52 protein-coding genes, 1 tRNA gene and 1 pseudogene (1 of these 54 only partly in view) are annotated in these 56,337 nt (G+C 64.1%); 43 read left to right on the top strand and 11 right to left on the bottom strand.

Annotated elements, in window-relative coordinates; all coding sequences use genetic code 11:
• The first annotated feature begins 205 nt into the window (after positions 1 to 205).
• The 5 genes from AB4Z43_RS27495 (at position 206) to AB4Z43_RS27475 (ending at position 5,515) form a co-directional block, all read left to right on the top strand.
• Positions 206 to 766 (top strand): F0F1 ATP synthase subunit delta, encoded by a 561-nt coding sequence (locus tag AB4Z43_RS27495; RefSeq protein WP_064981313.1) that lies wholly within the window; start codon positions 206 to 208, stop codon positions 764 to 766.
• Positions 766 to 2,295: a F0F1 ATP synthase subunit alpha gene (gene atpA, locus AB4Z43_RS27490; RefSeq protein WP_019861845.1), complete on the top strand. Its 1,530-nt coding sequence runs from the start codon at positions 766 to 768 to the stop codon at positions 2,293 to 2,295. The genes AB4Z43_RS27495 and atpA overlap by 1 nt, the downstream gene beginning before the upstream one ends.
• A 32-nt stretch (positions 2,296 to 2,327) precedes the next feature.
• On the top strand, positions 2,328 to 3,212 hold the full coding sequence (locus tag AB4Z43_RS27485; RefSeq protein WP_010912153.1) for a F0F1 ATP synthase subunit gamma: 885 nt from the start codon (positions 2,328 to 2,330) through the stop codon (positions 3,210 to 3,212).
• 70 nt (positions 3,213 to 3,282) lie between these two features.
• Positions 3,283 to 4,863, top strand: a complete 1,581-nt coding sequence (gene atpD, locus AB4Z43_RS27480) for a F0F1 ATP synthase subunit beta (RefSeq protein WP_032932130.1) — start codon at positions 3,283 to 3,285, stop codon at positions 4,861 to 4,863.
• 244 nt (positions 4,864 to 5,107) lie between these two features.
• On the top strand, positions 5,108 to 5,515 hold the full coding sequence (locus AB4Z43_RS27475) for a F0F1 ATP synthase subunit epsilon (RefSeq protein ID WP_010912151.1): 408 nt from the start codon (positions 5,108 to 5,110) through the stop codon (positions 5,513 to 5,515).
• Positions 5,516 to 5,568: 53 nt separating this feature from the next.
• On the opposite strand, the gene AB4Z43_RS27470 is transcribed toward AB4Z43_RS27475, so the two are convergent.
• Complete coding sequence (locus tag AB4Z43_RS27470) at positions 5,569 to 7,068, bottom strand: mannitol dehydrogenase family protein (RefSeq protein WP_064981311.1); 1,500 nt, start codon at positions 7,066 to 7,068, stop codon at positions 5,569 to 5,571.
• 138 nt (positions 7,069 to 7,206) lie between these two features.
• Here AB4Z43_RS27470 and uxaC point away from each other — a divergent pair, with 138 nt between their 5' ends.
• The 3 genes from uxaC to AB4Z43_RS27455 are packed head-to-tail and all read left to right on the top strand — an operon-like array spanning position 7,207 to position 9,820.
• A complete protein-coding gene (uxaC, locus tag AB4Z43_RS27465) occupies positions 7,207 to 8,616 on the top strand; it encodes a glucuronate isomerase (protein WP_064981310.1) in 1,410 nt (469 codons plus the stop codon).
• Between the two features lie 57 nt (positions 8,617 to 8,673).
• The gene (gene kduD, locus AB4Z43_RS27460) at positions 8,674 to 9,450 is read left to right on the top strand and encodes a 2-dehydro-3-deoxy-D-gluconate 5-dehydrogenase KduD (RefSeq protein WP_441939755.1); all 777 of its coding nucleotides are present in this window, start codon (positions 8,674 to 8,676) and stop codon (positions 9,448 to 9,450) included.
• Between the two features lie 10 nt (positions 9,451 to 9,460).
• Positions 9,461 to 9,820: a cupin domain-containing protein gene (locus AB4Z43_RS27455; protein ID WP_027047507.1), complete on the top strand. Its 360-nt coding sequence runs from the start codon at positions 9,461 to 9,463 to the stop codon at positions 9,818 to 9,820.
• Between the two features lie 256 nt (positions 9,821 to 10,076).
• Here the strand turns inward: AB4Z43_RS27455 and AB4Z43_RS27450 are convergent.
• Positions 10,077 to 11,497: pseudogene (locus tag AB4Z43_RS27450) on the bottom strand (coniferyl aldehyde dehydrogenase).
• Between the two features lie 254 nt (positions 11,498 to 11,751).
• On the opposite strand from AB4Z43_RS27450, the gene recQ reads away from it, so the two are divergent.
• Complete coding sequence (gene recQ, locus AB4Z43_RS27445; protein WP_202379620.1) at positions 11,752 to 13,587, top strand: DNA helicase RecQ; 1,836 nt, start codon at positions 11,752 to 11,754, stop codon at positions 13,585 to 13,587.
• Positions 13,588 to 14,162: 575 nt separating this feature from the next.
• Positions 14,163 to 14,426, top strand: coding sequence for a PilZ domain-containing protein (locus AB4Z43_RS27440; RefSeq protein ID WP_081295926.1), 264 nt, complete (start codon positions 14,163 to 14,165; stop codon positions 14,424 to 14,426).
• Between the two features lie 108 nt (positions 14,427 to 14,534).
• Here the strand turns inward: AB4Z43_RS27440 and AB4Z43_RS27435 are convergent.
• Positions 14,535 to 14,624 (bottom strand) — tRNA-Ser (locus tag AB4Z43_RS27435).
• Between the two features lie 416 nt (positions 14,625 to 15,040).
• Here AB4Z43_RS27435 and AB4Z43_RS27430 point away from each other — a divergent pair.
• The 4 genes from AB4Z43_RS27430 (at position 15,041) to AB4Z43_RS27415 (ending at position 17,356) form a co-directional block, all read left to right on the top strand.
• Positions 15,041 to 15,712 (top strand): 50S ribosomal protein L21, encoded by a 672-nt coding sequence (locus tag AB4Z43_RS27430; RefSeq protein ID WP_010912121.1) that lies wholly within the window; start codon positions 15,041 to 15,043, stop codon positions 15,710 to 15,712.
• Between the two features lie 98 nt (positions 15,713 to 15,810).
• Positions 15,811 to 16,080 carry a 50S ribosomal protein L27 gene (gene rpmA, locus AB4Z43_RS27425; RefSeq protein ID WP_010912120.1) on the top strand — a complete coding sequence of 90 codons (270 nt, stop codon included), beginning with the start codon at positions 15,811 to 15,813 and terminating at the stop codon, positions 16,078 to 16,080.
• Between the two features lie 118 nt (positions 16,081 to 16,198).
• Positions 16,199 to 16,786: a GNAT family N-acetyltransferase gene (locus AB4Z43_RS27420; RefSeq protein WP_441939751.1), complete on the top strand. Its 588-nt coding sequence runs from the start codon at positions 16,199 to 16,201 to the stop codon at positions 16,784 to 16,786.
• Between the two features lie 36 nt (positions 16,787 to 16,822).
• Complete coding sequence (locus AB4Z43_RS27415; protein WP_027047506.1) at positions 16,823 to 17,356, top strand: GNAT family N-acetyltransferase; 534 nt, start codon at positions 16,823 to 16,825, stop codon at positions 17,354 to 17,356.
• A 6-nt stretch (positions 17,357 to 17,362) separates the two neighbouring features.
• Here AB4Z43_RS27415 and AB4Z43_RS27410 read toward each other — a convergent pair whose 3' ends face one another.
• Positions 17,363 to 18,232, bottom strand: a complete 870-nt coding sequence (locus AB4Z43_RS27410) for an endonuclease/exonuclease/phosphatase family protein (protein ID WP_441939748.1) — start codon at positions 18,230 to 18,232, stop codon at positions 17,363 to 17,365.
• Positions 18,233 to 18,364: 132 nt separating this feature from the next.
• Here AB4Z43_RS27410 and obgE point away from each other — a divergent pair, with 132 nt between their 5' ends.
• The 5 genes from obgE to AB4Z43_RS27385 all read left to right on the top strand — a co-directional run bounded on the left by obgE (position 18,365) and on the right by AB4Z43_RS27385 (position 24,064).
• Positions 18,365 to 19,396 carry a GTPase ObgE gene (obgE, locus tag AB4Z43_RS27405; RefSeq protein ID WP_019861827.1) on the top strand — a complete coding sequence of 344 codons (1,032 nt, stop codon included), beginning with the start codon at positions 18,365 to 18,367 and terminating at the stop codon, positions 19,394 to 19,396.
• Between the two features lie 4 nt (positions 19,397 to 19,400).
• Positions 19,401 to 20,537 (top strand): glutamate 5-kinase, encoded by a 1,137-nt coding sequence (gene proB, locus AB4Z43_RS27400; RefSeq protein WP_019861826.1) that lies wholly within the window; start codon positions 19,401 to 19,403, stop codon positions 20,535 to 20,537.
• A 3-nt stretch (positions 20,538 to 20,540) separates the two neighbouring features.
• Complete coding sequence (locus tag AB4Z43_RS27395; RefSeq protein ID WP_441939745.1) at positions 20,541 to 21,827, top strand: glutamate-5-semialdehyde dehydrogenase; 1,287 nt, start codon at positions 20,541 to 20,543, stop codon at positions 21,825 to 21,827.
• 251 nt (positions 21,828 to 22,078) lie between these two features.
• Positions 22,079 to 22,666, top strand: a complete 588-nt coding sequence (locus AB4Z43_RS27390) for a nicotinate-nucleotide adenylyltransferase (protein ID WP_019861821.1) — start codon at positions 22,079 to 22,081, stop codon at positions 22,664 to 22,666.
• A gap of 99 nt (positions 22,667 to 22,765) precedes the next feature.
• Positions 22,766 to 24,064 carry an MFS transporter gene (locus AB4Z43_RS27385; RefSeq protein WP_019861820.1) on the top strand — a complete coding sequence of 433 codons (1,299 nt, stop codon included), beginning with the start codon at positions 22,766 to 22,768 and terminating at the stop codon, positions 24,062 to 24,064.
• Between the two features lie 56 nt (positions 24,065 to 24,120).
• On the opposite strand, the gene AB4Z43_RS27380 is transcribed toward AB4Z43_RS27385, so the two are convergent.
• Positions 24,121 to 24,960: a mechanosensitive ion channel family protein gene (locus tag AB4Z43_RS27380; RefSeq protein ID WP_441939743.1), complete on the bottom strand. Its 840-nt coding sequence runs from the start codon at positions 24,958 to 24,960 to the stop codon at positions 24,121 to 24,123.
• Between the two features lie 242 nt (positions 24,961 to 25,202).
• Here AB4Z43_RS27380 and rsfS point away from each other — a divergent pair, with 242 nt between their 5' ends.
• The 10 genes from rsfS (at position 25,203) to AB4Z43_RS27330 (ending at position 34,826) form a co-directional block, all read left to right on the top strand.
• On the top strand, positions 25,203 to 25,580 hold the full coding sequence (gene rsfS / locus AB4Z43_RS27375) for a ribosome silencing factor (RefSeq protein WP_010912111.1): 378 nt from the start codon (positions 25,203 to 25,205) through the stop codon (positions 25,578 to 25,580).
• A gap of 84 nt (positions 25,581 to 25,664) precedes the next feature.
• Complete coding sequence (gene rlmH / locus AB4Z43_RS27370) at positions 25,665 to 26,147, top strand: 23S rRNA (pseudouridine(1915)-N(3))-methyltransferase RlmH (protein WP_064981297.1); 483 nt, start codon at positions 25,665 to 25,667, stop codon at positions 26,145 to 26,147.
• 204 nt (positions 26,148 to 26,351) lie between these two features.
• Positions 26,352 to 27,722, top strand: a complete 1,371-nt coding sequence (locus AB4Z43_RS27365) for a murein hydrolase activator EnvC family protein (protein WP_441939740.1) — start codon at positions 26,352 to 26,354, stop codon at positions 27,720 to 27,722.
• A gap of 1 nt (position 27,723) precedes the next feature.
• A complete protein-coding gene (locus AB4Z43_RS27360) occupies positions 27,724 to 29,055 on the top strand; it encodes a S41 family peptidase (protein WP_064981294.1) in 1,332 nt (443 codons plus the stop codon).
• 192 nt (positions 29,056 to 29,247) lie between these two features.
• Positions 29,248 to 30,429, top strand: coding sequence for a divergent polysaccharide deacetylase family protein (locus tag AB4Z43_RS27355; RefSeq protein ID WP_441939738.1), 1,182 nt, complete (start codon positions 29,248 to 29,250; stop codon positions 30,427 to 30,429).
• Positions 30,430 to 30,459: 30 nt separating this feature from the next.
• Positions 30,460 to 30,981 (top strand): RNA pyrophosphohydrolase, encoded by a 522-nt coding sequence (locus AB4Z43_RS27350; RefSeq protein ID WP_019861812.1) that lies wholly within the window; start codon positions 30,460 to 30,462, stop codon positions 30,979 to 30,981.
• Between the two features lie 65 nt (positions 30,982 to 31,046).
• Positions 31,047 to 32,192: an alanine racemase gene (alr, locus tag AB4Z43_RS27345; RefSeq protein ID WP_441939736.1), complete on the top strand. Its 1,146-nt coding sequence runs from the start codon at positions 31,047 to 31,049 to the stop codon at positions 32,190 to 32,192.
• A gap of 273 nt (positions 32,193 to 32,465) precedes the next feature.
• Positions 32,466 to 32,888, top strand: coding sequence for a nucleoside diphosphate kinase regulator (gene rnk / locus AB4Z43_RS27340; RefSeq protein WP_064981290.1), 423 nt, complete (start codon positions 32,466 to 32,468; stop codon positions 32,886 to 32,888).
• A 14-nt stretch (positions 32,889 to 32,902) separates the two neighbouring features.
• Complete coding sequence (locus AB4Z43_RS27335) at positions 32,903 to 33,445, top strand: nucleoside-diphosphate kinase (RefSeq protein WP_019861809.1); 543 nt, start codon at positions 32,903 to 32,905, stop codon at positions 33,443 to 33,445.
• Between the two features lie 124 nt (positions 33,446 to 33,569).
• On the top strand, positions 33,570 to 34,826 hold the full coding sequence (locus AB4Z43_RS27330) for a D-amino acid dehydrogenase (protein ID WP_019861808.1): 1,257 nt from the start codon (positions 33,570 to 33,572) through the stop codon (positions 34,824 to 34,826).
• Between the two features lie 13 nt (positions 34,827 to 34,839).
• On the opposite strand, the gene AB4Z43_RS27325 is transcribed toward AB4Z43_RS27330, so the two are convergent.
• Positions 34,840 to 36,993 (bottom strand): phospholipase D-like domain-containing protein, encoded by a 2,154-nt coding sequence (locus AB4Z43_RS27325; RefSeq protein WP_441939733.1) that lies wholly within the window; start codon positions 36,991 to 36,993, stop codon positions 34,840 to 34,842.
• A complete protein-coding gene (locus AB4Z43_RS27320) occupies positions 36,990 to 37,433 on the bottom strand; it encodes a hypothetical protein (RefSeq protein ID WP_441939731.1) in 444 nt (147 codons plus the stop codon). Before AB4Z43_RS27320 ends, AB4Z43_RS27325 begins: the two co-directional genes overlap by 4 nt.
• Before the next feature lie 69 nt (positions 37,434 to 37,502).
• Between AB4Z43_RS27320 and AB4Z43_RS27315 the strand changes: the two genes are divergently transcribed.
• The gene (locus AB4Z43_RS27315) at positions 37,503 to 38,201 is read left to right on the top strand and encodes a hypothetical protein (RefSeq protein ID WP_441939729.1); all 699 of its coding nucleotides are present in this window, start codon (positions 37,503 to 37,505) and stop codon (positions 38,199 to 38,201) included.
• A 5-nt stretch (positions 38,202 to 38,206) separates the two neighbouring features.
• On the opposite strand, the gene AB4Z43_RS27310 is transcribed toward AB4Z43_RS27315, so the two are convergent.
• Positions 38,207 to 39,088 carry a LysR family transcriptional regulator gene (locus tag AB4Z43_RS27310; protein WP_019861804.1) on the bottom strand — a complete coding sequence of 294 codons (882 nt, stop codon included), beginning with the start codon at positions 39,086 to 39,088 and terminating at the stop codon, positions 38,207 to 38,209.
• A 161-nt stretch (positions 39,089 to 39,249) separates the two neighbouring features.
• Here AB4Z43_RS27310 and AB4Z43_RS27305 point away from each other — a divergent pair, with 161 nt between their 5' ends.
• Complete coding sequence (locus AB4Z43_RS27305) at positions 39,250 to 40,746, top strand: CoA-acylating methylmalonate-semialdehyde dehydrogenase (RefSeq protein ID WP_019861803.1); 1,497 nt, start codon at positions 39,250 to 39,252, stop codon at positions 40,744 to 40,746.
• 73 nt (positions 40,747 to 40,819) lie between these two features.
• Here AB4Z43_RS27305 and AB4Z43_RS27300 read toward each other — a convergent pair whose 3' ends face one another.
• Together AB4Z43_RS27300 and AB4Z43_RS27295 are read right to left on the bottom strand one after the other, a co-directional pair.
• Complete coding sequence (locus AB4Z43_RS27300) at positions 40,820 to 41,620, bottom strand: SDR family oxidoreductase (protein ID WP_019861802.1); 801 nt, start codon at positions 41,618 to 41,620, stop codon at positions 40,820 to 40,822.
• Positions 41,617 to 41,946 carry a nuclear transport factor 2 family protein gene (locus AB4Z43_RS27295; RefSeq protein ID WP_019861801.1) on the bottom strand — a complete coding sequence of 110 codons (330 nt, stop codon included), beginning with the start codon at positions 41,944 to 41,946 and terminating at the stop codon, positions 41,617 to 41,619. Before AB4Z43_RS27295 ends, AB4Z43_RS27300 begins: the two co-directional genes overlap by 4 nt.
• 84 nt (positions 41,947 to 42,030) lie before the next feature.
• Here AB4Z43_RS27295 and AB4Z43_RS27290 point away from each other — a divergent pair, with 84 nt between their 5' ends.
• Positions 42,031 to 42,408, top strand: a complete 378-nt coding sequence (locus tag AB4Z43_RS27290) for a winged helix-turn-helix transcriptional regulator (RefSeq protein WP_441939726.1) — start codon at positions 42,031 to 42,033, stop codon at positions 42,406 to 42,408.
• Between the two features lie 227 nt (positions 42,409 to 42,635).
• Entirely contained in the window at positions 42,636 to 42,947 is a 312-nt protein-coding gene (locus AB4Z43_RS27285) for a hypothetical protein (RefSeq protein ID WP_441939723.1), read from the top strand.
• Between the two features lie 8 nt (positions 42,948 to 42,955).
• On the opposite strand, the gene AB4Z43_RS27280 is transcribed toward AB4Z43_RS27285, so the two are convergent.
• Entirely contained in the window at positions 42,956 to 43,648 is a 693-nt protein-coding gene (locus tag AB4Z43_RS27280; protein WP_441939721.1) for a GntR family transcriptional regulator, read from the bottom strand.
• A 69-nt stretch (positions 43,649 to 43,717) separates the two neighbouring features.
• On the opposite strand from AB4Z43_RS27280, the gene AB4Z43_RS27275 reads away from it, so the two are divergent.
• From AB4Z43_RS27275 to pyc, 10 genes are all read left to right on the top strand, one after another.
• The gene (locus AB4Z43_RS27275; protein WP_019861796.1) at positions 43,718 to 44,653 is read left to right on the top strand and encodes a dihydrodipicolinate synthase family protein; all 936 of its coding nucleotides are present in this window, start codon (positions 43,718 to 43,720) and stop codon (positions 44,651 to 44,653) included.
• Positions 44,654 to 44,667: 14 nt separating this feature from the next.
• Positions 44,668 to 45,981, top strand: coding sequence for an NAD(P)/FAD-dependent oxidoreductase (locus AB4Z43_RS27270; protein WP_441939719.1), 1,314 nt, complete (start codon positions 44,668 to 44,670; stop codon positions 45,979 to 45,981).
• Positions 45,982 to 45,998: 17 nt separating this feature from the next.
• Complete coding sequence (locus AB4Z43_RS27265) at positions 45,999 to 47,000, top strand: 4-hydroxyproline epimerase (protein ID WP_019861794.1); 1,002 nt, start codon at positions 45,999 to 46,001, stop codon at positions 46,998 to 47,000.
• 336 nt (positions 47,001 to 47,336) lie between these two features.
• Positions 47,337 to 48,239: a branched-chain amino acid ABC transporter permease gene (locus AB4Z43_RS27260; RefSeq protein ID WP_019861793.1), complete on the top strand. Its 903-nt coding sequence runs from the start codon at positions 47,337 to 47,339 to the stop codon at positions 48,237 to 48,239.
• Between the two features lie 4 nt (positions 48,240 to 48,243).
• Positions 48,244 to 49,839, top strand: coding sequence for a high-affinity branched-chain amino acid ABC transporter permease LivM (livM, locus tag AB4Z43_RS27255; protein ID WP_019861792.1), 1,596 nt, complete (start codon positions 48,244 to 48,246; stop codon positions 49,837 to 49,839).
• The gene (locus AB4Z43_RS27250; protein ID WP_064981260.1) at positions 49,839 to 51,314 is read left to right on the top strand and encodes an ATP-binding cassette domain-containing protein; all 1,476 of its coding nucleotides are present in this window, start codon (positions 49,839 to 49,841) and stop codon (positions 51,312 to 51,314) included. Before livM ends, AB4Z43_RS27250 begins: the two co-directional genes overlap by 1 nt.
• Positions 51,314 to 52,042, top strand: a complete 729-nt coding sequence (locus AB4Z43_RS27245; protein WP_010912086.1) for an ABC transporter ATP-binding protein — start codon at positions 51,314 to 51,316, stop codon at positions 52,040 to 52,042. The genes AB4Z43_RS27250 and AB4Z43_RS27245 overlap by 1 nt, the downstream gene beginning before the upstream one ends.
• Before the next feature lie 110 nt (positions 52,043 to 52,152).
• Positions 52,153 to 52,500: a DUF6867 family protein gene (locus tag AB4Z43_RS27240; protein WP_010912085.1), complete on the top strand. Its 348-nt coding sequence runs from the start codon at positions 52,153 to 52,155 to the stop codon at positions 52,498 to 52,500.
• A gap of 137 nt (positions 52,501 to 52,637) precedes the next feature.
• Complete coding sequence (locus AB4Z43_RS27235; protein ID WP_019861791.1) at positions 52,638 to 53,753, top strand: branched-chain amino acid ABC transporter substrate-binding protein; 1,116 nt, start codon at positions 52,638 to 52,640, stop codon at positions 53,751 to 53,753.
• Positions 53,754 to 54,046: 293 nt separating this feature from the next.
• Positions 54,047 to 56,337, top strand: the 5' portion of a protein-coding gene (gene pyc / locus AB4Z43_RS27230) for a pyruvate carboxylase (RefSeq protein WP_064981258.1). It continues 1,168 nt past the right edge of the window; 2,291 of the gene's 3,459 nt are visible here — the first part of the coding sequence; the start codon lies at positions 54,047 to 54,049; the stop codon falls past the right edge of the window.

Genomic DNA, 56,337 nt, shown 5'->3' with positions numbered 1-56,337 from the left:
GGATGCGACAATAGTGCCTGAAAAGCATGCGGAACGACGCATTGCGGTCTTAAAATGCCTGTGCTAGACGGCAATCGACTTTCGGCCGGGGATAGCGGAAGCCGCGCCTCCGTGCTTGAAAAAATGCAGTAAGGTCAAAGATTTAGCCAGAGTTTTTGCTCGCGCCAACAATCTGCGGCCTGTCAGACAAGAGAAAAGACGGTCCGTGGCCCAATCGTCATCGCCAATCTCAGGTGTCGCAGAACGCTACGCGGGTTCGCTGTTCGAACTCGCCCTGCAGGCAAATTCCGTGGCCAAGGTCGAGTCCGACCTCAACAGTTTCGAGGCGATGCTGGCTGGCAGTTCCGACCTGACCCGGCTGATCAACAGCCCGGTGTTCTCCAGCGAGGAGCAGGCCAAGGCCATCGCGGCGATCGCCGACAAGGCTGGGATCACCGGCCTCACCGGTAATTTCCTGCGCGTCGTCGCCCGCAATCGCCGGCTCTTCGCCGTGCCCGGCATGATCAAGGCGTTCCGCCAGATCGCCGCCGAGCATCGTGGCGAGACCGCTGCTGAAGTGACGTCGGCTCATGAGCTGACGGCTGCCCAGCAGACCGAACTCAAGGCGGCGCTGAAAAGTGTTGCCGGCAAGGACGTGGCCATTTCCGTCACCGTCGATCCGTCGCTGCTCGGCGGGCTGGTGGTCAAGATGGGCTCGCGCCAGATCGATACGTCGCTCAAAACCAAACTCAATTCGCTCAAGCTTGCACTGAAAGAGGTCGGCTGATGGACATCCGCGCCGCGGAAATTTCCGCAATTCTGAAAGACCAGATCAAGAATTTCGGCAAGGAGGCCGAGGTCTCCGAAGTTGGACAGGTGCTGTCCGTCGGTGACGGTATCGCCCGCGTCTACGGCCTCGACAATGTCCAGGCCGGCGAGATGGTCGAATTCCCCGGCGGCATCCGCGGCATGGCGCTCAACCTCGAAGCCGACAATGTCGGCGTCGTCATCTTCGGCGCCGACCGCGACATCAAGGAAGGCGACACCGTCAAGCGCACCGGCGCCATCGTCGACGTTCCGGTCGGTCCGGGCCTGCTCGGCCGCGTCGTCGACGCGCTCGGCAATCCGATCGACGGCAAGGGCCCGATCAAGGCGACCGAACGCAAGCGCGTCGACGTCAAGGCGCCCGGTATCATCCCGCGCAAGTCGGTGCATGAGCCGATGTCGACCGGCCTCAAGGCCATCGATGCGCTGATCCCGGTCGGCCGTGGCCAGCGCGAGCTGGTCATCGGCGACCGTCAGACCGGCAAGACCGCCATCATCCTCGACACGATGCTCAACCAGAAGTCGGTGCACGACAACGGCCCCGAGAAGGAAAAGCTCTACTGCGTCTATGTCGCCGTCGGCCAGAAGCGCTCGACCGTCGCGCAGTTCGTCAAGGTGCTGGAAGAGCGCGGCGCGCTCGAATATTCGATCATCGTCGCCGCCACCGCTTCCGATCCGGCGCCGATGCAGTTCCTGGCGCCGTTCGCCGGCTGCACCATGGGCGAGTATTTCCGCGACAATGGCATGCATGCGCTGATCAGCTACGACGATCTGTCGAAGCAGGCCGTCGCCTATCGCCAGATGTCGCTGCTCCTGCGCCGCCCGCCGGGCCGCGAAGCCTATCCGGGCGACGTCTTCTATCTGCACTCGCGCCTGCTCGAGCGCGCCGCCAAGCTCAATGACGATCTGGGCAATGGCTCGCTGACGGCGCTGCCAGTCATCGAAACGCAGGCCAACGACGTGTCGGCCTACATCCCGACCAACGTGATCTCGATCACCGACGGCCAGATCTTCCTCGAAACCAACCTGTTCTTCCAGGGCATCCGTCCGGCCGTCAACGTCGGTCTGTCGGTGTCGCGCGTCGGTTCCTCGGCGCAGATCAAGGCGATGAAGCAGGTTGCCGGCTCGATCAAGGGCGAGCTCGCGCAGTACCGCGAAATGGCGGCCTTCGCGCAGTTCGGCTCGGATCTCGACGCCGCCACGCAGCGCCTGCTCAACCGCGGATCGCGCCTGACCGAACTCCTGAAGCAGCCGCAGTTCTCGCCGCTGAAGACGGAAGAGCAGGTCGCGGTGATCTTCGCCGGCGTCAACGGCTATCTCGACAAGCTGCCGGTCAACCAGGTCGGCAAGTTCGAGCATGGCCTGCTCAGCCACATGCGTGCGGCGGGCAAGGACGTTCTCGACGCCATTCGCAAGGAAAAGGCGCTGTCGGACGATCTGCGCGCCAAGCTGAAGGCAGAGATCGACGCTTTCGCCAAGACCTTCGCCTGAGCGAAGCGACAAGACGGGATCAGGTTTGAAGCATGCCTTCATTAAAAGACCTTCGTAACCGTATCGCCTCGGTCAAGGCGACGCAGAAGATCACCAAGGCGATGCAGATGGTCGCCGCGGCGAAGCTGCGCCGTGCGCAAGAGGCAGCGGAAGCGGCGCGCCCCTATTCGGAGCGCATGGGTTCCGTGCTGGCCAACATCACCCAGGCAATCGGCGGCGGCGGCGATGCCCCGGCGCTGATGACCGGCACCGGCAAGGACAACGTGCATCTGCTCGTCGTCTGCACCGCCGAGCGTGGCCTGTGCGGCGGCTTCAATTCGCAGATCGCCCGCCTGGCCCGCGATCATATCCGGCGGCTTCTAGCCGACGGCAAGCAGGTCAAGATCATCTGCGTCGGCAAGAAGGGTTTCGATATCCTGCGCCGCGACTATGCCTCGATGATCCTCGACCGTGTCGATCTGCGCGAGGTCAAGACACTCGGCTTCGTCAATGCCGACGCGATCGCCAAGAAGGTCATCCACCTCTTCAACGAGGGCGCCTTCGACATCTGCACGCTGTTCTATTCGCAGTTCAAATCGGTGATCAGCCAGGTCCCGACCGCGCAGCAGATCATTCCCGCCGGCGTCGCTTCGGCTCCCGCCGCGGCGGTGGATGGCGGCAATGCCGTCTACGAGTACGAGCCGGAGCCGGGCGAAATCCTCTCCGACCTCATCCCGCGCAATATTTCCGTGCAGGTTTTCCGGGCGCTGCTCGAAAACGCGGCCGGCGAAATGGGCGCCAAGATGAGCGCCATGGACAATGCGACGCGCAACGCCGGCGAGATGATCAACAAGCTGTCGATCACCTATAACCGCCAGCGGCAGGCGCAGATCACCAAGGAACTGATCGAAATCATTTCGGGCGCCGAAGCGCTCTAGGCGCGGTTCGCGGGCCATCGGCCCGCTCTAGGACCGCGTGAGAAACAAAGGACGAAAAAGGGTAAAGACGATGGCGAAAGCAGCGACCCCCAAGACGGCGGCCCCCAAGGCCGCAGCCCCCGTAAAGGCGGCCAAGGCTCCGGCAGCCGCCGCGAAGGCAGCTCCGGCAAAGACGGCGGCAGCGCCGGCCAAGGCCGCGGCGGCCAAGACTTCGGCCGTGGCCGCCAAGGCAACCGGCGTTGTCGGCAAGGTCCGCCAGGTCATCGGCGCCGTCGTCGACGTGCAGTTCGGCGATCACCTTCCGGCGATCCTGAACGCGCTCGAGACGACCAATGTCGGCAATCGTCTGGTGCTCGAAGTTGCCCAGCATCTGGGTGAAAACACCGTTCGCTGCATCGCCATGGACTCCACCGAAGGTCTGGTGCGCGGCCAGGAAGTGCGTGACACCGGTGCGCCGATCACCGTGCCGGTCGGCCCGGGCATGCTCGGCCGCATCATCAACGTCATCGGCGAGCCGGTCGACGAAGAGGGTCCGGTCGACGCGATCGAAATGCGCTCCATCCACCAGCCGGCTCCGACCTATGTCGAGCAGTCGACGGAAGCGCAGATCCTGATCACCGGCATCAAGGTGCTCGATCTGCTGGCACCCTACGCCAAGGGCGGCAAGATCGGCCTGTTCGGCGGCGCCGGCGTCGGCAAGACCGTGCTGATCCAGGAACTGATCAACAACATCGCCAAGGCGCATGGCGGCTATTCGGTGTTCGCCGGCGTCGGCGAGCGCACCCGCGAGGGCAACGATCTCTATCACGAGTTCATCGAATCCGGCGTCAACAAGAAGGGCGGCGGCGAAGGCTCCAAGGCGGCTCTCGTGTACGGCCAGATGAACGAGCCGCCGGGCGCGCGCGCCCGTGTCGGCCTGACCGGCCTGACGGTGGCTGAATATTTCCGCGACCAGGGCCAGGACGTGCTGTTCTTCGTCGACAACATCTTCCGCTTCACGCAGGCGGGTTCGGAAGTGTCGGCTCTGCTCGGCCGTATCCCGTCGGCCGTGGGCTATCAGCCGACGCTCGCCACCGACATGGGCGCGCTGCAGGAACGCATCACCACCACCACCAAGGGCTCGATCACTTCGGTGCAGGCCATCTACGTGCCCGCCGACGACTTGACCGATCCGGCACCGGCGACCTCGTTCGCCCACCTTGACGCCACGACGACGCTGAACCGCGCCATCGCCGAGAAGGGCATCTATCCGGCGGTCGATCCGCTGGACTCGACCTCGCGCATGCTCGACCCGATGGTTGTCGGTGAAGAGCACTATGCGGTTGCCCGCCAGGTGCAGTCGATCCTCCAGCGCTACAAGTCGCTGCAGGACATCATCGCCATCCTGGGCATGGACGAGCTGTCGGAAGAGGACAAGCAGACCGTGGCCCGCGCCCGCAAGATCGAGCGCTTCCTGTCGCAGCCTTTCTTCGTCGCCGAAGTATTCACCGGCGCGCCGGGCAAGCTCGTCGACCTCGCCGACACCATCAAGGGCTTCAAGGGCCTCTGCAACGGCGACTACGATCACCTTCCGGAAGCTGCCTTCTACATGGTCGGCGGCATCGAGGAAGCGGTCGAGAAGGCACAGCGCCTGGCGGCCGAAGCGGCCTGATGAAAGATGGAGGACCCGAATACGCTCAAGGCGATCGGGTCCGGTTACTTCGACTCAGCGATGAGTTTCTTTCTGGTCTTCCAGAAGAGGACGTCGCAGAGCTAAACACCCTCATCGGTCGGGAGTGGACTGTGGAGGAGTGGCACGAGGAACTCGGTCAGTTGGAGATCTCCAACGCTCTGAGCCAATCGGCAACCATACATTTTGCGTGGGTGCCGCCCGAATGGGTTGAACGGATACGATAATGGCTGAAGCTTTCAAATTCGAACTGGTCTCGCCGGAACGCCTGCTGGTTTCCGAGCAGGTCGAATCCGTCGTCATTCCGGGCGCCGAAGGCGAGATGACCGTGATGGCGCATCACGCGCCGGTCATGACCACGATCAAGCCGGGTGTCGTCACGGTGAAGACCGCCTCGGGCGGCGAAGAACGCTATGTCGTGTTCGGCGGTTTCGCCGACATCGTCCCAGCCGGCTGTACGCTGCTGGCGGAATCAGCTGTCGCGGTGAAAGATGTCGACCGGGCCGATCTCGCCCGCCGCATCCAGGAAGCCAAGGAAGATGCAGCCGACGCCAAGGACGACCAGGCGCGCAGCAAGGCCGAGCAGTTCCTCAGCCAGCTGACCACGCTGGAAGGCGCGATTCTTCCGGCCTGAAATCCGCATCAGATGACTTGATGAAAAGCGGGGCTTTGCCTCGCTTTTTTCGTTTAGATGCCCAAGGCGGCGAAGGCCAGAATCGGACCGTCCCGCCGCAAATGCACCAGATGCACCGCCGTGAGCTCGATCAACGTCTGGCGTTCGGCGTGATCCCTGGCAAAGCCGGCCAGGTCGAACACGGCCGTTACGGTTTCGTTCGCCGGCAATTGCTGGTCCAAAAGTGCCGTCAGCGCCGCATCGAGCGGATCGGTGAAATGGTTTTCGGGCAAGGTTTTTCCGCGCGCGGCGCAGGCGGCGATCCAGGCCGCCACCACCAGCGTGAGATGCACGAACTCGGTGCCGGCTTCGAGGCACTCGATGGCGGAAGCGATGATGCGCTGCGGCAGTTTCTGGCTGCCATCATTGGCGATCTGCGCCGTGCGGTGGGCGAGCGCGGTGTTTGAAAAACGCTCGGCAAGCTCGGCTGTGTAGGTCGCCGTATCCAGTCCGGCATCTTCAGGCAATGTCGGGATGGCCTCGGCCCAGAGCCCGTCGACAAATCGCCGGATCGCCGGATCGGCGAAAGCGCGGTCGACGGTGGCATGGCCGCTGAGCAGGCCGAGATAGGCGATGCCTGAATGCGCGCCGTTGAGCAGCCTGAGCTTCATGTCCTCGAAGGGGCCGACATCGCCGACCATGGTGACGCCGAACTTTTCCCAGTCCGGCCTGCCGGCGGAGAAATTGTCTTCGACCACCCATTGGCGGAATGGCTCGGTCATCACCGGCCAAGCATCGTCGACACCGAGTTCGCCGGCAATGCGTGTCCGGTCGGCGTCGGTGGTTGCCGGTACGATGCGATCGACCATGCTCGACGGGAAGGCGACCTGGTTTGCGATATGGTCGGCGATTCCGGTGTCGCCTGCTGCGGAGAGGCTGCCGTCGCGCAACGCAGCGAATTCGGTCAGCAGCCGGTGCAGCGTGGCGCCGTTGGCAGGCAGGTTGTCGCAGCACAGCACGGTGAAGGGCGGGGTGCCGGCGGCCAGTCTGCGGGTAAGCGCCTCGGCGAGGAAGCCATGCGCCGTCCTCGGCATTTGCGGATTGGCCAGATCGTGGATGATGTCGGGATGGGCGGTGTCCAATCCGCCGCCCGCGGCCCTGAGATAGGCTTTTTCGGTGATGGTCAGCGTGACGATGCGGGTGCGCGGATCGGTCAGCGCGGCCAGCACAGCGCCCGGATCTTCCGGCGCCACCAGCATCGACTGGATAGAGCCGATGACGCGCAACTCCTCCTCGCCACTGCTGCGGATCGCCAGCGTGTAGAGCCCGTCCTGCGGCGACAGCGCGTCGCGCGTATCGGGGCTGCGCAAGGAGACGCCGACGATGCCCCAGCCCGTTTCGCCCGCCGCCATGCACTCGTCGACATAGGCGGCCTGATGGGCGCGATGGAAGGCGCCGACGCCGAGATGCACGATGCCTCGAGCAACGCGGCCGCGGTCATAAGCAGGGATTTTGGTCCCGGCGGGCAGCTTGTGGAGCGTGGCGTCGGATAGATGGCTTCTGGTCATCAGCATACCGGGGCTGGGGGCTGTGGATGACAGGCGGGGTAACACCTGTTCGAGCCTGCCGCAAGGATGCCGCTTTGCCGACGCACATTGACATCGCCTAGGCCCGAACGTACCGGTATCCAGACTGGAGGAGCCGCTTTCCCCATGGTCGCGCTGACCGATCCGGACCTGCTGTTTCCGCCCGAAGCGCATTCGCGCTCGCTTGCCCGCGGCCTTTACGCCGGCATCAAGGACCTTCCCATCGTCAGCCCGCACGGCCACACCGATCCGCGCTGGTATGCGCTGAACGAGCCGTTCCCGGATCCAGCGCAACTGCTCATCGTGCCCGACCACTACATCTTCCGCATGCTGTTCAGCCAGGGCGTGCGGCTGGAGGATCTCGGCGTGGCCAGCCTGGATGGCGCGCCGGTGGAGACCGACGGCAGGACGATCTGGCGGCGCTTTGCCGAGCACTATTACCTGTTTCGCGCCACGCCGACCCGGCTGTGGTTCGACCATGTGCTGGCGCATCTGTTCGGCATCGAAGACCCGCTGGATGCCACGACGGCCGACCGCCACTACGACACGATCGCGACGGTGCTGCAGTGGGAAAATTTCCGCCCGCGCGCCCTGTTCGAGCGCTTCAACATCGAGGTCATCGCCACGACCGAAGGCGCGCTCGACGATCTCAAATGGCATAAGATGATCCGCGACAGCGGCTGGGAAGGCCGCGTCGTCACCGCCTATCGGCCGGACGCGGTCATCGACCCCGATTTCGAAGGCTTTTCGGCCAATCTCGACCGGCTTGGCGAGATCACCGGCTGCGACACCGGCGGCTGGGCCGGCTATCTCGACGCGCATCGGCAGCGGCGCGCCTTCTTCAAGGATTATGGCGCGACCTCGTCGGATCATGGCCACCCGACGGCGGAGACCGCCAATCTTTCCGACGCGGCGGCGCAGGAGCTGTTCAACCGCATCCGCCGCGGCTCGGAGGATGAGCGCGAGCGCAAACTGTTCCGCGCCCAGATGCTGACCGAGATGGCCAAGATGAGCCGGGATGACGGGCTGGTGCTGCAGATCCATCCCGGTTCCTGGCGCAATCATTCGCCTTCTGTCTTCCAGAGGTTCGGCCGCGACAAGGGTTTCGATATCCCGATGCGGACCGACTATGTGACGGCGCTGAAGCCGCTGCTCGATTGCGTCGGGCTGGAGCGTGACCTGACGGTTATTCTCTTCACGCTCGACGAAAGCAGTTACGCGCGCGAGCTGGCGCCGCTGGCCGGTGTCTACCCGGCGCTGAAGCTTGGCCCCGCCTGGTGGTTCCATGACAGTCCGGAAGGCATGCGCCGGTTTCGCGAGATGACGACGGAAACGGCCGGCTTCTACAACACTGTCGGCTTCAACGACGACACCCGTGCCTTTCCCTCGATCCCGGCCCGCCACGACGTGGCGCGGCGAGTCGACTGCGCTTTCCTTGCGCGCCTCGTCGCCGAGCATCGGCTGCGCGAGGACGAGGCGCATGAGCTGGCACGGGAATTGGCCTATACGCTGGCGAAGAAGGCGTACCGGCTTTGATGGCGGCGGCCCAATATCCCAACGGCGCCGGTGGTTGGATCAGCGTGACAGGCTGATATGAACAGCACCGGCATCGATCTCTCCGCCTTCAGCCTGGCCGGCAAGCGCATCCTGGTCACCGGCGCCAACACCGGCATCGGACAAGGCATCGTCCTCTCGATCGCGCGCGCCGGCGGCGCGGTGGTCGGCGTCGGTCGTTCGTCGATGGACGATACGGCGAGCAAGGTCGCGGCCATCGGTGCCAGGTTCGAGGCGGTGAGCGCCGACCTTGCCGACACGGCGGCCGCCGGTCCGATGCTGGATCGGGTCTGGGACGAAAGCGGGCCGCTGGACGGGCTGGTCAACAATGCCGGGATCATCCGGCGCGCCGATGCCGTCGATCTGACCGAGACCGACTGGGACGACGTCCTGGACGTCAATTTGAAGACGGTCTTTCTGCTTTGCCAGTCCTTCGCCAGGCGCGCGCTTGCCCAAGGTCGCCGGGGCAAGATCGTCAACATCGCTTCGGTGCTGAGTTTCCAGGGCGGCATCCGCGTCGCCTCCTACACCGCCACCAAGCATGGCGTGCTCGGCATCACCCGGCTGCTCGCCTGCGAATGGGCGGCCAAGGGCATCAACGTCAACGCCATCGCGCCGGGCTATGTCGAGACCAACAACACGCAGGCGCTGCGCGCGGACCCCGACCGCAGTGCCGCCATTGTCGGGCGCATTCCGGCGGGGCGGTGGGGCGAGCCGTCGGACATTGGCGATGCCGCCGTCTTCCTGCTGGCACGGGCTTCCGACTATATGCACGGCGCGGCGGTGCCGGTGGATGGCGGCTGGCTGGCGCGATGAGGAGAGGACGATGACGAAGCCCAAGATCTTCGCGCATGCCGATGAGGGCGCCTGGACTCCGACGCCAGACGGCAACAGGCGGCGCGTTCTCCTCTCCACCGATGAGCTGATGCTGGTCGAATTCGGCTTCGACAAGGGCGGCGTCGGTGCCTTGCATTCGCACCCGCATGTCCAGTCAAGCTATGTCGCCGAAGGCCGTTTCGAGGTGACCATCGACGGGAGCACGGCGATCCTTGAAGCCGGCGGCAGCTTCATCGTGCCGTCCGGCCTGGTGCACGGCGTCAAGGCGCTGGAAGCGGGACGGCTGGTCGATAGCTTTACGCCGCACCGTGCCGATTTTCTTGCTATAAATCAAATAGATAGCCCGTGATGTCGTCCGAAGCCGCTTCACACTTTTCGGCATCATGCTTTGGCCGATGATTTGCCTAGCCAAGACTGGACGATCGAGTGCGGGCGAATGACCCGCGCCCCAAAAGAGGCGCGGGTTGTTGCCTGGGCGCTTGTGGCGCCGCGGTACTCAAGACATGACCGCAGGATGTGAAGCCTGCCGCATCGTGGTGAAGATAAGCTTAATGCGCCGTACAACCGATGGCTGTCCCAGAGCGGTTCCTGGAATTGCTCTGGGGTCAGGTGATGTGCCGGAGCAGGCCGAAAAGCCGCTCGAACGTCTTGCCGTAGGGCGGGCGCAGCAGGGCGCCGGCGCTCAGGCGCGACTGCAGGAAAACCGGCTTCTCCTTGCTGAAGGTGCGGAACCCCCATTCGCCGTGATAGGCGCCCATGCCGCTGGCGCCGACGCCGCCGAAAGGCTGGTTCTCCTGCACCAGATGCAGCATGCAGTCGTTGATGGTGACGCCGCCGGCGGCGGTCTCGCGCAGGATGCGCTGGCGGTTGGTGCTGTCCTTGCCGAACCAGTAGAGCGCCAACGGCCGGTCGGCCTGGTTCACATAGCTGATCGCCTCGTCGATGGCGGCGTATTCGACGATCGGCAGCACCGGACCGAAAATCTCCTCGCGCATCAGCCGCAAATCCGGGCCGGCATTGCTGACCAGGGTCGGCAAAAGCTTGCGGCTCGTGGCGCCGAAGTCTTCGCCGGCCGGGTTGATTTCGACGACATCGGCACCGGCATCGCGGGCTTCCGCGATCATGGCGCGCAGGCGTTGAAAATGGCGGTCGCTGATGATGGCGGTATAGTCGGGGTTGTCGCGCAAGGTGGGATAGAGCCGCGCCACCGCCGCAGCGAGCTTGGCGGCGACCGTGCCGGACTGTCCCTTGGGCACCAGCAGATAGTCCGGCGCGATGCAGGTCTGCCCGGCATTGAGCAGCTTGCCATAGGCGATGCTGGCCGTTGCCGCATCGAGATCGCAGGAGGGATCGAAGATCGCCGGCGACTTGCCGCCGAGTTCGAGCGTGACCGGGGTCAGGTTGGCGGCGGCGGCGACCGCGACCTGTCGGCCGACCGCGGTCGAGCCGGTGAACAGCAGGTGATCGAACGGCATCGAGACGAAAGCCTTGCCCATCTCGGCATCGCCGGTGATGACGCTCAACTCGTCGGGCGAAAAATGTTCGCTGGCCAGTCCGGCGAGCAGCGCCGAGAAGGCCGGCGTCAGTCGGACGGCTTGACCAGCACGCGGTTGCCGGCGGCGAGCGCTGCCGTGACCGGCGCGACGGCAAGCTGGAAGGGGTAATTCCACGGCGAGACGATACCGACGACACCAAGCGGTTGCGGCAGGAGGCGATTGCGGCCCGGCAGGAACGGCAAGGTGGTGGCGATACGACGCTCGCGCATCCAGCCGCTCAGATGAGACAGTGTGTGGCGGATGCCGGCGCGCACGACAAACAGTTCTGCAAGGCGCGTCTCATGCGCCGAGCGGCCGCCGAAGTCGGCGTCGATCGCGGCGCAAATGTCGGCCTCATGCCGCTCGGTCAGGGCCAACAGGCGCTTCAGGCGGTCTTTCCGAACACTTAGATCCGGAAAGGGCTGCTTTTCGAAGGCGGCGCGTTGCAGCTGGAACCGTTCGCCCAGGACATCCTGTCTCACCTGCAGCATCGCGCCCTCCCTGGCTCGTCCGACCAAGCTTACATCCTGGCGCGTGAAGGAATCCAGCAGGGTGCGGGTGTCGCAGGGGAAGGTGTGCCTTCGCCAGCCGCTGCCAATCAGTCCGCCGTCAACATGGGATGACTGTTCCGGTTGTGTTCCGAGGGCGGCTGCGCTACTCCAAAGCGTCACGCGGAGAGCATCTTGATCGATTCCCACATCCTCTCCCATCCCCGAAAAATCGCTTCCCGTCCGGTGTCCGCCTGATGTCGGCACAGTCAGCGAGTGTTCGGGCGGAGGATCCCAAGCAGCGCGTCCTGAAGGACGTGTTCGGCTTCGACGATTTCCGCCCCGGCCAGGCAGATGTCATGGACGCGCTGCTCGGCGGGCGCCATGTGCTGGCCGTCATGCCGACGGGTGCGGGCAAATCGCTCTGCTACCAGGTGCCGGCGCTGGTCATGGGTGGGCTCACCCTGGTCGTGTCGCCGCTGGTGGCGCTGATGCAGGATCAGGTCGCGGCCTTGCGGCTGGCGGGCGTTGGCGCCGATACGATCAATTCCTCGCTCGACCGGGAGGCCAATGTCGCCGCCTGGCGACGCGTGGCATCAGGCCAGACGCGGCTGCTCTATCTGGCGCCGGAACGGCTGATGACCGAGCGCATGCTCGAGGCGCTTTCCAGGCTCGAAATCAGCCTGATCGCCATCGACGAGGCGCATTGCATCTCGCAATGGGGTCCGGCGTTCCGGCCTGAGTATGAGGATTTGTCGCGCCTGCGCCACATCTTCCCCAACGTGCCGATCATCGCGGTGACGGCGACGGCGGACGAGAGCACGCGCAGCGATATCGAGGCGCGGCTGTTCGCCGAGCGGGTCGAAACGCTGGTGCTGGGTTTCGACCGGCCAAACATCAAGCTCGCGATCGAATCCAAACAGGACAGCAAGCGGCAATTGCTGCGTTTCATCGAGCGTCACCCGGGCAAGAGCGGCATCGTCTACTGCCTTTCGCGCAAGAAGACGGAGGAGATGGCGGCCTTCCTCGAGAAGAACGGCGTCACCGCGCTCGCCTATCACGCCGGCATGAGCAAGGACGCGCGCGAGGCCAATCAGAACGCCTTCATGACGCTGTCCGGCGTCGTCATGGTGGCAACCATCGCCTTCGGCATGGGCATCGACAAGCCCGACGTCGCCTATGTCTTCCACACCGACATGCCGGGCAGCCTGGAGGCCTATTATCAGGAGATCGGCCGTGCCGGCCGTGACGGGCGCAAGGCCGAGGCGCATATGCTGTATGGGCTTGGCGACATCCGCATGCGGCGGCTGTTCATCGACGACGAGGATGCTGCGGTCGAGCACAAGAAGCGCGCGCATCGCCGGCTCGACACCCTGATCGGCTATTGCGAGACTGCGCAGTGCCGCCGCCAGGTGCTGCTTGGCTATTTCGGAGAAGAAGCCGAGCCCTGCGGCAATTGTGACAACTGCCTCGAGCTGGTGCCGCGCGCCGATGGCGGCGCGGAAGCACGCATCATCCTGGCCGCGGTCGCGCAGAGCGGCGAGCGCTTCGGCGCCGCCCATGTCATCGATATCCTGCTCGGCCATGAGACCGAGAAGATCGTGGCCCGCGGTCACCAGAAGCTTGCCAGCTTCGGCAGCGGCGCGGCGCACAAGAAGGATCTCTGGCAATCGCTGATCCGGCAGCTCGTCGCCGGCGGTTTCCTCGAGCCGGATCCGAGCGGTCATGGCGGCCTCGCCATCGCCGAGAAAGGCCATGCGCTCGGCCGTGGCGAGATCCCGTTCCACTATCGTGTCGAGATGCGCAGCCGCGCCTTGCGCAAGATGCGAGCCGCGGAGGGTTCGGGTGCCGAAGGCGTCGATGCTTCGCTGCTGGCGACGCTCAAATCCCTGCGGCTGCGCCTCGCCAAGGAACGCCAGGTGCCGGCCTATGTGGTGTTCTCCGACCGCACGCTGATCGACATGGCCGAACGCCGCCCGCGCGACCTCGACGCCTTTGCCGAGGTCAATGGCGTGGGAGGGGCCAAGCTCAAGGAGTTCGGGGAGATTTTTCTGAAGGCGATTGCCGCGCACCGGTCCGAAGGATCGGTCTGAAAGCCCTAACCAGATCCTGCAGCAATCGTCACATCTGGATCGACGCCATCGACGGTCAGGCGGGCGTTTGCCCCTCAATTCGCCTTCCGCACATCGCGCCCAAAAAGCTAGATCAACCCGCCGCTACCGTGAATGAGCGGCGGGATTTTGTGTTGGAACTTTAGTTAGAAAGCGGCCCAGCATCGTGTTAGCTAAAATACAAGGAATCAAACCAGCGTGAATGCTTTGACGGCTTGCGCAAAGCAACCAACCCCTCCGCCGCTCGTTGACCTAAGCTGGGATGATCCCTGGCCACCTCTTGGCCCGCCCTTGGTCCCCATTCCGGGCGGGCTCTTTTTGCCTATTGGGCGCCAGCATTTCGATGCCGGGCAAGAACGCATCCTCAGCTCGTCCCTTGCTTTTTCGAGGAAGGTCGCCGCCGTGCAGTTGCCGGGGAGACCAAATACCTTCGTCGCGACCGCTCGACCTCGCGTCGCAATAAAAGTTTCGGAACCATTTTAGTGTATGCTAATTGAATCGCGATTGTCGCGGCCAGTTTATGCGTTTCGCCACAAGATTTCGGGAGGAATGAAAAGGTGAGCGGCAAACCCGATGATCCACCAATCGAACGACGCTCACTTCCCCGGGCGGCCGTTCTAAAGGATGGAACCATCATCACGGAGGACACGACGATCGCTTGCTCCGTCAGAAATCAGCACGCTCATGGTGCGGAGCTACGGGTGGAGCCGGGCGTGGTTGTTCCCGAGCGGTTCGTCCTGTACGTCCCTGCGGATGGTGTCGAATATCGTGCGGTGGTGCGATGGAGGAAGAACGAGCGGCTTGGCGTACAGATCCATTGAAACAGGACGCCATTGACTGATCGGACGACGGAACCCAGGCAACTGGCCGAATTTATCGCGTCATCAGCACTCGCGGAGTGCGCGATCCTCGATGCGATTGGTCATTAGTGGCGGAGAGGGAGGGATTCGAACCCCCGATGGGCTTGCACCCATGCCGCATTTCGAGTGCGGTGCATTCGACCACTCTGCCACCTCTCCGCGGTCATGGTCGGCCGTTGCCGGCGCGGCGCACTAGATAACGGCTGAACGGGCAGGTTACAAGGCCAAATCCACCGATATTTGGCTTGTCATCCGGCCTGCCGGGCAAGCAGCTGAAACAGGGCAGGTCTTTGCGGTCGAACCCACGCGGTTTCACGGGCCAACCACGCATACCCGCCGCCAGGTGAAGGCAACGCCGGTCGGTCAAGTCGACATGCCTGGTCTTTGCCGGCCATTGACCTCCCCGGCAACGGCTGTTGCCTTGACTCCCACGCAACCTTCGGTTAGGGACAGCGCGCAATCGGCGTGGAGGGTTCTTCCGCGCCGCTTGTTTTTTGAACCCGCAGACTGACAAAAAGACGGCCGAACCGCCTCAGGCGGTTCATCGAGGCCGACCGAACAGCGAAAGGCAAAAAATGTTCGCAGTCATTAAAACGGGCGGTAAGCAGTATCGCGTTGCCGCCAACGATCTCCTCAAGATCGAAAAAGTCGAAGCCAATGTCGGCGATATCGTCGAGATCGGCCACGTGCTCGCGCATGGCGAGGGCGAGAATGTGACGTTCGGTGCGCCGTTCGTCGATGGCGCTCTGGTCACCGCCGAAGTCGTCGAGCAGGGCAAGAACCGCACGGTCATCGCTTTCAAGAAGCGCCGCCGTCAGAATTCGCGCCGCAAGATCGGCCATCGCCAGCTTTTGACCACCGTGCGGATCTCCGAGATCCTGCTGGGTGGCGCGAAGCCCGCCAAGAAGGCCGCCGTGAAGGCGGAAGCCAAGGCCGAGGTTGCTGCCGAGGCTGCGCCGAAGGAGGCCAAGGCCAAGAAGGAAGCTGCCCCCAAGGCAGACGTGACGGCCGAGACCGCCGCCGCGCCGCTGTTCAAGGCGCCGAAGGGCGAGCCGGACGACCTGACCGTGATCAAGGGCATCGGCCCGGTCGCCGCCAAGGATCTCAACGAGCAGGGCATCATCACCTTCGCGCAGCTCGCCAAGCTGACCGACAAGGATGTCGCCAAGATCGACGAGCACATGCCGTTCAGCGCCGACCAGATCAAGGACTGGCGCGAACAGGCCAAGGAACTGGCGAAGAAGTAATTTTTCCGGCGAAACATCCGCCGGATCGGACTTGAAACGGAACGCGAACGCGTTCATAAGGCCTTTTAGGCGCCTTGCGGCGCAACGGAGTTAGTTAGATGGCACACAAGAAAGCTGGCGGCTCGTCGCGCAACGGTCGCGACTCGCATTCCAAGCGTCTGGGCGTGAAGAAGTTCGGCGGCGAAGCCGTCATCCCGGGCAACATCATCATTCGTCAACGCGGCACCACCTGGCATCCCGGCGTCAATGTCGGCATGGGCACGGACCATACGCTTTTTGCGCTCGAATCCGGCGCAGTCACCTTCAACAAAAAAGCCAACGGCCGAACCTACGTATCGGTCAACCCGATTACCAAAGCCGCGGAGTAGCCGGTTCCGCACTAGAACACCGGCGCCCATCTCGGGAACCGGTGTCTGGCAATGCCAGGAAAAGGATCAGGGGAGATGGGTTTTCCATCTCCCCTTTTTTCTTGCCTGGAGGACTAAAATGGTTGCCGAAGCGGAAGACTCAGAAGACGAAAGTTACGCGATAGACTGCCCGGTGCTGGTCACCGAGCGGCTGGTGATGCGGGCGCCGCGCGAGAGCGACATCGCGCAACTGGTCGAGCTTGCCGACAACCGTCATGTCGCCGAAATGCTGGCACGCATGCCGCACCCCTATGGCGAGGCCGAGGCCCGCGCTTTCCTGGCCATGACACGGTCGCGCCGCGCTGGCATCGCCTATGCCTTGACGCTGGCCGGCACCGACACTTTCGTCGGCTGCGCGGGGCTCAACACCACCGATCGCGGGCTGGAGCTCGGCTACTGGATCGGCGAACCCTACTGGAAGCGCGGCTATGCGACGGAAGCCGCCCACGCGCTGGTCGACATCGCCTTCCAGAAGACATCGGTCCAGGTGCTGCATGCCTCGACGCGGGTCATCAATCCGGCCTCGCGCCGGGTGATCCACAAGTGCGGCTTCCAGTATGCCGGCCAGGGCATGCTGAACTCGATCGTCGCCGGCCAGGTGCCTGTCGAGCGCTACAGGCTCGGCAGGAAGACGTGGATCAGCCTGCGCAACTGGGTGCATTTTTGATGGATGGCGCTTTGATGGATGGCGCCGGGCAAGCCAATGGCCGATGACAGCAACGATATTGAAACGATCGCGATCGCGCCGATAACGCCGGGTCGCATCGAAAGCTTTCATCGCGCGCTTGATCTCGTTGCGCGTGAGCGGAAGTACCTGTCCTTCCTCGAGGCGCCGCCACTCGACCAAACCCGGCGATTCGTGTTGGACCGTATCGTGGCCGGCGATCCAGGTTTCGTCGCCGTTGTTCACGGCGAGGTGGTCGGCTGGTGCGATATCTCACGCCATGACCGGCTCATCCATGCGCATCGTGGCAGCCTCGGAATGGGGATTGTTGCCTCCCATCGCGGGCGTGGCCTCGGACTGCGGCTTATCAATGCCACCCTGGCGCAGGCACGCAAGGTCGGCTTTGCCCGCGTCGAGCTGTCCGTACATGCCGACAATGCCCGTGCAATCGCCCTTTACGACAAGGTGGGGTTTGTCAGGGAGGGTGTGCAGCGCGACGCTATCCGTATCGACGGGCACTACGGCGATACGATCATGATGGCGATCGTTGAACGCGAAAACGCAGCCGGATGAGGTGCGTCAGCCCAGCTCGGCCCACACCGGCAGGTGGTCCGAACCGGTTGCCTGGTGGTCGACCCACAGGCGCTTCAGCGATCTGGCAAGCGAGGCGCTGGTGAAGACGTAGTCGATGCGCTTGTGGCGGCTGGTGTTCGCCGGGTCCTTGGGGTCGACCCAACTGGCGAGATCGTCGCCGGCGACGTTGAGGCGCACGGCGGCGTCGACGGCGAAGTCGGCGGTCAGCGGCATACCGAACTGGTGATCCGGCCGGCCGGCCAGTTCGACATATTCGGGCGAGCCTGCCAGCATGTTGAAATCGCCCATGGCGACAAAGGCCTCGGGGTGCGGCAATTCCGGCAGTCCGATCTCGGCGACGCCGGACAGCGCGCCGCCTTCGAGCGCGTAGTTCAAAAGGCGCCGGCGCAGGAACTGGATCTGGCTCGCGCGTTCGACCGGGCTACGGTGATCGAGATGGATGGAATAGAAGCGTATAAAGCCAAGCGGCGTCTCGATCAGCGCTTCCAGCGCGCCGCGCTGGAAGTTCATCATCTCGAAGCTGCGGCTGCGCGGCAAAAGCAGGTTGCGCGACAGATGAATGGGCGTCTTCGACAGCATCATGTTGCCGAGCTGGAAGGTTGTGGTGATGGCGCGGCCGTTGTCGATGCGCGAGCCGATATTGGCCTCGAAATTGCTGCCATAGACGGCGAAATAGTCCGGCAGCGCCTCGCCGATCTCGGCGACCATGTCGCGCCCGCCGTTCCTCGGATTGTTGCGGGTGACCTCCTGCAGCGCGATCACATCGGCGCCGCGCACCGCGTCGGCAATGCGCGCGACATCGTATTGCCGATCAAGGCCGATGCCGTATTGGATGTTGTAGGTTACAAGCTTCATGCCAACATGTCTCCGGCCGACCCCAAGCGGCCATTGTCACAAAACGGTCTCGCCCTTGACCGCGCCTTGGTTTAGAGCAAGGCCCAAGGTTTAGAGCAATGCCGCAAGGCCAATAAAAGAAACTGCAATCCCATGAAATTTCTCGATCAAGCCAAGGTCTATGTCCGCTCGGGTGACGGGGGCGCCGGTTCGGTGTCGTTCCGGCGCGAGAAATTCATCGAGTTCGGCGGGCCGGATGGCGGCGATGGCGGCCGCGGCGGCGATGTCTGGCTGGAAGCGGTCGACGGCCTGAACACGCTGATCGACTATCGCTACCAGCAGCATTTCAAGGCCAAGACCGGCGTCCACGGCATGGGCCGCAACATGACCGGCGCAAAGGGCGCCGACGTGACGCTGAAGGTGCCGGCGGGAACGCAGGTGTTCGAGGAAGACAATGAGACGCTGATCTGCGACCTCACCGTGGTCGGCCAGCGCTTCCTGCTCGCCAAGGGCGGCAATGGCGGCTTCGGCAACCAACATTTCAAGACCTCGACCAACCAGGCGCCGCGCCGCGCCAATCCCGGCCTTCCCGGCGAGGAGCTTAACATCTGGCTGCGGTTGAAGCTGATCGCCGATGCCGGGCTGGTCGGACTGCCCAATGCCGGCAAGTCGACTTTCCTGGCGGCGGTCACCGCGGCGAAGCCGAAGATCGCCGATTATCCGTTCACGACGCTGCATCCCGGCCTCGGCGTCGCCCGCATCGACGCGCGCGAATTCGTCATCGCCGACATTCCGGGCCTCATCGAGGGCGCGCATGAGGGCGTTGGCATCGGCGACCGTTTCCTCGGCCATGTCGAGCGCACGCGCGTGCTGCTGCATTTGGTTTCGGCGCAGGAGGAAAACCCGGGCAAGGCCTACAAGACCGTGCGGGCCGAGCTCGATGCCTATGGCAATGGCCTGACCGAAAAGGTCGAGATCCTGGCGCTCAGCCAGGTCGACACGCTCGATGCCGATGAGCGCAAGAAGAAGGTCGCCTCGCTGAAGCGCGCCGCCGGCCGCGCGCCGATGCTTTTGTCCGCCGTCACCGGCGAAGGTGTCGAGGCCGTTCTGCGGGCGCTGATGACGGTGATTGCCGAGGCGCGCGCGGAGGCCGCGCCCATGGTCGAGACGCGCTGGGAAAAGTAAGACCATGCAGTCGCTGAAAAAATACCGGCGCATCACCGTCAAGATCGGCTCGGCGCTGCTCGTCGACCGCGCGAGCGGCCTGAAGCGCGACTGGCTGGACTCGCTCGCCGACGACATCACGGTGCTTGCCCAGGGCGGCGCCGAAATCCTCGTCGTCTCCTCTGGCGCCATCGCGCTTGGCCGAACGATCTTGGGCCTTGGCAAGCGCGCCTTGAAGCTCGAGGAGAGCCAGGCGGCCGCCGCCGTCGGGCAGATTGCGCTCGCCGGCGCCTGGTCGGATGCGCTCGGCAAGGGTGCGCTGAAGTCGGGCCAGATTCTTCTGACCCTTGGCGACACCGAGGAGCGCCGCCGCTATCTCAATGCGCGCGCGACGATCTCGACGCTGCTCAAGATGAAGGCGGTGCCGGTCATCAACGAGAACGACACGGTCGCCACGTCCGAAATCCGCTATGGCGACAATGACCGGCTGGCCGCGCGCGTTGCCACCATGATGGGCGCCGACCTTCTGGTGCTGCTCTCCGACATTGACGGGCTCTACACCGCACCGCCGGCGCGCGATCCGCAAGCCAAGTTCATTCCGGTGGTCGACCGCATTACGCCGGACATCGAGGCGATGGCGGGGGCTGCCGCCTCCGAACTGTCGCGCGGCGGCATGCGCACCAAGCTCGATGCCGGCAAGATCGCCACCGCCGCCGGCACCGCGATGATCATCACCTCGGGCACGCGGCTGTCGCCGCTGATGGCGATCGAGCGCGGCGAACGCGCCACCTTCTTCCGGCCGAGCGCCAATCCGGTCAAGGGCTACAAGACCTGGATCGCCGGCCAGCTCGAACCAGCCGGCCGGCTGACGGTCGATGCCGGCGCCGTCGGTGCGCTCGCATCGGGCAAATCGCTGCTGCCGGCGGGCGTCAAACTGGTCAGCGGCAATTTCTCGCGCGGCGATACGGTTGCGATCCTGTCGCCAGAGGGCCGCGAGATCGCGCGCGGGCTGGTTGCCTATGATGCCGCCGATGCCGTAAGGATCGCAGGCCTGAAGACGGCCGAGATCGAAACCGTGCTCGGCTACGAAGCGCGTTCGGCGATGATCCACCGCGATGATCTCGTGGTGAGTCACGCGGGAGGCGACATAAGCGGAGGATGAGCCATGCTGAAGCTGCATGAAAAATCCGGGGATGACACCGTGGCGTTGATGGCCGATATCGGCCGCCGCGCCCGTGCCGCCGCCCGACCGCTGGCCATCGCCACCACCGCCGCCAAGAATGCCGCGCTGCTTGCCATGGCGGACGCGATCGTCGCCCGCGAGCAGGACATTCTCGACGCCAATGCCATCGACATCTCGAATGGTGAGGAGTCAGGGCTTTCCGCCTCCTTCATGGACCGGCTGAAACTCAATCCCGCGCGCATCCGCGCGGTGGCCGACGGCATTCGCGAAATCGCCGAACTCAAGGATCCGGTCGGTGACGTGATCGCCGCCTGGGAACGGCCGAACGGCCTGCGGATCGAGCGCGTGCGCACGCCGCTCGGCGTCGTCGGCGTCATCTATGAGAGCCGCCCGAACGTGACGGCGGATGCCGGTGCGCTCTGCCTCAAGGCCGGCAATCCGGTGATCCTGCGCGGCGGTTCGGATTCGCTCAATTCGTCCGCTGCCATCCATGCCTGCCTGGTCGAGGGCCTGAAGGCCGCCGGCCTGCCGGAAGACGCCATCCAACTGGTGCCGACCACCGACCGCGCCGCTGTCGGCGAGATGCTGAAGGGGCTAGGCGGTGCGCTCGACGTCATCATCCCGCGCGGCGGCAAAAGCCTGGTCGGGCGGGTGCAGAGCGAGGCGCGGGTGCCGGTCTTCGCCCATCTCGAAGGCATCTGTCACCTCTACATCGACCGCTCCGCCGATCCCGACATGGCGGTCAGGATCGCCGTCAACGCCAAGATGCGGCGCACCGGGGTCTGCGGCGCCGCCGAAACGCTGCTGGTCGACCGCGCTGTGGCGTCCACGCATCTGGCACCGATCCTCGATGCGCTGCGCGCCGCCGGCTGCGAGATCCATGCCGATCAAGAAGTGCTGAAGGTGTTTTTCGACGCCAAGCCGGCGACCGATGCCGACTGGGTGACCGAATATCTCGACGCCATCATCGCGGTGAAGCTGGTCGACGGCATCGGTGGCGCGATCGAGCATATCGAGACCTTCTCCTCGCATCACACAGAGGCGATCATCGCCGAGGACGCGAAGGCCGTGGAACGGTTCTTCAACGAGATCGATTCGGCGATCCTGCTGCACAATGCCTCGACCCAGTTCGCCGATGGCGGCGAGTTCGGCATGGGCGCCGAGATCGGCATCGCCACCGGCAAGATGCATGCGCGCGGGCCGGTCGGTGTCGAGCAGCTGACCTCGTTCAAATATCGCGTGCGCGGGTCGGGACAGGTGAGGCCTTGATTTTATTTTGCCACTAGAGCGTGAACCGTTGCGCCCAGGCACCCCCCTCTGTCCTACCGGACATCTCCCCCGCAAGGGGGGAGATCGGCTGGAATTTCCGGTTTCGCCAATCATCAGCGTTGCAGGATTTGCTCCTGCAGTCGAACTGCTAATCTCCCCCCTTGCGGGGGAGATGGCCGGCAGGCCAGAGGGGGGTGCCTAGCGCGATGCCATCCTCTTCCCCCCAGGCTGCCCCCTCCGCCTACCTGAAGATGCCGCATGCCGAAAAAGGTCTCGCCGTCGGCCTGTTCGGCGGCTCGTTCAATCCGCCGCATGCCGGCCATGCCCTGGTCGCCGAGATCGCGCTGAGGCGCCTGGCGCTCGACCAGCTTTGGTGGATGGTGACGCCGGGCAATCCTCTGAAGAGCACGCGCGAATTGGCGCCGCTGGCCGAGCGGCTGCAACTGTCGGAGCAGATCGCCAAGAACCCGAAGATCAAGGTCACCGCCTTCGAGGCGGCGCATCATGTGCGCTATACCGCCGACACGCTGGCGCTGGTCAAGGCGCGCAACCCGGGTGTCGACTTCGTCTGGATCATGGGCGCGGACAGTCTGCGCGATTTCCATCGCTGGCAGCGCTGGCGCGAGATCGTGCTGACGTTCCCCATCGCGGTCATCGACCGGCCGGGCGCGACGCTGTCGTTCCTGTCGTCGGTCGTCGCCAAGACCTTCGACTATGCCCGCATCGATGAAGGCGACGCGCCGCTGCTCGCCCGCATGAAGGCGCCGGCCTGGACCTTCATCCACGGCCCGCGCTCGTCGCTGTCGTCGAGCGCGATCCGCAAGATGGCGAAGGGGTAGGACCTGCACGGTCTTCCTTTCTCCCAGGGGAGAAGGGAAGACCGCCGATGTCGTTTTTGCAGGGGCTTTTCGCTGCCGCATAGGCGATCTTGTCTGAACATGACCACTCCCGTGAAGCACAATACCAAAATCGATCCGGTGCATGGCAGTGCGCCGACGCCGCTGATCGCGATCGCCAGTGTCATCGTGTCGATGGCGCTGATCGCCATCGGCAACGGGCTGATGTTTGCCTACATCCCGGTGCGGCTCGGCGTCGAGGGCTTCGATCCGACCTGGGCCGGGCTGATCGTCACCGGCCTGTCGGCCGGCGGTCTTGCCGGCTGCATCCTGACCGGGCCGCTGGTGCGCAGGGTCGGCCATGCCCGCGCCTTCATGGTGCTGTCGGCGCTGATCGCGCTTTCCAACGCGGCCATCGGTGCCGGTCCGCACCCCGTGCTGTGGATCGGCGCGCGCGCCCTCTACGGCTTTGCCATATGCGGCCTGTTCATCGTCGCGCAGAGCTGGCTGAACGATGCCGTGGCCAACGCCATACGCGGCCGGGTGATGGCCTTTTTCTACGTCGCCTATGTCGCCGGGCTCGGCGTCGGCTATGCGACGCTGGCGCTGGTCGACATCAAGACCGCGGACGCGCCCTTGATCGGTATTGCCTTCACCGCCTTGTCGATCCTGCCCGTCGGCATGACGCGGCTGGCGCAGCCGCCGGCGCCGCAGGCCGCCTCGGTGGCGCTGGGCCGGGCCTGGCGGATTTCACCGGTCGGCGTTGCCGGCATGCTGGCGGTCGGTGGCCTGTCCATGTCGATTTCCGGTTTCGCGCCGATCCATGCCACGGCCAAGGGCTATAGCCAGGCCGATGTGGCATTGCTGCTTTCGGTGATGCCGCTCGGCACGCTGATCCTGCAGCTTCCCTTCGGCTGGATATCCGACCGCACCGATCGCCGCTACGTGCTGATCGGGGCATCCGCGCTGGCCGCGGTGGCCGGCATGTTCGCGCTCGGTTTCGACGGCGGCGCGCTGCCGGCGCTGCTGGTGATCTATGTCTTGTGGGACGGCGCCTCGGAATCGATCTATTCGCTGTCCAGCGCGCATGCCGCCGACCGCGCCGGCAAGGACGACATGGTGGCGCTGTCCAGCTCGCTCCTGTTTGCCTGGTCGCTGGCCGGGTTCGTGGTGCCGGGCATCGTGACGGCGCTGTCGGCCGTGTTCGGCACGCAGGCCTTCATCTATGTGGCCGTTGTCATCGCCTGCGCCTTCTGCCTGTTCGTGCTGTTGCGCGTGTTCACCACACAGGCCGTGCCTGCCACCGAGACCGGCAGCTTCGCACCGATGACGGCGCAGGCGCCGCTGCCGGTCGAACTCGCTTATGCGCCGGACGAGATCGCAGGCCGGACCAAGGACTGAAGGTTGTTGCTCTTCGCAAGGCCTTAGGGAAACCGCTCCGGGCGCCCCGCAATCGCCTATTGTTTGCGGGCCTCCGGCGCCGGCGCTTCCGGTGGCGGCAGTGGGATGGAGATGCCCTCGCTGTCGAAAGCCTGCTTTGCACGCTTCGTCATGTCGATATTCGTGGAGAAGTAGTCGGCCGCCGAAGTCCAATAGCGCAAGGTAAGCGAAACGGTCGTATCGCCGAGGCTGGCCACGAAGGCGATAGGCGCCGGTTCACGACGGATGCGCTTGTCGGCGCCGGCAAGGGCAAGCAATGTCTTCTGGGCGCCGTCGATGTCGTTCCACGAACCGATGCTCAAGCTGATGTCGCTGCGGCGCACCCCATTGCGCGAAAAATTGCGCACCGGCTGGTTCCACAGCGTCGAATTGGGCGCCAGTATGTAGACGCCGTCGGCGGTCCTGAGCCTGGTGGCGAACAGGCCGATTTCCTCGATCGAACCTGAAATGGCGCCGACCTCGACGGATTCGCCGATGCGGAACGGCCGCAGCGCCAGAAGCATGATGCCGGCGGCGATGTTCTGCAGCGTGCCTTGCAGCGCCAGGCCGATGGCGCCGATCGCGGCGATGATCGAGGCGGTCTGCACGCCGAACTGGCCGAGCACCATGATGACGACCAGGATCAGGATGGCGTACCGGACGATCTTGGAAAAGAAATGCCGCAGCGTCGCGTCGAAACCGTGGATATGGCCGAGGCCGGCAAAGATCGGACGCTCGGCGAGGCCGGCGACGATGTAGCCGACCACCAGCAGGATGATGGCGCCGATGGCCGAGAAGGAATAGGAAACGATCAGCGTACTGAGCTGCGCCAGGCCGGCCTGGACGGTAAGAAGGGTGTTTTGCGGGTCGATCGGCATGGCGGGATTCCGGTTGGTCGGTCAGCCGATAACCCATGCCAGACGCCTGGGTTCCGCTTTTTTTTGCCTCCCTCTGGAACAAGCGGGCAACCGGCGAGTTCGCGTGAGTTGGGGCTGCGTCTTGAAACTGTCAGGGAACTCTGCCTATCTAAGTGGCGTCACCTGCTTTTGGGGGTGATTTGGTTGTTCTTGCTGCGAAAGGAAATACACTGAGAACAGCACTGCGGAAGAAGGCCGACATCGTGCCTTCGCCGGCCGGGATCAGCGTAAACGACGCCGTGTCCCGCGCCATCAACACAGTCCTTGCCAGTCTGGAAGACTCCAAGGCCGAAAACATCGTCTCAATCGACATTCAGGGGAAATCGAGCCTCGGCGACTACATGGTCGTCGCGTCGGGCCGATCGCACCGTCATGTCTCGGCTGTCGCCGACCATCTCCTCAAGGCGCTCAAGGATGCCGGCCTCGGCACGGCGCGCGTCGAGGGGCTGTCCGGCGCCGACTGGGTCCTGATCGATTCGGGCGACATCATCGTCCATGTCTTCCGCCCCGAAGTCCGCGAATTCTACAATCTCGAAAAGATGTGGCAGGCGCCGGATCTCGAGGAAGAGACCCTCCACTAAGCCGCCTTTGTTTTGATGCATGTCATTGTCCCAGAACCGCTTCCCACTTTGGGTGACGTGCATTAGCGGCTTATAGAGGCGAGGATGAAGATTTCAGTTCATGCCGTGGGCCGAATGAAAGCCGGCCCCGAGCGGGAGTTGGCCGACCGCTATTTCGAGCGCTTCGCCAAGAGCGGGCCGGCGGTCGGGCTTGAATTCGCCGGGATAACCGAGATCACAGAGGGCCGGTCGCAGAGCGCTATCGAGCGCCAGCGCGACGAAGGCTCCCGACTGCAGGCGCAGCTGCAGCCGGGCACGGCGCTGATCCTGCTCGATGAGCGCGGCAAGAGCCTTTCCTCGCAGGATTTAGCCAATCGTATCGGGCAGTTGCGCGACGGTGGGCGCAAGGCGCTGGTGCTGGCCATAGGCGGCGCCGACGGCCACGATCCGCCGCTGCGCGACCAGGCGGATCTGGTGCTGTCGTTCGGTGCGCTGACCTGGCCGCATCAACTGGTGCGGGTGATGCTGGGGGAGCAGCTCTACAGGGTGGCGACGATCCTTTCCGGCCACCCCTATCATCGCGCGTGAGCCTGCCGCACAGTTGGCGCCAGCGGTGATTCGTTGCCCATTGCCCGGATTTCCGCCCCAATGCGGAGCTAGATTCAGAATCTGTGGTTTGATGCATGTCGTTGCCCAAAATGGGGACCACTTTGGGCAACATTCATTCGGGGACGGGCTGGTCAAACATGGTTGATGGTTCGTTAACGAAGCCGCGGATAGTATAGATCGCGAATGTCTGAGGGCTGGAAATCGATAACGGGCCCGACAGGGGGCTCCTGGCGCGCGCGCTGCGGCATGGCTGCGGTGGCGATGCTTCTGTCGTTCCACTCGGCGCGGGCTGAAAACACGCTCGACATGGCGCCCGATCCGGACCAGAGCCGCGCCGAGTACGAGCAGGTTTCCAAGGAAATAACGCTGTCGTCCGAACGGCTTGCCAAGCTCGCCGCCGATATTGCCGCAGTCAAGAAGGACCATGCCTCGATCACCGCCGCGCTGATCCAGTCGGCGATGACCGAGCAGAAGCTTGGTCAGGACATCGAGGACATCGGCGCCAAGCTGGAAGGGCTGAAAGACCGGCAACAGAAAATCCGCGCCTCGCTCATGGCGCGACGCGATGTGCTGGCCGAGGTGCTGGGCGCGCTGCAGCGCATGGGGCTCAACCCGCCGCCGGCGATCCTGGTCAAGCCAGAGGACGCGCTGTCGTCGGTGCGAAGCGCCATCCTGCTCGGCGCCGTGGTGCCGGAATTGCGCCAGCAGACCGACAGCCTGCTGGCCGACCTCAAGGAGCAGACCCGGGTAACGGCCTCGATCGAGGCCGAGCGGGCGCGGCTGACGGACGCTGTCGGCGAGCAGGTGGCGGAAAAGAAGCGGCTCGGCATGCTGCTGGAAGCCAAGCAGAAGCTCGAGGCCGATACGCAGGGGCAAATGGCGGCCGAACAGCAGCGTTCCGAGCAGCTGGCGGCCAAGGCCTCCAGCCTGAAGGACCTGATCGCCTCGCTCGAAGCGCAGGCCGACAAGGCCCGCAAGGCCGCCGATGCCGCAAAGGCAGCCGCCGCGGGCCAGCCGGGTGACGTTCCGAACAGTGATGGAAACGATGGCGGCGACAAAACGGCATCGCTGGCGTCGCTGCCGGTTCCCGAAGGCAACCGGCTCACCGCGACCGCCCCCTTTTCGGCGCTGCAGGGGCAGATCGCGCTGCCGGTCACCGGCCGCATCAAGCGCCGGTTTGGCGCGGACGACGGTAATGGCGCGGTGATGCTTGGCGACATGCTTGCGACACAATCGGGAGCCATCGTCACCGCTCCGGCGGATGGGAATGTGCTTTATGCGGGGCCGTTTCGCTCCTATGGTCAACTCTTGATCCTCAATGCTGGCGACGGTTATCATGTCGTTCTGGCGGGGATGAGCAGAATCAGCGTCGTGACTGGCCAGTCAGTGCTCGCAGGAGAGCCGGTCGGTGCGATGGGAGAGGCCCGGGTGGCAAGCACCTCGGTTTCGAAGAATGGAAATGCCACGCCGGAACTCTACGTCGAGTTCCGCAAGGATGGAAAACCCGTCGATCCGACCCCATGGTGGGCGGACCGTTATTCTGGAAGGACGTGAAATGATGCGGAAACTGTCGCTTCTGTTTGCCGGTGCGCTGATGGGCGCATCCGCCATGAGCCTCGTCTATGGTGCTCCTGGCTCGTCGGCGAACGCTGCGGGATCGGAGACCTACAAGCAGCTGGCGATCTTCGGCGACATCTTCGAGCGGGTGCGGGCGCAATATGTCACGCCGCCCGACGACAAGTCGCTGGTCGAGAACGCCATCAACGGCATGCTTTCCTCTCTCGATCCGCACTCCTCCTACATGAATGCCGAACAGGCGCAGGATATGCGCGTGCAGACCAAGGGCGAGTTCGGCGGCCTCGGCATCGAGGTCACCATGGAGAACGACCTGGTCAAGGTGATCACGCCTATCGACGATACGCCCGCCGCCAAGGCTGGCGTGCTGGCCGGCGACTACATCGCCAAGATCGACGGCGAAGAGGTTCGTGGCCTGACGCTCAACGACGCGGTCGAAAAGATGCGCGGCCTGGTCAACACGCCGATCAAGCTCACCATCCTGCGCCAGGGCGCCGACAAGCCGATCGAGCTGACGGTGGTGCGCGACATTATCAAGGTCAAGGCGGTCAAGTTCCGGGTCGAGAACGACATCGGCTACATGAAGATCACCTCCTTCACCGAAAAGACCTATGACGACCTCGAGAGCGCCATCGACACCATCAAGAAGCAGGTGCCGGACGACAAGCTCAAGGGCTATGTGCTCGACCTGCGCCTCAATCCGGGTGGCCTGCTCGACCAGGCGGTGAGCGTGTCCGACGCCTTCCTGAAGCGCGGCGAGATCGTCTCGACGCGTGGCCGTGATCCGAAGGACGTCACCCGCTTCGACGCCAAGCCGAAGCAGACCGACGACATCAACGGCAAGCCGATGATCGTGCTCGTCAATGGCGGCTCGGCCAGCGCGTCCGAAATCGTCGCCGGCGCGCTGCAGGATCTGCGCCGCGTCACGGTGGTGGGCACGCAGTCCTTCGGCAAGGGTTCGGTGCAGACCATCATTCCGCTCGGCGAGAATGGCGCGCTGCGGCTGACGACGGCGCTCTACTACACGCCATCGGGCAAGTCGATCCAGGGCAAGGGCATCACGCCCGACATCAAGGTCGACCAGCCGCTGCCGCCGGAACTGCAGGGCAGGGACCTGACGCGCGGCGAATCCGATCTCAAGGGCCACATCAAGGGCGCCGACGAGAGCGCGACCGGCTCGGGCTCGGCAGCCTATGTTCCGCCGGATCCCAAGGACGATCTGCAGCTGATCTTTGCCGAGAAGCTGCTGCGCGGCGAGAAGACCGATCCGGCCTTCCCGCCCAATCCGGAAAAGGCCGTGCTCAACCAGTAACGGTTTGGTCGGCCGGGTCTGGCCGCCTGAACGAAGCAATGCGATGCTGCCGGGACCGAAAGGTTCCGGCAGTTTGATTCGGGGAGGCAAGACCAGGCCTCCGGATGCGGCGCCAGGGGGCGCCAGGGTTGATGAATTCGCGCATGTCGTCGAAGGGGTCGCCTTCGCAACCATGCGCCCCGGGGACAGGGCTTGGCTGATATCGGCAAGGACATCGAACGCCCGCTTGGACAGACGCTCCAGGCGCCGCGCGCCGCCCGCAAGGTCAGCACTGGCGTGGTCGCATCGACCGTTGTCGTGCTGGCGCTGGTCGGCGTCTCGGCCGCGATCGCGCTCAGGGAAAAGCCGTTTCGAAAGCCGCAAGAGATCGCCGTTTCGACACCGAAAGTGACGGCTGCGGCCGAGCCGGCCGCCGCGCCATCCGCTCTGGCCCCGGTGGCGGCGCCAAAGGTTGAAACGCCGTCCAAAACCGGTGGTCCTCAGATCATCCATGTGCAGAAGGAGGAGGGCGATGGCCCTCCGCAAGCCGCCATCGTCATCCGTGATCCATCGAGCATTGGGCAGAACCTGAAGATCGCGCATCTTCCCGACAAGGCGCTGATCGAAGCCAGCGACACCGGACCGCTGCCGATACGCTCCGCCGATGGAAGGCGGCCTTTCGATGTCTATGCACGGCCGTGGTCCGGCGCGCGTGGGGCGCGGGTGGCGATCGTCATCGGCGGGCTAGCCGTCTCGCAGACCGGCACCCAGGCTGCGATCGCCAAGCTGCCGGCGGAAGTGACACTGGCCTTCGCGCCGCAAGGCAACAGCATCGGCCGCTGGATGCAAGCCGCCCGGCAGGGCGGCCACGAGATCGTCATGCAGGTGCCGCTCGAACCGTTCGACTATCCCAACGTCAACCCCGGCCGCAACACGCTGACGGTGGCGGCGAGCGCCGAGGAGAACCTCAAGAGTTTGCACTGGGCGCTGTCGCGGACGACGAACTACACCGGCGTCATGAACTATATGGGCGCGCGTTTCTCCGCCGACCCGGCGGCAATGGGGCCGTTCATGGCCGAACTCGGCAAACGGGGTCTGGCCTATATAGACGACGGTTCGTCGGCGCGCAGCCTGGCGCCCGACCTGGCGCTGAAGGACGGCGTGCCCTTCGTAGCCGGCGATACGGCGATCGACGCCGTGCAGGATCGCGGCGCAATCCTGAAGAAACTCGACAGTCTCGAAGCCACAGCGCGGGCCAAGGGCACTGCCGTCGGCATCGGCTCGGCCTTCGATCTCACGGTCGACACCGTGTCGTCCTGGATTGCCGAGGCCAGGAAGCGCGGCATCGAGATCGTGCCGATTTCAGCGGTGGCGATCGATCCGCAAAAGGGTTAGCCATCGCAAGATGGCTGGAGAGACTGACTGATGCCGAAGACGAAAATAGTCGACCGCGAAACGCTGCCCTATCGTCCCTGTGTCGGGCTGATGATCCTCAATGGCGAAGGCCTGGTCTGGGTCGGGCATCGCATTGCCGAGCCCGACAGCGAATTCGCCGGCACGACGCAACTGTGGCAGATGCCGCAAGGCGGCATCGACAAGGGTGAGGAACCGCTGCAGGCGGCCGAGCGTGAGCTTTATGAGGAGACCGGCATGCGCAGCGTCTCGCTGCTCGCCGAGGCGCCGGACTGGATCAATTACGACCTGCCGGATCATCTCGTCGGCATTGCCTTCAAGGGCCGGTATCGCGGCCAGACGCAGAAATGGTTCGCCTTCCGCTTCCATGGCGAGAGCAGCGAAATCCACATCAATCCGCCGCCCGGCGGCCACACCGCCGAATTCGACAAATGGTCGTGGCGGCCGATGCAGGATCTGCCCGACCTGATCGTGCCGTTCAAGCGCAAGGTCTATGAAGAGGTGGTGGCGGCGTTCAGCCATCTGGCGCGGTAATCGCGCGTCGAGGTTGCCGCGTTGGTGCGAGGGTCGTATTGAAGGCCGATGCAATGAGGGTCGCCATGAACGACGCCGTCAACCGGTCCGCTGCGAAAACCGTCACCGGGTGGCCGGTCAGCGAGGCGGCGGCCGGCGCGATCCTGACGATCGATCTCGGCGCGATCCGTGAAAACTACCGGCGGCTGAAGGCGCGGCTGGGCGGCGTGGCCTGCGCGGGCGTGGTCAAGGCCAATGGCTACGGGCTTGGCGCCGCCCAGGTGGCGGCGGCACTGACCCGGGAAGGCTGCGACATCTTCTTTGTCGCTCTGCTGGCCGAAGGCATTGCGCTGCGCAAGGCGATCGGAACCGGGCCGGATATCTATGTGCTGAACGGGCTGCCGCCTGGCTCCGAGCCGGAAGCGATGGCGGCTGGGCTTTGCGCGGTCATCAACAGTGGCGCGCAGTTGAAGGCCTGGCGCGCGGCGGCGCAGGCTGCCGGTCGCCGGCTGCCGGCTGCCATCCAAGTCGACAGCGGCATGTCGCGGCTCGGCATGGCGCCGGCCGAAGTCGAGGCGCTGGCTGGGGATAGCAGTGCGTTCGACGGCATCGATGCCAAATATGTGATGAGCCATCTGGCCTGCGCCGACGAGCCTCACCATCCGGCCAACGAGCAGCAGCGGCTGGCCTTTGAACGGCTGCGCGCCGTACTGCCCGAGGCGCCTGCCTCGCTCGCCAATTCCTCCGGCATCTTTCTCGGGCCGTCCTACCATCACGATCTCGCTCGGCCGGGAGCGGCGCTCTACGGCATCAACCCGACGCCTGGTGAGGCCAATCCGATGCTGCCCGTGGTGCGGCTGCAGGCCAAGGTGGCGCAGACGCGCCGCGTCGAAAAGGGCGCCGGCATCGGCTATGGCCACAGCTATCACGCGGACGCTCCGCTGAGCCTGGCGACGATTTCGTTCGGCTATGCGGATGGCTGGCTACGCCGCTCCGCTTCGGCGGCCTGGTTCGGGGGCGTGCGCCTGCCTTTCCTCGGGCGTGTGTCGATGGATTCGATCATTCTCGACATATCGGCCCTGCCGCCCGGCAGGCTGCGCGAGGGCGATGTGGTCGAGCTGCTCGGTCCCTCGCAGAGCGTCGACGATGCCGCCGGCCATGCCGGCACCATCGGTTATGAAATCCTGGCCAGTCTCGGCCCGCGCTTTCACCGCCACTATGTCGGCGGTTGAGCGGTTTGGCCGCGCTTGACAAGCGGGCGCCTGTCGGCAAGGTTCGGGGCATGAGCAACCTCGCTTACACCAGAACCTTGTTCAGGGTCTGCCCGATCGCGGGATCGTAGCCCCGGCGCGGCCGCCTTCTGGCGTCCGTCCGTATCGGGGCATCCATACATCCAAACCGCCATCAAGCCGTACAGCCCTTCGTGGCTGCCGGCTTTCATCACGCCGCCATCAGTGCGGCGGCAAGCGCGCATCCATTCGATGCGCCGATCCAAGAGGTGTGCCATGCAACATGCAACAGGACCGCGTCCATCGAGTCGGATTGTGATCAGCGACACCGACCACGACAGGTTGACCGGCCTGGCGAGAGCCTTGCTCGACCGTGCCCCCGAGACGGCCGAGGAACTGCTCTTCGAGATGGACCGCGCCGTCGTCACGGACGCGGCGGCGATGCCGGCCGACGTGGTGCGTATGGGTTCGATCGTGACGGTCCGCGGCGAAGGCGGGGAGACCCAGCGCATCATGCTGGTCTATCCCGGCGACGCCGACATTGCCGAAAACAGGATCTCGGTGCTGACGCCGATGGGAACGGCGCTCATCGGGGCGGCGGCCGGGCAGGCGGTGTGCTGGAGCAGTCGGGGCGGCCGTGAACTGTCGGTGACCGTCGAAGCCGTCGACACGCCGGCCTCCGGCGCGCAGCGGCGCTGATCGTGGAGGCGGTGATGAAGAACACGAATTGCTGCCTGACGACGAAGGACCGCGCCGTCCTCGAAGTCATGCTGGAGCGCCGGCGGGCATTCGCGGATCCGATCGTGCGCATGCTCGAACACAAGCTTTCAAGCGCCGATATCGTGCCGATCGATTCGGTCGGCCCCGATATCGTCACGCTGAACAGCAGGGTGGTGTTCAGCGTCGATGCCGGTCACGCCGAGACGCGTACCCTGGTACAGAACGAGGGCCGCGGGCCGGTGGGCTCCAGCCTGTCGGTGGCAACCAGGCGTGGGCTGTGCATGCTTGGCATGGCGCAGGGCCAAGCGGCTTCGATCGAGCACGCCGACGGCCGGCGGGAGTCGATCCTGATCAAGGCCGTGCTCTACCAGCCGGAGGCTGCCCGGCGCGCGGTCAGGCAGAGGGACCGGGCCGACGGGCGGCGACCGCACGGGCTCACTCTCGTCTACAGCGCCGCGGACGATTGGCGGCCTCTTGGCGAGACGCCCGGAATGCGGCAGACAGAAGACGACGACCCCGGTCCCTCGGCGGCGTGAATGGGCAACAGCGCATGGTTCTCGAAAATCGGCATCGATTTTCATTTGGGATCATGCGCAAATCGAGAAATGCGGTCGCGTCCACGGGCGTCCTGAGGACGCGCGGCGCGGCAAGGAGTGAACGATGCAGATCATGGTGCTGGGCGGCGGCGTCATCGGGGTGACCACGGCCTATTATCTTGCCGAGGCCGGCCACGAGGTGACGGTGCTCGACCGCCAGAAAGGCCCGGCGCTGGAAACCAGTTTCGCCAATGCCGGCGAGATTTCGCCCGGCTATGCCTCGCCCTGGGCCGGCCCCGGCATTCCGCTCAAGGCGATCAAATGGCTGTTGATGAAGCATGGCCCGCTGGTGGTGCGGCCGGCCTTCGATCCGCATATGTGGACCTGGCTGGTCAAGATGCTGCGCAACTGCACCGCGGAGCGCTATGCCATCAACAAGTCGCGCATGGTGCCGCTGGCCGAATACAGCCGCGACACGCTGAAGGCGCTGCGCGAGGCGACCGGCATCACCTATGACGAGCGCAGCCGGGGCACGCTGCAGCTGTTTCGCACGCAAAAGCAGCTCGACGGTACCGGTGGCGATGTCGATGTGCTGAAGAAATATGGCGTGCCCTACGAGATCCTCGACCAGGACGGCTGCATCGCGGCGGAGCCGGCGCTGGCCGGCGTGCGCGAGAAATTCGTCGGCGGGCTGAGGCTGCCGCATGACGAGACCGGCGACTGCAAGATGTTCACGGAGAAACTGGCCGAGCTCTGCGTGGCGCGGGGCGTCAAGTTCGAATACGACACGACGATCTGGCGCGTCCTGCGCAGCCGCAACCGCATTGCCAATCTCAGCACCAGCAAGGGGTTCAAGGCCTCCGAAGCCTATGTGATGGCGCTGGGCAGCTACTCGGCCGGCTTCATGCGCCGGATGAAGCGGTCGATCCCTGTCTATCCGGTCAAGGGCTATTCGATCACCGTGCCGATCAAGGATGCCGCCCTGGCGCCGGTGTCGACCGTGATGGACGAAACCTACAAGGTGGCGATCACCCGGCTGGGCGACCGCATCCGCGTCGGCGGCACGGCCGAGATTTCAGGCTTTGACCTCAGGTTGCACGAATCGCGGCGGCGCACGCTCGAACATTCGGTCGGCGATCTCTTTCCGGGCTCCGGCGCCATGCGCGAGGCGACCTTCTGGTGCGGCCTGCGGCCGATGACGCCGGATGGGCCGCCGCTGATCGGCCGTACCGAGCTTTCCAATCTCTTCCTCAATACCGGCCATGGCACGCTCGGCTGGACCATGGCCTGCGGCTCGGCCAAGGTGCTGGCCGACATCATGTCGAACAAGGTGCCTGACATCGATGCCCGTGCCCTGGCGCAGGAGCGCTACCTGAAATAGGCGGCGCTAGAGATCAGAACGCCTGCTTGACCCAGGCTTCGTCGAACAGCAGCCGATAGATCCACGGGATCGTCACGTTGCTGGAAACCGGATTCGAATGGGCGAGATAGTCGTCATAGATCGGCTTCATCCTGACGTAGAAGGCGGGATCGAGCACCATCATGCCGTTCTCTGAATCGTGGAAGAAGCTGCGGTTGTTGAGGTTGACCGAGGAGATGGCGACCAGCCTTTCGTCGATCATCATGATCTTGGAATGCAGCACCACGTCGGGCGCCTTGAACTCGCGGATGTTGATGCGGTCGCCATATTTCTCGACGAACAGCTTGTTGAGCGCGGTGAGGAACTTGCCGCCAATATCGCCCTTGAGATCGATGCGGCCGACAATGTCGATCTTGACGCCGCGGGCGAGCGCCCGGTCAAAAGCATGGGCGAGGCTCGGCGTCAGATTGAGGTAGGGATTGACGATCTGGATATGCTGCCGGGCGGCATCGACCAGCTCGACGAAATAGTCCTCCAGCGCATGGTCGTCCTCATAGGGCACGGAGATGAAATGCCGGGCATTGCCCTGGGGGCGGCCATTTCCATGGACCGGGATCGAGAAGGGGCGCGCCAGATTGGTGTCGGCGTCGCGCAACCATATCGTCGATAGATGCGCGGCGAGCGTCTCGACCGTCGCCCGGTCGGCGAACTCGATGTCGAAGTCGCTCCAGTTCGAATAGTAGTTCAGCGAAAAGCCGTCGGTCTTGCCGTATTGCTGCAGGTCCGGATAGCGCGACAGGTCGATCGGACTATGGAACAGGAAGCCGTCATGGATGTTGCGGCCGCCGATGATGACGCGCGAGCGCGCAGGGTCCACAGCCAGCGTCGCCAGCATCTTGATATGATGGGTCTTGTGCAGCTGTGAAATCTGCTCGTCGATCGGCGCGCCATGATCGGCGCGCCAGCGGTATTCCTGCAATTCGACATTGGGGAATTCGGCGGCCAGCCGGTGCAGCATGGCGTCGTCCTTTTCGCGCTCCAGCACGTCGGTGACCAGTATGCGCACCTTGGTGCCAAGGGCGGCATGATGGCGGATCAGCCGCTCGATGATGCAGCCGGAGAAGTCCGCCTTGAATTCCAGCGACGACAGATAGATCAGCTTCAGCCGTGGCGCCCTGGAGAAATCGAGAGGCAGCTCCGGGTCGCCTTTGTCTATCGCCGCATCGGACAGCGGTGCGCCCATGAGCGCCTCGACCTTGGCGTTGAAGCCGTCGCGCGACTTGCGCAGCAGCCTGGGCTCGCCGACGGGTAGGGCGCAGGTCTGCGACAGCCAGCGGCTGGCATAGAAGGCGCGCTCGAGCGCGTCGAGGCCGGCGCTTTCGGGGACCGGGCAGCGCTCGTAGCGGCTGTCGAAGCTGGCGAGAGCCGGATCCGCGGTCTCTTGGCGCCGGATGGTGAGCGGCGCCCCGGCCGGGACAAGGCTGGAGCGGATCCTTGCCGTGCAGCGGTTCAGGCTGTCGCTGGGAAACAGGCTGACCGTGTCGTCCTCGCCGGACAGGCGAAAACGAAATGCCGCGCCGGCGGCGATGGTGCGCGAGGCTCCGGCGGCGCGGATCGCCAACGCGCCGTCGCAGGTGGCCTCGATCTCGACCGGCTGCTCTCCGGCCTGGCGCACGACGATCTCGGTGCTTCGCGCCTGCAGGCCGGAGAAATCGAAACTCTTGGGTGACGAGGGCCGTGCCGCCGCATCGATGTAGAGCGTCTGCCGCGACACCCGCCAGCGTCCGTCGAAATGGCCCACGCCGCTACCGCCATTGGCCGACGGCAGATGCGTCCTGGCGAGTGGTTCGGCCAGTTGCTGCAGCGTCGAATAGGTCGCCCGGAAGCCGCTGTTCTGCACATCGCGGCGGTTGCGCCCGTACGGGCCGGTACCATTGGCGCGATCCATGGCGCCGAGCTGATTGTGGGCGAGCAGCGCCAGGAAGCGTCTTTCGTAGTCGCTGGCGCCGGCATCGCCAAAAAACTGCGACGCGGCGACCTGCGGCCCAGGCGTGCTTGCTAACAATGAAGGCCGCGCGCAGGCCGCCTGTCCTGGCAGGAGATCGCAGGCATCGCGGCCTGTGCCGGCACAACCGGCAAGGGCGGTCAGCCCGAACAGGGCAAGGATGATAAATGCGTGGCGATTCACCCGGTGGCTCCGGCCTTCATGGCGCTCAACTGAGCCGGGTCGCGCGGCGGCATGAAGCCTTGGGGAAACACCTTGCAGACGGGGATGGCGAAGGTAGCGATCAGCAATTCCGCCTCGCCGCGCATCTTGCGTGGCGCCGTCTTGTCATCACGGATCGCCCGGGCGGAGGCGACGAGCGCGCCGTCGCAATCGCAATGATTGTGGCGCGCGATGTAGCAGGCGTCGTGGGTCTGACACGCCGCGTCGAGGCGGTCGACCGGCCGGGCCGAGATATCGCCGGTGCGGGTGCCGGGGCCGCAATAATTGCCGAAGACGAAAGGCGAGGGGCGCGCCATGGCGTAACGGATCGGCTTGGGCAATTCGGCTTCCGGCACTTTTGTCCACGGGTTGGCGCAGGCCGAAACGAAAATCAGCGGCAGGATGGCAAGAACGGCTCGCATTTTTTCCGCGCCAGCTTTCTGAACGATTCCCACCGGCGGCCCTGCCAATGGCCGGCGACCGCATGCCTGATGCCACACTGGCCGGTTTTGTGGCAAGCAAAAGGCGGCGTGTATCACCAGACCGTGTTATTACCGCAGCGATACAACCTGCCGGGCGCATCGACCCCGTCTGGCATTTCGCGAGCACCAGTGATGCGTATCGGCTTTGCGGTTACAGCTGTCGTATTTCTGTCCTGCATCTCGGCGGCCAATGCCGCCGACAAGACCGTTCACGACAAGGACAACGGATTTTCCCTGACCTTTCCGGAAGGGTGGAGAAACGAGGCGCCTTCCGGCAAGACGATGCGGCTGAAGATAAAATCCGGTGATCAGGGCCTGACCTGCCGGATATCGGTCGGTCTCTATGATCCGCAGGCGTCCGGTTCACCCGCCGATCCCAAGGCATTTCTCGAAACGGGCTGGTCGCCGCAGGCCTGGCAAGAGATGGTGGGAGCAGCCTTTACCTTGGCGGCCTTCAGCAACGAAAAGTTGATCCGCTTTCCCGATGGCTATCCGGCACGAATGGCCGATATGGATTTCCAGGTCGGCGACGGCAGCGCCAGCTTCCCCGGTCACGCCAAGGTCGTGCTTTCGCTGCGCGGCACCCACTTCGGTCTGGTGACTTGCGGGCTCACAGGCGACAGCCTCGAGCAAATGAAGCAGAAGTGGGCGCCACTGGCCGACGAGGCCGAACGGGTGGCGAGTTCGTTCGTTCTCGATGGGCTCTGAGCGCCTTACAGGAAGAGACTTCTTTCCCGCTCCACCGCCTTGGTGATGAAGCCGGCGACGATCTGGATGCGGCGCAGCGGCCTCACCGATTCATGATAGACCAGCCAGTAGGCACGGCGGATGGGCGCCACCACATCGACGGCCACCAGCTCCGGCATCGAGCGCGCGACGAAGGTGTGCAGGATGCCGATGCCGGCGCCCGAGCGCACCGCTTCGGCCTGGCCGAGTGCCGAGGAGATGGCGAAGCTGGTGCGCCAGTCCGCGCTGAATTCGGCCGCGTAGTCGAGCGAAGGGCTGACGATGAGATCCGGCACATAGCCGATGAGGGTGTGTCGGCCGAGTTCGGCCGCGGTTTTGGGCAGGCCATTGGCCTCGGCATAGGCGCGCGAGGCAAACAGGCCCAGCGAATAATCGACCAGCTTACCCGCTACCAGCCGGCCCTCGGTCGGCCGCTCGACGGTGATGGCGATGTCGGCTTCGCGACGGGACAGCGAGAAGGAGCGCGGCACCGGCACGAGCTGGATCGTCAGCTCGCGATGCAGTGCGGTCAGTTCGCCGAGGCGCCTGGCCAGGAAGGCGACGCCGAACCCGTCCGGCGCGCCGATGCGCACGGTGCCTGAGATATCGTCGCCTTCGCCTGATATGGTCGAGCGCGCGGCGATCATGTCACCCTCCATGCGCTCGGCAATGTCGAGGAAGCGCTCGCCGGCCGGCGTCAGTTCGCTGCCGGTGGTCAGCCGGCGAAAGAGTTTTGTGCGCAATGCGTCTTCGAGCGCTGCGATGCGGCGCGAGACGGTGGCGTGGTTGAGCTCCAGCCGCTTGGCGGCGCCAAGGATCTGGCCGGCGCGTGCCACGGCGAGGAAGATGCGGACGTCATCCCAGTTCATGGGAATCCCCAGGAGATATCTTGCGGTCCTCCATTTGCGAGAATTGATGCACACCCGTCAATCGTTATCTATTTGCTGCACAACGGTTGCGTTCTTCCTCGCGTTGCCTTCGCCATCGCAAAGGCGGACAATGCGCCCATCACAAACAAGGGAGAGATATCATGATCGAATACGGTCATTTCATCGGCGGCAAGCGTGTCGCCGGCACCAGCGGCCGCAAGCAGGACGTCATGCAGCCGATGGACGGCTCCGTGCGCGGCACGGTGGCGCTGGCCTCGCAGGCGGAACTGCGCGCGGCGGTCGAGAATGCCAAGGCGGCGCAGCCGAAATGGGCCGCCACCAACCCGCAGCGCCGCGTTCGCGTCTTGATGAAATTCCTCGAACTGGTCGCCCGCGACTATGACGAACTGGCCGACATACTGGCGCGCGAGCACGGCAAGACCATCGCCGACGCCAAGGGCGACATCCAGCGCGGCCTCGAAGTGGTCGAAGTCTGCATCGGTGCGCCGCACATGATGAAGGGCGAGTTCACCGATGGCGCCGGCCCCGGCATCGACGTCTATTCGATGCGCCAGCCGCTCGGCGTCGTCGCCGGCATCACCCCGTTCAACTTCCCGGCGATGATCCCGCTGTGGAAGATCGCCCCGGCGATCGCCTGCGGCAATGCCTTCATCCTGAAGCCGTCGGAGCGTGATCCGGGCGTGCCGATCCGCATCGCCGAACTGTTCCTCGAGGCCGGCCTGCCGGCTGGCATCCTCAACGTCGTCAACGGCGACAAGGAAGTCGTCGACGCCATCCTCGACGATCCCGACATCAAGGCCGTCGGCTTTGTCGGCTCAACGCCGATCGCCCACTACATCTATTCGCGCGGCACCGCGGCGGGCAAGCGCGTGCAGTGCTTCGGCGGCGCCAAGAACCACATGATCATCATGCCTGACGCCGATATGGACCAGACCGTCGACGCGCTGATCGGCGCCGGCTACGGCTCCGCCGGCGAGCGCTGCATGGCGATCTCGGTGGCTGTGCCGGTCGGCAACGACACGGCCAACCGGCTGATGGAAAAGCTGATCCCGCGCGTCGAGAGCCTGAAGGTCGGACCGTCGACGGATTCGGCCGCCGATTTCGGCCCGCTGGTGACGGCGCAGGCGCTGGAGCGGGTGAAGGGTTACGTCGATACCGGCGTCAAGGAAGGCGCCAAGCTGGTCGTCGATGGCCGCGGCTTCACGATGCAGGGCTATGAGAACGGCTACTATATGGGCGGCTGCCTGTTCGACAATGTCACGGCGGACATGCGCATCTACAAGGAAGAAATTTTCGGGCCGGTGCTCTCGGTGGTACGTGCACCGACCTATGAGAGCGCGATCAAGCTCGCCAACGACCATGAAATGGGCAATGGCGTCGCCATCTTCACCCGCGACGGCGACGCCGCGCGTGATTTCGCAAGCCGTGTCCAGGTCGGCATGGTCGGCGTCAACGTGCCGATCCCGGTGCCGATCGCCTATTACACGTTCGGCGGCTGGAAGGCGTCGTCCTTCGGCGACCTCAACCAGCACGGCCCGGACGCCTTCCGCTTCTACACCAAGACCAAGACGGTGACGTCGCGCTGGCCGTCCGGCATCAAGGATGGCGCCGAGTTCGTCATCCCGACGATGAACTGATTGGGAAACGTTCCAAAACAAGAAAGAGGCGGCTCATCCCGCCTCTTTCTTTTTTGTCGGCCGCTTGCCTCCGTCAGACCGTCGGTATGGTGCCACCGTCGATGACGTATTCGGCGCCGTGGATCGCCGAGGCGCGGTCCGAGACAAGGAATGCCACGAGTTCCGCAACCTCTTGCGGCCATGCCGGCCGGCCGATCGGGATGCCGCCCAGCGCATCCATGATGCCCTGGCGGGCGGTTGCCTCATCCGAGCCCGAGTGGGATGCCAGCCGCTTCACCATGGCTTCCGAAGCAGTGGTGTGGATCCAGCCCGGCGCCACGGTGTTGACGCGGATGCCTTTGGGGCCGAGTTCCTTGGACAGCGCCTTGCTGTAGGTTGAAAGGGCTGCCTTGGCCGCCGCATAGGCGATGGTGGATTCGTGCAGCGGCAGGCGGCGCTGGATCGACGACATGTGAACGATCACGCCTGAACCTTGCTCGATCATATGCGGGACAAGCAGGCGATCGAGCCGCACCGCCGCCAGCAGGTTGAGGTCCAGTTCATCTTGCCAGGCCTGCTCCGACAGTCCGGCAAATCCTCCTCCTGGGCTCTTCGAACCGCCGACGTTGTGAACGATGATGTCGACACCACCAAGCTGCTCCATGACACCCGCGGCGACCTTTTCGACGCCTGCCAGAGTGCTGATGTCGGCCCGCATGAACAGCTTCGGCTGGCATGCTTCCGTCGCCGAGCGAGCGGTGGTTGCAACCATCGCTCCCGCCGCCGAAAGCCTACGCACGATGGCCTCGCCGGCACCCTTTGTGCCCCCGGTGACCAGAACGCGCTTGCCGGCAAATTCCCGATCGTCGACCGCAAATTTCTGGACGAAGGTCATGCGCCGATCTCCAGCCGCGCGATCCGGTCATCGGCCAGTGTGAAGACGTAGTGGAGTGTCGCGGGGCTGCCGGGGAAATTTCCAGACACGATGCCGGCGATCCGCCATTTATCGCCGTTGACCGTCACGTCGGCGACCTCGACGGACACCCGGTATTTGCGTGTCGTTGCCTCCATCCAGCCGCGGATGGCGACTGAGCCTCGATGGGGTTCGCCTTCGTCCTTGACCGTGGCGTCTGACGAGAAAGGCACGAGCATGGCGTCGATGTCGTGCCGGTTCTTGGCGGCAAAATAGTCGGCCAGCGGCTGCGGAAGGTTTGCGGTCATGGTGTCGTCTCCGGTGCGGGGTTGCCGCCGCCCATCGAGGCCGGCGGCGCTTGTCCGGCTTCTAAAATGAGATATACTGGTGAAATGACAAGAACCGACGAAAAAGTAAGGTACTTACCTGAGAGTAAGCCCGAGACGTTGACGCCGTTGTCGGCAGCGAGCGGCGTCGAGAACGTGCTGCGCATCCTCGAGGGCCGCTGGAAGCTGGTGATCCTGTTTCACCTGTTCGGCGGCAAGGTGCTGCGCTTCTCCGACCTCGAACGGGCGATCCCGGCGATCTCGCAGAAGATGCTGATCCAACAGCTGCGGCAGATGGAGGCCGACGGCATCGTTCGCCGTATCGTCCACCACCAGGTGCCGCCGAAGGTCGAGTACTGCCTGACCGATTGGGGCCAGGCGCTGTGCCCGGCCCTCGACGCCTTGCTGAAATGGGCGGCACTTCGCGAACCGGCGGAAGTCTGACGCCGATCGTTGCTCTGCAACGCGCGCAAGCTCCGAAGCGATGCTTGTTTTCAGATCGGGGCCTCACCATATCGATTCCAGGGAATGATAAGGTTCCCTGACGACAGACCGGAAACCAGAAGGAGTGACGTGATGAAGACGTCGAACCCGGCCTGGAGCGTTCCGGTGCGTTGAGGCTGCCCCATGTGCCTCCCTTTGCCGGAACGTCAAGGCGAAGGAGGTGCCAAATGGCACACAGATTGTCGTTTCGATGGATCAGGATAGCCGTGATTGGCGCCGCGCTGGCGCTGTCGACGCTATCGGCGCAGGCGCAATTTATCTGCGGCGGCCACAACGACCTCGTCGCGGGACTGGCGCAGGCCTTTCAACAAAAGCAGCTTGGTTATGGTGTGGTCGGGCAATCCGCCATTGTCGAGATCTATGTTTCGGCAAGCGGGACCTGGTCCATGCTGGTGACCGACGTGCAGGGCCGAAGCTGTATCTTCGCGACCGGTGAGGGATGGGAGAGTACCGCCATCGCCGCCGCGCAAGGGATCTGATCGCCCGATCAGCGCGTCGCGGCGACCTCGGCATGGCCACGCAGCAGAGCCATCAGCCGCTTGGCATCCTTGGCGGCTGCCTCCTCGTCGCCGTCGAGGATCGAGCGGATCAGCGCGACATGATGCTCGGCTGACTCGGCCAGGCCCGTATCCGCCTTGTAGCGGAACCAGAAGCGGCGGCTGTGGGTCTGCAGCGGCGCGGCCAGCCGCGCGGCGAAGCGGTTGTCAGCGGCCATCGCCAGCGCCTCGTCCAGCGCCTTGTCGGCCTGGATGAAGGCAAGCACATTGCCCGAGATGACCGCCTTCTGCATGGCCAGCGCCGCCTCGTGAAACAGGTCGGCGGCCTCGCGGGTGACGAAGCGGGCGGCCGAGCGGGCCAGCACCACCTCGACGCCGCGTCGGGCGTCGAGCACGCGCAGCCAGTCGCCGGGATGCAGCGGCGCGATCGCGATGCCGGCGCGTGGCCTGACATCCAGCAGCCCTTCCCAGGCCAGCCGCTGGATCGCCTCGCGCACCGGCGTGCGGCCGAGGTCCAGCTTCTCGATAAGCGCTCCTTCGGTGACAAAGCTCGACGGCGCCAGTTCCAGCGTGACGATCATATGCTCGAGCACGCGGTAGGCCCTGGACGCCGCCGGCTCGGACGTCATGGTTGCTTCCATGGATATCAAAGGCGATCTCCTGATATATTTTGGATATATCATAACGGATTCCGCATTGACAGTGAGTTTCTTAACAGATATACGGCTGATATATCAGATGGAGACACGACTATGTGGACCGGAGTTTTCCCCGCTGTTACGACCAAATTCACCGCCGACGACCGGCTCGACCATGCCGAAATGGAGCGCTGCTTCGGCCTGCAGATGGAGGCCGGTTGCGACGGCATCATCGTCTGCGGCTCGCTCGGCGAAGGGCCGATGCTGTCGCCTGACGAGAAGATCGAGGTGCTGAAGACCGCGCAGAAAGTCGCCGGCAAGAAGCCGGTGCTGCTGACCGTCAATGAGGCGGGCACCCGGGAGGCCGCCGCTATTGCCAGGCGCGCCGCGAGCGAAGGTGCCGATGGCCTGATGGTGGTGCCGAGCCCGATCTACCACACCAATGCGGAAGAGACCGTCGCGGCGCTGCGCGCGGTCGCCGAGGCCGGCGACCTGCCGGTCATGATCTACTCCAACCGGCTCGCCTATCGCGTCGACGTCACCGTCGACCAGATGGAGGAGTTGGCGTCGGACAAGCGCTTCGTCGCCATCAAGGAATCCTCCGACGACATCAGGCGCTCGACCGAGATCATCAACCGGCTTGGCGACCGCTACGATCTGTTCACCGGTGTCGACAATCTCGCCTTCGAGGCGCTGTCGATCGGCGCCATCGGCTGGGTAGCCGGCCTGGTCACCGCCTTCCCGCGCGAGACCGTCGCCATCTTCCAACTGATGAAGCAGGGCCGCCGCGAGGAGGCGCTCGCCATCTACCGCTGGTTCCGGCCGCTGCTCGACCTCGACGTCTCGACCTATCTGGTACAGAACATCAAGCTTGCCGAAGTGCTGGCAATCGATACCAATGACCGCGTGCGCATGCCGCGCCAGCCGCTGTCGGGCGAGCGCCGCAAGGCAGTCGAGAAGATCATACGGGATGCGCTGGCGGTGCGGCCGAAGCTGCCGTCGCTCCAGACGTCTCCTCTATCGGCGGACAGACTGGTGGCAGCCGAATAAGGGACAGCACCGACGTGCCAGAAAATTCCAAATCCCCGGAACAGGAGCAGCGCTCCGCCGCTGGGGCGCCTTCTCCCCGTGAATGGGGAGAAGGGAAAGATATCGCCATTGTCGGCGGTGGCATCATCGGCATCTGTGCCGCTGCCTTCCTTGTCGAGGCGGGGTGCAGCGTAACAATCTTCGACCGCACCGGCATCTGCGAGGAGACGAGCTCCGGCAATGCGGCGGCCTTCGCCTTCTCAGACGTGCTGCCGCTGGCGCACAAGGGCATGATCAAGCACCTGCCGAAATGGCTGGCCGATCCGCTCGGCCCGCTCAGCATTCCGCCCGCCTACCTGCCGCGGCTGCTGCCCTGGCTGATCCGCTTCTGGCGCGCCGGCGCGCCGGCGAAATACGAAGCCAGCCTCGCCGCCCAGGCCGGCATGATGAAGCTCGCCGAAACCGAATGGATGGGGCTGCTCGATCGCTCCGGCACGCGGCCGATGCTGCGCGAGGACGGCTCGCTGGAGCTCTACGAGAGCGAAGCCGAGTTCCGCGCCTCGCTGTCCGGCTGGGCCGCGCGCGAGCGCTTCGGCATCGGCTTTCGCCATGTCGAGGGCGAAGGCCTGGCGGGTTTGCAGCCAGGCCTCTCCCCGCGCTTCATCAAGGGCACCTTCGTGCCGAGCTGGAAGACGGTGGCCGATCCAAAGCTGCTCGGCAAGGCGGTGTGGGCTTACGCCGAGGCCAAGGGTGCCCGCTTCGAGAGGGCTGGGATCGATCGGGTCGCGGCGGACCAGGATGGCGCGACACTGACGTTGGCCGATGGCACGACCAGGCAGGCAAGGCACCTTATCGTCGCTGCCGGCGCCTGGTCGCATCTTCTGGCGCGGCAGCTTGGCGACCGCATTCCACTGGAGACCGAGCGCGGCTACAACACGACGCTGCCCAGGAGTGCCTTTGACGTGAAGCGGCAGCTGATCTTCTCCGGCCATGGCTTCGTCATCACGCCGCTGGAGACGGGCCTGCGCGTCGGCGGCGCCGTCGAGCTCGGCGGCATCGAGCGGCCGCCCAATTTCAACAGATCGAAGGCGCTCCTGCAGAAGGCGCAGCAGTTCCTGCCCGGGCTCAATCCCTCGGGCGGGCGCGAATGGATGGGGTTCCGGCCCTCGCTGCCGGATTCGGTGCCTGTCATCGGCAAGGCCTCGGGAAGCCGGCCGGTGGTCTATGCTTTCGGCCACGGCCATCTGGGCCTGACCCAGGCCGCGGCGACCGCACGGTTGATCCGGGAAATCATCCTGGGGCAGGTTGCGTCTGTTGATCTTGCCCCCTTCAGTCCACAACGGTTTTGAATTTTTCGAGGAACGACATGGCCAAGAAATCCTTCTTCTGCATCGACGGCCACACATGCGGCAATCCGGTGCGGCTGGTCGCCGGCGGCGGCCCGCTGCTCGAGGGCTCGACGATGATGGAACGGCGCGCGCATTTCCTCGCCGAGTATGACTGGATCCGCACCGGGCTGATGTTCGAGCCGCGCGGCCATGATGTGATGTCAGGTTCGATCCTCTATCCGCCGACGCGCGAGGATTGCGACATCGCCATCCTGTTCATCGAAACCTCCGGCTGCCTGCCGATGTGTGGCCATGGCACCATCGGCACGGTGACGATGGCCATCGAACACGGGCTGATCAAGCCGAAGACGCCGGGTGTGCTGAGGCTCGATACGCCGGCCGGGCTGGTCATCGCCGAATACAAACAGGTCGGCGAATATGTCGAGGAAGTGCGCATCACCAATGTGCCGTCTTTCCTCCATGCCGAAGGTCTGACGGTCGAATGTCCCGGGCTCGGCGAGATCACCGTCGATGTCGCCTATGGCGGCAATTTCTACGCCATCGTCGAGCCGCAGAAGAACTACCGCGACATGGCGGATTATTCCGCCGGCGACCTCATCGCCTGGAGCCCGGTGGTGCGGCAACGGCTCAACGAGAAATATTCCTTCGTGCATCCGGAGAACCCCGGCATCAACAGGCTGTCGCACATGCTGTGGACCGGAAAGCCGACGGTGGAAGGGGCTGATGCCCGCAATGCCGTGTTCTACGGCGACAAGGCGATCGACCGCTCACCGTGCGGCACGGGCACCTCGGCGCGCATGGCGCAGCTCCATGCCAAGGGCAAGCTCAGGGCAGGCGATGCCTTCGTGCATGAATCGATCATCGGTTCGCTGTTCAAGGGCAAGGTCGAAAAGGAGGTCACCGTGGCGGGCAGACCGGCGATCATCCCCTCGATCGGCGGCTGGGCGCGGATGACCGGACTGAACACCATCTTCATCGACGACCGCGATCCGTTCGCGCATGGTTTCGTGGTCAAGTGAGGAGAATCCTGACCTTGCGGAAAGGAGTGTGACGAAAAGACGAACCCTGTCAGGAACGCAACGAATCCTCTTATCACCTAATTTTGACGGCGATTTCTTCGAAACGGGGTGCATGATACGGCCGAATCGTCAAAGACATTGCGTTATGCCAATGATAGGGTCCGCGATAGTCCAGGGGTCGGGTGCAGAAAACGGGCGGTCGGAACGACGTGAATCGGAAACACGCGGGGCGGTCAAAAAAATCACGTTGCAATCCGGGCTCGAAACTTTACGACTAGGGGAAATACGAAAAGGAATGCGTCTGCATGGGCGACATTCCAGGGGAGCCATGTACACATGCAGTATTTTGTCCAGCAGCTTATCAACGGGCTGACGCTGGGATCGATCTATGGGCTGATCGCAATCGGCTACACGATGGTCTACGGCATTATCGGCATGATCAACTTCGCCCATGGCGACATCTTCATGGTGGGCGCCTTCACGGCGCTGATCGTCTTCCTCATCCTCGGCGCGCTGTTCTATTCGGTGCCCGTGGTCATCGCGCTGCTGGTCATGATGATCGTGGCGATGCTGCTCACCAGCCTCTACAACTGGACGATCGAGAAGGTGGCCTACCGGCCGCTGCGCGGTTCGTTCCGGCTGGCGCCGCTGATCACCGCCATCGGCATGTCGATCGCGCTGTCGAACTTCGTCCAGGTGACGCAAGGTCCGCGCAACAAGCCGATCCCGCCGATGGTCAGCCAGGTCTACAACATCAACGGCGTCAGCGTGTCGCTGAAGCAGATCATCATCGTCATCGTCACCGCGCTGCTCCTGGTGGTGTTCTGGTACCTGGTCAACAAGACCTCGCTTGGCCGGGCGCAACGCGCCTGCGAACAGGACCGCAAGATGGCGGCCCTTCTGGGCATCGACGTCGACCGCACCATCTCCATCACCTTCATCATGGGCGCCTCGCTTGCCGCCGTCGCCGGCACGCTGTTCCTGATGTATTATGGCGTGGTGGCCTTCTCCGACGGTTTCGTGCCGGGTGTGAAGGCATTCACCGCGGCGGTGCTTGGCGGCATCGGCTCGTTGCCGGGCGCCGTGCTCGGCGGGCTGCTGATCGGCTTCATCGAGAGCATGTGGTCGGCCTATTTCTCGATCGACTACAAGGACGTCGCGGCGTTCTCGATCCTGGCGATCGTGCTGATCTTCCTGCCTTCCGGCATATTGGGCCGGCCAGAAGTCGAAAAGGTCTGAGATCATGGCCGTGACCGTATCTCGTGAGAGCGACAGCGTCGCTACCCCCACCCAACGCGCGCTTAAGGAAGCGTTTTATGCCGGTGCCATCGCGCTTGGCCTGTTCGTGCTGTTCATCGGTCTGAAGACCGGTCAGAACATGTCCAATGAACTGGTCCTGACTCAGCGTTGGGGCCTGCTCGCCGCCGTGGTGATCGCCACGGCCGTCGGCCGTTTCCTCTATGTCGCCTATGGCCAGCCCTTCATGGCCAACCAGAAGATCGCCAACGTCGCCACCGGTCTGTTGCCGGCCAGCGTGGGGTCACGGTTCTTCACGCTGCCGGCGTTCATCGTGGCTGTCGTCGCGATGGTGCTGCTGTTCGTCTTCAATGGCTCCCTCGCCGGATGGGTGGGAGCGGAACCTGCCGGCTATCTGCAATTCCTGCGCGCCCTGGCGGTCATCTATGTGCTGGCTTGCGTGATCTACTACTTCCGCGCCTTCATCCATGCCAACTTCACCAAATTGGGCATCACAGCGCTGGTGTTGTACCCGATCCTCGTGGTCGCGGTGCTGTCGCTTAACGCCTGGTCGATTGCTGGAGGGCTGCAGGGCTCGCTGAAATGGGTCGACAATTTCGGCATCCAGATCCTGATCTATGTGATGCTGGCCTGGGGGCTGAACATCGTCGTTGGCCTCGCCGGCCTGCTCGATCTCGGCTACGTCGCCTTCTATGCACTTGGCGCCTATGCCTATGCGCTTCTTGCCACGCAATACGGCCTGTCGTTCTGGATCCTGCTGCCGGCAGCGGGCTGCATGGCCGCTCTGTGGGGGGTGCTGCTCGGCTTCCCCGTGCTGCGCCTGCGCGGCGATTATCTGGCGATCGTGACGCTCGCCTTCGGCGAGATCATCCGCCTGGTGCTGATCAACTGGCGCGAGGTCACCAACGGGTCGGCCGGTATCTCCGGCATTCCCAAGGTTTCCTTCTTCGGCCTGATGACCTTCAACGTGTCGGACCCCAACTACATTGCCAAGGTTCTGCACATTGCGACCTCGAGCGCCTACTACAAGATCTTCCTCTACTATCTAATCCTGGGCCTGTGCCTGCTTACCGCCTTCGTCACCATCAGGCTGCGCCGTCTGCCGGTCGGCCGCGCCTGGGAAGCCTTGCGTGAGGACGAGATCGCCTGCCGCTCGCTCGGCATCAACACCACCACCACCAAGCTGACTGCCTTCGCAACCGGTGCCATGTTCGGTGGCTTCGCCGGCTCGTTCTTCGCCGCGCGGCAAGGCTTCGTCAGCCCGGAATCCTTCGTTTTCCTTGAATCGGCCATCATCCTTGCCATCGTCGTTCTCGGCGGCATGGGCTCGCTGGTCGGCATTGCGGTTGCCGCGATGGTGATGATCGGCGGCACCGAGGCGCTGCGCGAACTCGACTTCCTCAAGCAGATCTTCGGGCCGGACTTCACCCCCGAACTCTACCGCATGCTTCTGTTCGGCATGGCCATGGTCATCGTCATGCTGTGGAAGCCGCGCGGCTTCGTCGGCAGTCGCGAACCGACCGCCTTCCTCAAGGAGCGAAGGGCTGTCTCAAGCTCCTTCACCAAGGAGGGCCACGGCTGATGAACGCGACCACGCAAATGAACGACGCCATCCTGCAGGTCGACCATCTGTCGATGAAATTCGGCGGCCTGGTCGCCATCGGCGACCTCTCCTTCACCGCCAGGCGCGGCGAGATCACGGCGCTGATCGGGCCTAACGGCGCCGGCAAGACCACCGTGTTCAACTGCATCACCGGCTTCTACAAGCCGTCCGAAGGCATGATCACGCTCAACCGGGCCGACGGCTCGACCTATCTGCTGGAGCGGCTGCCCAACCATGAAATCCCGGCGCGCGCCAAGGTGGCGCGCACCTTCCAGAACATCCGGCTGTTCTCGGGCATGACGTTGTTGGAGAACCTTCTGGTTGCCCAGCACAACAAGCTGATGAAGGCATCGGGCTATACTGTGCTTGGCCTGTTCGGCTTCAGCGGTTACCGCAAGGCGTCAGCCGAGTCGATGGAGCTGGCCAGGCATTGGCTGGAGAAGGCCGATCTCGTCGATCGCGCCGATGATCCGGCCGGCGATCTGCCCTATGGCGCGCAGCGGCGCCTCGAGATCGCGCGTGCCATGTGCACGGGTCCGGAACTTCTGTGTCTCGACGAGCCGGCGGCCGGCCTCAACCCGAAGGAATCGGCGGCGCTCAACGAGCTCTTGATGGACATCAAGCACAACACCGGCACCTCGATCCTGCTGATCGAGCACGACATGTCGGTGGTCATGCAGATTTCCGACCATGTCGTGGTGCTGGAATACGGCCGCAAGATCTCCGACGGCAATCCGCAGTCGGTGCGCACCGATCCGCGCGTCATCGCCGCCTATCTCGGCGTCGACGACGAGGAGGTCGAGACCGTGCTGACCGAGGTCGGCGACGAGGACGTCATCGAGCAGCTCGACATTGGGCCGGATGCGGCGCATGGCCCGGGTACGTCGTCATCATACCTGGCCGGACCTGTGACCGACACTGTCGGACACAGCGATGGCGAGCGCGTCACGGTGTCGAAAGGCGCCTCGAAGGCGGCACAGGTCGATGCCCGCGCGGCAACCGTGGTGAGCAAACCCGTCGCAAAACCGGCCGCGCCGGCCAAGCCGGCGGCGAAAGCAGCACCGAAGAAGACGGCCGCCAAGGCGCCCGCTGCAAAGGCCGAAGGCATTTCGAACCGCCTCGCCGCCCCTCGTGGCGGCAAGGCCGACAACCTGACCCGCATCAAGGGTATCGGCACGGTCAACGAGAAGAAGCTCAACGAGCACGGCATCTTCCACTTCGACCAGATCGGCGCCTGGAAGAAGGCCGATGTCGAGGCTGCCGAAGCCTATCTCGCCTTTGACGGGCGCATTGCGCGCGAGGAATGGGTCAAGCAGGCCAAGCTGCTCGGTCGGGGCAAGGACACGGAATTCTCGCGCCGCGTCGATGCCGGCAAGGTGGCGACCAGCCATGCTTCCGCAAAGACCACCGGTGCGGCCAAGCCTGTGTCGGGCAAGCGTGGAGGGGGCAAATAATGGCCGGGACAACGCTGCTCGATATCAAGGGCGTGGAGACCTACTACGGCAACATCCGAGCGCTGAACGGCGTCGATGTCACCGTCAAGGAGGGCGAGATCGTGGCGCTGATCGGCGCCAACGGCGCCGGCAAATCGACGCTGATGATGACCATTTTCGGCGCTCCGCGCGCCCGCACAGGGACCATCACCTTCGCCGGCACCGACATCACCCAGTTGCCGACGCACGAGATCGCGCGCATGCGCATCGCCCAGTCACCCGAAGGCCGGCGCATCTTTCCGCGCATGACGGTGATGGAAAACCTGCAGATGGGCGCCAGCCTCGACAACCTCAAACACTATGACGAGGACGTCGAGAAGGTGTTCACGCTGTTCCCGCGGCTCAAGGAGCGCATCGCGCAGCGCGGCGGCACGCTGTCGGGCGGCGAGCAGCAGATGCTGTCGATCGGACGCGCGCTGATGGCGCGGCCGAAGCTGCTTCTGCTCGACGAGCCGTCGCTGGGCCTGGCGCCGCTGATCGTCAAGCAGATCTTCGATGCCATCCGCGAGCTGAACCGCACGCAAGGACTGACCGTGTTCCTGGTCGAGCAGAACGCGTTCGGCGCGTTGAAGCTCGCCACGCGCGGCTACGTCATGGTCAACGGCAATGTGACGATGAGCGGCACCGGCAAGGAACTGCTCGCCAATCCGGAAGTGCGCGCCGCCTATCTCGAAGGCGGACATCACTGAGTTTGGAGCGGAATGTGCATCCGGTATCCCGCTCCAACTTGTTTGTTTGTCGCATGATCCTTGTCCGAAAAGTCTGCAACTTTTCGGGATCGTGCTAGGGAGACTTCATCATGCAGGGCATTCTCTATGAGGAACCCTCGATCTGGCAGTTCTTCTTCGTCACTTGCCTGCTCGGCGGCTGGGCGGCCTGGATGACCGGCAAGGCCAGCGCCCAGACATGGCGCTCCTTCATCCAGCTTTTCGCCTATCTGCTGGGTCTCGGCATCGGCATCCGCTTCATCCATCATGCGCTGTTCGACGGCACGATGTTCTCGCTGCAGTACTATATCGTCGACACCATCGTGCTGATGATATTGGGCTTCGTCGGCTATCAATACACACGAACCAACCAGATGGTCACACAGTATAATTGGCTCTACGAAAGAGCTTCAATCTTGAGCTGGAAACCGAAAGGTTGAGGTTCATCATTAACGCCGGGTCAGGGATGAATCGGCGTGACAAGTGCCTGAAAATCGGCAAACTATGCTTTCTGCGATAAGGGTGGGCATCGCATGAAAGCTTCATCCACGCCCACTCCGTTAATGGGAGCGTTTAAATGAAAAAGTCACTTTTGTCCGCCGTCGCCCTGACCGCGCTTGTCGCGTTCGGCGGCAACGCGTGGGCTGATGTAATGTTCGGCGTTGCCGGTCCGATCACCGGTCCGAACGCGGCCTTCGGCGCACAGCTGCAGAAGGGCGCAGAGGCGGCGGTCGCTGCGATCAATGCCAAGGGCGGCATCAACGGCGAGCAGATCAAGCTTGAAGTCGGCGACGACGTCTCCGACCCGAAGCAAGGCATATCGGTTGCCAACAAGTTCGTCGGCGACGGCGTCAAGTTCGTGATCGGCCACTTCAACTCGGGCGTCTCGATCCCGGCCTCGGAAGTCTACGCCGAAAACAACATCGTCGAAATCACCCCGGCCGCGACCAACCCGAAGTTCACCGAGCGCGGTCTGTGGAACGTGTTCCGCACCTGCGGACGCGACGATCAGCAGGGCAGCATCGCCGGCGCCTATATCGCCGCGAACTTCAAGGATGCCAAGGTCGCCGTCGTGCACGACAAGACCCCTTATGGCCAGGGCCTCGCCGATGAAACCAAGAAGGCGATGAACGCCGCCGGCGTCAAGGAAGTGATGTATGAAGGCGTCAATGTCGGCGACAAGGACTTCTCGGCGCTCATCGCCAAGATGAAGGAAGCCGGCGTCACCCTGATCTATTGGGGCGGCCTGCACACCGAAGCCGGCCTGATCATCCGCCAGTCGGCGGACCAGGGCCTCAAGGCACCGATGATGTCGGGTGACGGCATCGTGACGGACGAACTCGCGGCGATCGCGGGCGACGCCGTCGCCGGCACGCTCAACACGTTCGGACCCGATCCGCGCCTGATCCCGGCCAACAAGGAACTCGTCGAGAAGTTCCGTGCGCAGGGCTTCGAGCCGGAAGCCTACACGCTCTACGCCTACGCCGCCGTGCAGGTGGTCGCCGAGGCGGCTGCTGCCGCCAAGACGAACGACCCGCAGGCCGTTGCCAAGGCGATGCATGAAAACGGCCCGTTCCCGACCGTTCTGGGCGATCTTGCCTATGACGCCAAGGGCGATCCGAAGCTGCCGGGCTACATCATGTACGAGTGGAAGAAGAAGGACGACGGCAAGTATTCCTGGTTCCCGAAATAAGCTGCTCTGACAGGTCTGAAATCCAAGATGCCCGGCGCAACGCGCCGGGCATTTTCTTTTGGCGCGTTCGGTCGGCCGATGATCTTTCTTGCCGGCTCCCCTCAGGCGGAGAGATCGCATCCAGGATCGAAATTGTCGCCATTGTTCCGTCCGTTGGGGCTAAGGCGTGCGAGTGTTGGCCGGATAATTGATTTAAATCGGTTTAAACCGGCGCTGATTTTGTTTGCACTGCAGCATTTTCACGCTAATCATTGCACCGATTTCCCGTCCCTTCCGCTGCTGGAGCCCAGTCCTTGGCCATCACGAAGATCCTCGTCGCCAACCGGTCAGAAATCGCCATCCGCGTCTTTCGCGCGGCCAATGAACTGGGCCTCAAAACCGTGGCGATCTGGGCCGAGGAAGACAAATATTCGCTGCACCGCTTCAAGGCCGACGAGAGCTACCAGGTCGGGCGCGGTCCGCATCTCATCAAGGATATGGGGCCGATCGAGAGCTATCTGTCGATCGAGGAGGTGATCCGCGTCGCCAGGCTCTCGGGCGCCGATGCCATCCATCCCGGCTACGGGCTTCTGTCCGAAAGCCCCGAATTCGCCGAAGCCTGCGCGCAAGCGGGCATCACCTTCATCGGACCGAAGCCGGACACGATGCGCCGTCTCGGCAACAAGGTCGCGGCGCGCAATCTCGCCATCGAAGTCGGCGTGCCTGTCATTCCCGCCACCGATCCGTTGCCGGACGATATGGAGGCGGTCAAGAAACTGGCCAAGGAGATCGGCTATCCGGTGATGCTGAAGGCCTCCTGGGGCGGCGGCGGGCGCGGCATGCGTGCCATCCGTTCCGAGGCCGATCTCGCCCGCGAGGTCACGGAAGGCAAGCGCGAGGCGAAGGCCGCTTTCGGCAAGGACGAGGTCTATCTCGAAAAGCTGATCGAGCGCGCGCGCCACGTCGAGGTGCAGGTGCTTGGCGACACGCATGGCAATGCCGTGCACCTGTTCGAGCGCGACTGCTCGATCCAGCGCCGCAACCAGAAGGTCGTCGAGCGGGCACCCGCGCCCTATCTCGAAATGGCGCAGCGCGAGGAGCTTTGCGGCTACGCGCTGAAGATCGCGCGCGAGACCAGCTATATCGGCGCCGGCACGGTCGAGTTCCTGCAGGATGCCGATACCGGGAAATTCTATTTCATCGAGGTCAACCCGCGCATCCAGGTCGAGCATACCGTCACCGAGCAGGTGACCGGCATCGACATCGTCAAGGCGCAGATCCACATCCTCGACGGTTTCGCCATCGGCACACCGCAATCGGGCGTGCCGGCGCAGAAGGACATCAGGCTGAACGGCCATGCCTTGCAGTGCCGCATCACCACCGAAGATCCCGAGCACAATTTCATCCCGGATTACGGCCGCATCACCGCCTATCGCGGCGCCACCGGCTTCGGCATCCGGCTGGATGGCGGAACCGCCTATTCCGGCGCCGTCATCACCCGCTTCTACGATCCGCTGCTGGAGAAGGTGACGGCCTGGGCGCCGACGCCGGCCGAGACGATTGCCCGCATGAACCGGGCGCTGCGCGAATTCCGCATCCGCGGCGTCGCCACCAACCTCACCTTCCTCGAAGCGATCATCAACCACCCGAGCTTCGCCGACAACTCCTATACGACCAAGTTCATCGACACGACGCCGGAGCTGTTCCAGCAGGTCAAGCGCCAGGACCGCGCGACCAAGCTGCTCAACTACCTGGCCGATGTCAGCGTCAACGGCCATCCCGAGACGCGCGGCCGGCCGATGCCGAAGGCCGATGCGGCAGCACCGGTCGTGCCCTATCTCAACGGCAATGTGCCGGGCGGCAGCAAGCAGAAGCTGGACGTGCTCGGTCCGGAGAAATTCGCCGGCTGGATGCGCGAGCAGAAGGAAGTTCTGGTCACCGATACCACCATGCGCGACGGCCACCAGTCGCTGCTGGCGACACGCATGCGCACGCATGACATTGCCAATATTGCCGGCACCTATGCGCGCGCCCTGCCGCAGCTTCTGTCGCTCGAATGCTGGGGCGGCGCGACCTTCGACGTCGCCATGCGCTTTCTCACCGAGGATCCTTGGGAGCGGCTGTCGCTGGTGCGCGAGGCGGCCCCCAACCTGCTGCTGCAAATGCTGCTGCGCGGCGCCAACGGCGTCGGCTACACCAATTATCCCGACAATGTCGTGCAGCATTTCGTCAAGCAGGCGGCGAGCGGCGGTATCGACCTGTTCCGCGTCTTCGACTGCCTGAACTGGGTCGAGAACATGCGCGTCGCCATGGACGCGGTCGGCGCCGAGGGCAAGCTGATCGAAGCGGCGATGTGCTATACCGGCGACATTCTCGATCCGGCGCGGGCCAAGTACGACCTGAAATACTATGTCGGCCTGGCCGGCGAACTGCAGGCCGCCGGCGCCCACATCATCGCCGTCAAGGACATGGCGGGCCTGTTGAAGCCGGCGGCGGCCCGCGTGCTGTTCAAGGCGCTGCGCGAGGCGACCGACCTGCCGATCCATTTCCATACCCACGACACGTCGGGCCTGTCGGCGGCGACCGTGCTGGCGGCGGTGGAGAG

The organism is Mesorhizobium sp. 2RAF45, assembly GCF_052115225.1.
GTDB lineage: Bacteria > Pseudomonadota > Alphaproteobacteria > Rhizobiales > Rhizobiaceae > Mesorhizobium > Mesorhizobium jarvisii.
This window is presented reverse-complemented; position numbering and strand designations above follow the sequence as displayed.

Bases quoted from the DNA above. Each gene is read 5' to 3' on its own strand.
- alr (WP_441939736.1), top strand. From the start codon at position 31,047: ATGAACGACGCCGTCAACCGGTCCGCTGCGAAAACCGTCACCGGGTGG.
- AB4Z43_RS27385 (WP_019861820.1), top strand. From the start codon at position 22,766: ATGACCACTCCCGTGAAGCACAATACCAAAATCGATCCGGTGCATGGC.
- AB4Z43_RS27470 (WP_064981311.1), bottom strand. From the start codon at position 7,068: ATGCTGATGACCAGAAGCCATCTATCCGACGCCACGCTCCACAAGCTG.
- AB4Z43_RS27235 (WP_019861791.1), top strand. From the start codon at position 52,638: ATGAAAAAGTCACTTTTGTCCGCCGTCGCCCTGACCGCGCTTGTCGCG.
- rnk (WP_064981290.1), top strand. From the start codon at position 32,466: ATGCAACATGCAACAGGACCGCGTCCATCGAGTCGGATTGTGATCAGC.
- AB4Z43_RS27275 (WP_019861796.1), top strand. From the start codon at position 43,718: ATGTGGACCGGAGTTTTCCCCGCTGTTACGACCAAATTCACCGCCGAC.
- proB (WP_019861826.1), top strand. From the start codon at position 19,401: ATGCAGTCGCTGAAAAAATACCGGCGCATCACCGTCAAGATCGGCTCG.
- AB4Z43_RS27305 (WP_019861803.1), top strand. From the start codon at position 39,250: ATGATCGAATACGGTCATTTCATCGGCGGCAAGCGTGTCGCCGGCACC.
- AB4Z43_RS27395 (WP_441939745.1), top strand. From the start codon at position 20,541: ATGCTGAAGCTGCATGAAAAATCCGGGGATGACACCGTGGCGTTGATG.
- AB4Z43_RS27315 (WP_441939729.1), top strand. From the start codon at position 37,503: ATGCCACACTGGCCGGTTTTGTGGCAAGCAAAAGGCGGCGTGTATCAC.
- AB4Z43_RS27260 (WP_019861793.1), top strand. From the start codon at position 47,337: ATGCAGTATTTTGTCCAGCAGCTTATCAACGGGCTGACGCTGGGATCG.
- rlmH (WP_064981297.1), top strand. From the start codon at position 25,665: ATGAAGATTTCAGTTCATGCCGTGGGCCGAATGAAAGCCGGCCCCGAG.
- kduD (WP_441939755.1), top strand. From the start codon at position 8,674: ATGAACAGCACCGGCATCGATCTCTCCGCCTTCAGCCTGGCCGGCAAG.
- AB4Z43_RS27295 (WP_019861801.1), bottom strand. From the start codon at position 41,946: ATGACCGCAAACCTTCCGCAGCCGCTGGCCGACTATTTTGCCGCCAAG.
- AB4Z43_RS27310 (WP_019861804.1), bottom strand. From the start codon at position 39,088: ATGAACTGGGATGACGTCCGCATCTTCCTCGCCGTGGCACGCGCCGGC.
- AB4Z43_RS27335 (WP_019861809.1), top strand. From the start codon at position 32,903: ATGAAGAACACGAATTGCTGCCTGACGACGAAGGACCGCGCCGTCCTC.
- AB4Z43_RS27365 (WP_441939740.1), top strand. From the start codon at position 26,352: ATGTCTGAGGGCTGGAAATCGATAACGGGCCCGACAGGGGGCTCCTGG.
- AB4Z43_RS27415 (WP_027047506.1), top strand. From the start codon at position 16,823: ATGGCCGATGACAGCAACGATATTGAAACGATCGCGATCGCGCCGATA.
- AB4Z43_RS27455 (WP_027047507.1), top strand. From the start codon at position 9,461: ATGACGAAGCCCAAGATCTTCGCGCATGCCGATGAGGGCGCCTGGACT.
- AB4Z43_RS27285 (WP_441939723.1), top strand. From the start codon at position 42,636: ATGGCACACAGATTGTCGTTTCGATGGATCAGGATAGCCGTGATTGGC.
- AB4Z43_RS27475 (WP_010912151.1), top strand. From the start codon at position 5,108: ATGGCTGAAGCTTTCAAATTCGAACTGGTCTCGCCGGAACGCCTGCTG.
- AB4Z43_RS27430 (WP_010912121.1), top strand. From the start codon at position 15,041: ATGTTCGCAGTCATTAAAACGGGCGGTAAGCAGTATCGCGTTGCCGCC.
- AB4Z43_RS27485 (WP_010912153.1), top strand. From the start codon at position 2,328: ATGCCTTCATTAAAAGACCTTCGTAACCGTATCGCCTCGGTCAAGGCG.
- AB4Z43_RS27350 (WP_019861812.1), top strand. From the start codon at position 30,460: ATGCCGAAGACGAAAATAGTCGACCGCGAAACGCTGCCCTATCGTCCC.
- AB4Z43_RS27420 (WP_441939751.1), top strand. From the start codon at position 16,199: ATGGTTGCCGAAGCGGAAGACTCAGAAGACGAAAGTTACGCGATAGAC.
- obgE (WP_019861827.1), top strand. From the start codon at position 18,365: ATGAAATTTCTCGATCAAGCCAAGGTCTATGTCCGCTCGGGTGACGGG.
- recQ (WP_202379620.1), top strand. From the start codon at position 11,752: ATGTCGGCACAGTCAGCGAGTGTTCGGGCGGAGGATCCCAAGCAGCGC.
- AB4Z43_RS27390 (WP_019861821.1), top strand. From the start codon at position 22,079: ATGCCGCATGCCGAAAAAGGTCTCGCCGTCGGCCTGTTCGGCGGCTCG.
- AB4Z43_RS27265 (WP_019861794.1), top strand. From the start codon at position 45,999: ATGGCCAAGAAATCCTTCTTCTGCATCGACGGCCACACATGCGGCAAT.
- AB4Z43_RS27240 (WP_010912085.1), top strand. From the start codon at position 52,153: ATGCAGGGCATTCTCTATGAGGAACCCTCGATCTGGCAGTTCTTCTTC.
- uxaC (WP_064981310.1), top strand. From the start codon at position 7,207: ATGGTCGCGCTGACCGATCCGGACCTGCTGTTTCCGCCCGAAGCGCAT.
- AB4Z43_RS27380 (WP_441939743.1), bottom strand. From the start codon at position 24,960: ATGCCGATCGACCCGCAAAACACCCTTCTTACCGTCCAGGCCGGCCTG.
- AB4Z43_RS27320 (WP_441939731.1), bottom strand. From the start codon at position 37,433: ATGCGAGCCGTTCTTGCCATCCTGCCGCTGATTTTCGTTTCGGCCTGC.
- AB4Z43_RS27290 (WP_441939726.1), top strand. From the start codon at position 42,031: ATGACAAGAACCGACGAAAAAGTAAGGTACTTACCTGAGAGTAAGCCC.
- AB4Z43_RS27360 (WP_064981294.1), top strand. From the start codon at position 27,724: ATGATGCGGAAACTGTCGCTTCTGTTTGCCGGTGCGCTGATGGGCGCA.
- atpD (WP_032932130.1), top strand. From the start codon at position 3,283: ATGGCGAAAGCAGCGACCCCCAAGACGGCGGCCCCCAAGGCCGCAGCC.
- AB4Z43_RS27330 (WP_019861808.1), top strand. From the start codon at position 33,570: ATGCAGATCATGGTGCTGGGCGGCGGCGTCATCGGGGTGACCACGGCC.
- AB4Z43_RS27250 (WP_064981260.1), top strand. From the start codon at position 49,839: ATGAACGCGACCACGCAAATGAACGACGCCATCCTGCAGGTCGACCAT.
- AB4Z43_RS27300 (WP_019861802.1), bottom strand. From the start codon at position 41,620: ATGACCTTCGTCCAGAAATTTGCGGTCGACGATCGGGAATTTGCCGGC.
- AB4Z43_RS27410 (WP_441939748.1), bottom strand. From the start codon at position 18,232: ATGAAGCTTGTAACCTACAACATCCAATACGGCATCGGCCTTGATCGG.
- atpA (WP_019861845.1), top strand. From the start codon at position 766: ATGGACATCCGCGCCGCGGAAATTTCCGCAATTCTGAAAGACCAGATC.
- rpmA (WP_010912120.1), top strand. From the start codon at position 15,811: ATGGCACACAAGAAAGCTGGCGGCTCGTCGCGCAACGGTCGCGACTCG.
- livM (WP_019861792.1), top strand. From the start codon at position 48,244: ATGGCCGTGACCGTATCTCGTGAGAGCGACAGCGTCGCTACCCCCACC.
- AB4Z43_RS27245 (WP_010912086.1), top strand. From the start codon at position 51,314: ATGGCCGGGACAACGCTGCTCGATATCAAGGGCGTGGAGACCTACTAC.
- AB4Z43_RS27280 (WP_441939721.1), bottom strand. From the start codon at position 43,648: ATGATATATCCAAAATATATCAGGAGATCGCCTTTGATATCCATGGAA.